Below are 45,687 nucleotides of genomic sequence, written 5' to 3' on the forward strand. Positions count from 1 at the left end.
AGCTTATGCCTCCGGCGAGCTGAAGCACGGCCCTATTGCTCTGATAGACAAGAACATGCCGGTGGTGGTGCTAACCCCCAAGGATACGCTTTTCGACAAATCCGTTTCCAACATGCAGGAAGTCCTGGCCCGCAAGGGCAAGGTGCTGATGATATCCGACCAGGATGGCATTGATGAGGCCGGCGACGACGTCTGGTGCGCGATCCGGATGCCCCGTATCAAGGAGGCGCTGTCGCCGATCCTCTATGCCATTCCGGCTCAGCTCTTGGCCTATCACACCGCGGTTGCCAAAGGCACCGACGTGGACCAGCCGCGCAACCTCGCGAAGTCGGTGACGGTGGAGTGAACCATGGCCAAGCAGTTCCCGCAGATCGAAGAAGCACACCGCAAGTTCATTGAAGAGCAGCATGTGTTCTTCACCGGTTCGGCCGGGCCGGAGGGCCGTGTGAACATTTCCCCCAAGGGGATGGATTCGCTGCGGGTGCTGGGGCCGGGCCGGATCGTCTGGATGAACCTGACCGGCAGCGGCAATGAAACCGCAGGCCACCTGATGGAGGTGAACCGCATCACCCTGATGTGGTGCTCTTTCACCACCCGTCCGATGATCCTGCGCACCTATGGCACTGCCCGCGTGCTGCATGCCGGCGACAACGGCTGGGACGATCTGGCCGCCCTTTTCCCCGCCCACCGCAGCGCCCGGCAGATTTTTGATGTCTCGGTCGATATGGTGCAGACGTCCTGCGGCTATGCGGTGCCCTTCATGCAGTACCAGTCCGACCGCGACACCATGCAGAAATGGGTCGACGGTAAGTCGGACGAGGATATCCGCTCCTATTGGGCGGAAAAGAACCAATCCACCATCGACGGCAAGCCCACCGGTGTGCCGGTCTGACACCCCGGCCCAAGGAACGACATGCTCGAAACCTATCTTGATGCGCTCAAAGCCCAGGCCGAACCCGGCCGGGCGGAGCAGATGGCGGCCTATCACAAGCAAAGCCGCGAAGTGCTGGGGGTGCCCAACCCGGCCACCAATGAGTTGACCAAATCCTGGCGCCAAGCCTTAAGCGTCGCAGAGCGCGTGGATCTGGCCCGCACTATGTGGGACACCGACATCTTCGAGGCCCGCATCGCCGCGGCCAAGCTGCTGACCCAGGCACGGATCAAAGACGACGCGGCGGTCTGGGAGCTTTTGCAATCCTGGGTTCCGCAGTTTGACAGCTGGGCGATTGCCGATCACGCCTGCTCCGCCATTTCCAAGCGGCTGCTGGCTGACCCCTCCCGGCTGGACACGGTGGAGGACTGGTCCCGGTCAGACCACATGTGGACCCGCCGCGCGGCTCTGGTCGCCACCCTGCCCTGGGCCAAGATGAACAATCTGAAACCCGCGGATCAGGAGGCCCGCGAGCGTATTCTGGGCTGGGCCGCGTCCTATGTGCCGGACCGCGACTGGTTCATGCAAAAGGCCGTCGCCTGGTGGCTGCGCGACCTGAGCAAGCACGATGCCGAGCGCACCCGCGCGTTTCTGGCAGAACATGGCGATGCCATGAAGGCTTTCGCCTGCAAGGAAGCCGCTAAATATCTGAAAGGCGCCTAGACCCGGCCTCATGTCCACCCGGCGCAGCCGGGCAGCGCCCGCCCCGCCAAAGCAGGCGGGCGCTTTTGCCGATTCAGCAGGCAGTTCAGCCCGCGGGGGGCAGCACCTGCACCTCGGCCAGCTCGGTCAGCGGCAGGCCCAGTGCCCGCATGGCGCCGATCGACAGGCGGCTGCCGCCGGAGGACGCGCCCGGGATCGGTTTGAGCGTCACCACGACCTGGGTGTTGCGGCTGGAGCGGATCAGCGCCTGCTGTTCGGCAGCCACCAGCGGTGTTTCCATCCACATGCCCGGCAGCGACGGATCGCCGAGCGAGGCCACCGTGGTCGCGGAACCGCGGAAGGACGGCGCTGAGGGCGACGTGGGCGCCAGCGGCTCCGCCTCTGCCACGTCGACGCCGGGTGCGGGCTGCAGCACCGGGTCCTGCGGCGCGGCCGCCGCCGGCCCGCCGGATCCGTTCAGAATGGAGGAATTCAGCTGCAACCCGTTACAGGCCGCCAGCAGGGAAATCGAAGCAAGGGAAATGACTGTCATACGCATGTGGCGACCCTAGCCAGCTGTGAAACTCTTTGCCAGTCACAAATGCCGTCTGCCCCTTGCCGCGGGCGATGCCCCGCTTTACCTAGGAAGCATGACGGCTCCGCTTATCGATCCCTTCGCCCGCGCAATCACTTACCTGCGCGTCTCGGTCACCGACCGCTGCGATTTCCGCTGCGTTTATTGCATGTCGGAAAACATGACCTTTCTGCCCAAGAAAGACCTGCTGACGCTGGAAGAACTGGACCGGCTCTGTTCCACCTTCATCCGGCTGGGGGTGGAAAAGCTCCGGATCACCGGCGGCGAGCCGCTGGTGCGCCGGGGCATCATGACGTTTTTCGACGCGATGAGCCGCCATCTGGACAGCGGCGCCCTGCGTGAACTGACGCTGACCACCAATGGCTCGCAGCTGGCGAAATACGCCGATGATCTCTATGCGGCCGGGGTGCGCCGGGTGAATATCTCGCTCGACACGCTGGACGAGCAGAAATTCGCGGATGTCACCCGCTGGGGCCGCCTGCCGCAGGTGCTGAAGGGCATTGATGCGGCGCAAAAGGCGGGGCTGAGGGTCAAGATCAACAGCGTTGCGCTGAAAGGCTTCAACGAGGATGAGCTGCCCGCCATCACCGGCTGGTGCGCCGAGCGGGACATGGACCTCACCTGGATCGAAGTCATGCCCATGGGCGAGGATATCGGTGCCATGGAGCGCATCGGCCAGTACTGGTCGCTGAAGGACCTGCGGGCCGAGTACGAGCGCCATTACACCGTTACCGACCTCGCTGAACGCACCGGCGGCCCGGCCCGCTATGTGCGGCTGGAGGAAACCGGCCAGAAGATCGGCTTCATCACCCCACTGTCCCATAACTTCTGCGAAAGCTGCAACCGGGTGCGGGTGACCTGCACCGGCGAGATCTACACCTGCCTCGGCCAGGAAGGCAAAGCCGACCTGCGCGCGCCGCTGCGCGCCAATGAGGAAGGCGCCGGCGTGCTGGAGGCCGCCATCCGCGCCGCCATCGGCGACAAGCCGCGCGGCCATGATTTCGACTATTCCCGGCAGGAGGCCGGCGGCCAGATGTCCCGCCACATGAGCCACACCGGCGGCTGATCATGGCCCAGACCGCTCCAGCGCGCAGGACGCTGCTCTATTCCCTTTACTGCGGTGTCAGCGCGCTGATTGCCCCCCTTGCCTGGCGCAAGGTGGCCGGCAAGCTGCGCGACTACGGCCTGCCGGAGGAACGGGTGCGCGAACGTCTCGGCCATGCCTCCCTGCCTCGTCCCGCCGGGCGGCTGATCTGGTTTCATGCCGCCTCTGTCGGCGAAAGCCTGTCGGTGCTGACCCTGATTGCCCGCATGGGCGAAACAGATCCCGCGGCTGAGTTCCTGATCACCTCCGGCACCCCCACCTCCGCCGAGCTGATTGCCAAGCGGATGCCACCGCGCTGCCGCCACCAGTTCCCGCCGCTGGACACCGGTGCTGCGGTGGACCGCTTCCTGGCCCATTGGCAGCCCGATCTGGGGGTGTTCGTGGAAAGCGAACTGTGGCCGCAGATGCTGGTGCGCGCCCGCAAGGCCGGCTGTCCGCTGGTGCTGCTGAACGCGCGGCTGTCGGACAAATCGGTGGAGGGCTGGACAAAACGCCCGGACACCGCGCGGTTCATCCTGGATCAATTCGACCTGCTGGTGACTCAGAACAAAAATACCGCCGACAATCTTCAAGCAATGGGCGCCGCACCGGACCGCATCCGCCCCGGCAGCAACCTCAAGGCGGTTTCCGCGCCGCTGCCGGTCGATCAGGACACTCTCGCCAAGGTGCGCGGCAGTATTGGCGACCGCCCTGTCTGGATTGCCTCCTCCACCCACGCGGGGGAAGAGCAAACCGTGCTGGAAGCGCATAAGGCGCTGCTGAAACAGCACCCGGACCTCTGCCTGCTGCTTGCCCCCCGCCACCCGGAACGCGGTGATGCGGTTGAGGCGCTGGTCAAGGACGCCGGCCTCAGCTGTGCGCGGCGCAGCAAGGGCGTGCTGCCGGGGACTCAAACCCAGGTCTATCTGGCCGACACGCTGGGCGAGGTCGGCACCTGGTACGCGCTGTGCCCGCTGGTGTTTCTGGGCGGGTCCCTGCGCGAAATCGGCGGCCATAACCCGTTTGAGCCGATGCAGGCGGGCGCCGCGGTGATCAGCGGCACGGGCCACTACAATTTCGCCGAGACCTACGCCGAGCTGACCGCCCTTGGCGCCGCAGCGGAGGTGCGATCGGCAGCGGAGCTGGCAGATCAGATTGCCAAGTGGCTGGAGCAGCCCGGCACCTTCCAGGCCGCACGGGATGCTGCCAAGGAGTTCATTTCCCGGCAGTCGGATCAATTGGACAAGACGGTGGACGCCCTGCTGGCGCTTCTGCCCGCAGGAAGGAGGCCATGATGGCACAGGTTGATGCCAATACGGTGGAAGTCATCGCGCCGAACTTCAAACGCCGCCTCTCCGGGGTAACCTCGACCATCGTGCGGCTGGTGCCGCTGCAGCGCCAGCACATCGCCATTGCCACCGCGGGCAGCGGCCTGCCCGGCGGGATGCCGCATCTGTCGGCGGCGCAGCTTGTGCTGATGAACCGCAACGGCCCCGCAGGCGCCCGTGTCTGGCACGCCCGGCGCAATGTCGAAATGCTGGGCGGGCTGGCGCTCAAGTACCTTCTGGGCAAGCGGCTGAAACTCCTGTTCACCTCCGCCTCGCAGCGGCACCACTCGGATTATACCAAGTGGCTGATCTCGCAGATGGACCGGGTGATTGCCACATCGGCCAAGGGCGCGGCCTACCTGGAGAAGCCCGTGCAGGTGGTGCATCACGGGATCAACACCCAGGAGTTCTCCCCGCCCGCCGACAAACCGGCGCTGCGGCGCGAGCTGGGCTTGCCCGAAGACGCCATTCTGATCGGCTGCTATGGCCGCATCCGCGCCCAGAAAGGCACCGACGTCTTTGTCGACGCCATGCTGGAGGTGCTGAAGTCACACCCCAAGGCGGTGGGCCTGGTGATGGGCCGCGCCACCGAAAAACACCTGGCGTTCGAAAAAGAGCTGCGCGCCCGGGTCGCGGCTGCAGGCCTGTCGGAACGGCTGCTGTTCCCGCCCGAGGTGCCGGTCTGGGAGGTTTCCCGCTGGTATCAGGCGCTGGACCTCTACGTGGCGCCGCAACGCTGGGAGGGCTTCGGCCTCACCCCGCTCGAAGCCATGTCCTGCGGCGTGCCGGCGGTGGCCACCCGCGTCGGCGCCTTCGAGGAATTGATCGCACCGGGTGAAACCGGCCTGCTCATCGACCCGGGCGAGACCACACAGATGGTGGAGGCCATTGATCAGGTGCTCTCCACCGAATGCCGGCTGGCAAAGTGGTCAGAAGCCGCCCGCAAACACGCCATGACCAACTTCGCGCTAGAGAAAGAGGCCGAGACCCTGGTCGCCATCTACCGCGAATTGCTGGAGCACTGACGCCCTGGGTATAGCGCTGAGGGCAGCGCCCGGCCCGGCGGGGTGGGAAGCGAAGCGCCCGCCCCGTGGGGGGCGGGACGGGTGCTGCCCGGCCTAACAGCCGGGCTAAAGCCTCAAGCCGCAGGCATCCGCTGCTCGACGATCTCCGCCCACCAGCTGCAGCCTGCGGGAATGGCGTCGTCGTTGAAGTTGTACTCCGGGTGATGCACCATCGCGGTGTCGCCGTTGCCCATCAGGATATAGGCACCCGGGCGTTCTTCCAGCATGAAGGCGAAATCCTCGCCGCCCATGACCAGCGGTGCATCCCCGCAGGAGCCGGAGACGCTGGCCGCCACCTTGGCGGCAAACTTGGTCTGCTCCTCGTGGTTCACCATCACCGGATAGCCGCGGTGATAGGTAACGTCAGCTGTGCCGCCAAAGGTCGCGGCAATACCGGTGCAGACCTCGTTGATCCGCTTCTCGGCCAGGTCGCGCATCTCCTTGGACATAGTGCGCACGGTGCCCTTGATCTGCACCTTCTGCGGGATCACGTTGAACGCTTTTGAAGACGTCTCGAAGGAGGTCACCGAGACCACGATCTGGTGCACCGGGTCGGCATTGCGGGAGGCGATGGTCTGCAGCGCCAGCACGGCTTGCGCGGCCAGAACGGTGGTGTCGATGGTCTCATGCGGCTTGGCAGCGTGGCCGCCGCGGCCCTCGAAGGTGATGTCGAACTGGTCGGTGGCGGCAAAGAAGGAGCCGGGGCGGATGGCAAAAGAACCCAGCGGCTGGCCCGGCCAGTTGTGCAGGCCGTAAACCTCCTGCACGCCCCAGCGGTCCATCAGGCCGTCGTCGCACATCACCTTGGCGCCGCCGCCGCCCTCTTCGGCTGGCTGGAAGATCACTACCGCAGTGCCGTCGAAATTGCGGGTCTCAGACAGGTACTTGGCCGCGCCCAGCAGCATCGCGGTGTGGCCGTCATGGCCGCAGGCATGCATCGCGCCGGGGGTCTTGGAGGCATAGTCCAGCCCGGTCTGTTCATGGATCGGCAGCGCGTCCATGTCGGCGCGCAGGCCGATCACCTTGCCGGAGGTGTCCGCCTTGCCCTTGATCACCCCGACAACGCCGGTGCGGCCGATGCCGGTCACCACCTCGTCGCAGCCGAATTCCTGCAGCTTCTCTGCCACCAGCGCGCTGGTGCGGTGGGTTTCGAACAGGATTTCCGGGTTTTCGTGGATGTCACGGCGCCAGGCGGTGATTTCATCCTGCAGTTCGGCAAAGCGGTTCTTGACCGGCATTTCTCACTCCTTTGGTTGTCTTTCCCCCGCAGCCTCAGGCCGCGGGCATTCTTCGTTCCACCAGCTCGGCAAACCAGCTGCATCCCAATGGGATCGCCTCGTCGTCAAAGACATAGGCCGGGTGGTGGCACATCTGGGTGTCGCCGTTGCCGAGGAAGATATAGGCGCCGGGGCGCTGCTCCAGCATGTAGGAGAAATCCTCCGACGGCATGATCGGCGGGGTCTCGGCATCGACCTTGGCAGAGACAGCCTGCGCTGCCTCCACCGCATGGGCGGTGCCGTTTTCATCATTGATTGTAACGGGATAGCCCGGCAGCCATTCGACCTCGGCCGCGGCCCCGAACGCGGCAGCGGTGCTTTCGGCGACCCGGCGCACCCAGTCCTCGGCCTGGGTTCTGTATTCAGGGTCCAGGGTGCGCACGGTGCCCTGCAACCTGGCTGTATGGGCGATCACGTTGGAGGCGGTGCTGTCGGTCTCGAACGTCCCGACAGTCAGCACCACCCGCTTGACCGGGTCGACGTTGCGCGAAACGATCGAGTGCAGCGAGACCACGATCTGCGAGGCAACCAGTGTCGTGTCGATTGCCTCATGCGGGGCGGCGGCGTGGCCGCCCTTGCCGGTGACGGTGATGATGAATTCGTCCGAGGACGCCATCAGCGGGCCCGGACGGATGGCAAATTCACCCACCGGAAGACCGGGCATATTGTGCAGGCCATAGACCTCCTGGATGCCCCAGCGGTCCATCAGGCCATCGTCGCACATCGCCTTGCCGCCGGCGCCGCCTTCCTCGGCCGGCTGGAAGATCAGAACCGCCTTGCCGTCGAAATTCCGTGTCTCTGCAAGGTACTTAGCCGCCCCCAGCAGGATCGAGGTATGGCCGTCGTGGCCGCAGGCGTGCATCATGCCGGGTGTCTTGGAGGCATAGTCCACACCGGAGGCTTCGGGGATCGGAAGCGCGTCCATGTCAGCGCGCAGGCCGATGGCGCGGCCGGAGGTGTTGGTCTTGCCTTCGATCACCGCCACGACGCCGGTCTGGCCGACGCCTGTGGTGATATCGGTGATGCCGAATTCCTTGAGCCGTTCCACCACAAAGGCGGCGGTCTGGTGCACCTCGTACATCAGTTCGGGGTTCTCGTGCAGGTGATGGCGCCAGGCTGTGATCTCCCGGTGCATCTCGGCAAAGCGGTTCTTGGCCGGCATATTCCCCTCCCCTTTTCCGTTTCAGGTTCCGTTGCGGCAGACTGTCCGCGAAAAAACTTAGCTTCGCAAGCATCCGGTCCCGCCTGGACGTGGCGGAACACGCCAGAGCGGGGGTGGCATGCGTGCACCCCCTGTGCACCGCCTGTGCACCTTCAGCACCAATCTGAGCACGAAACGCGCGGTTTCAAGGCAGCGGGAAGTAGCCCCGCAGTTTCTCCACCAGCTTACGCATGAAGTCGTGACCCGCGTCGAACTGGGCGACCGTGATGTATTCGTTGGGCTGATGCGCCTGCGCGATGTCGCCGGGGCCGCAGATCACCGCGGAGTAGCCCGCCTGCTGGAACTGGCCCGCTTCGGTCCCGTAGCTGACCACATGGGAGCCATTGTCGCCGGTCACCCGGCGCACCAGTGCCTCGGCCTCGCCGTTCTGTTCCGGAACCAGCCCGGGCACGTCGAAGTGCTTGGACACATCAATGCGGGCGTCCGGATGGATCATCTGCATCTCCGCCTCCACCTCGCGCACCTTCTTCAGATAGGCGGCCTCCCAATCGGCAGAATCTTCGCCCGGCACCACCCGGAAATCCATCATGAAGCGGCAGTCCTTGGCGGTGATGTTATGAGCGGTGCCGCCTTCGATCATGCCGACATGGCAGGTTGTCCATGGCGGGGTGAACATCGCCTGCACCTCGCCGGGCTCCTTGGCCATGTTTTCGGCATTTTTCTGGTTGGCCCAGTCAATCAGCTTTGCCCCTTGCATGATGGCGCTGACGCCGGTGTGCATGAGCGAGGAATGCACCTCGAAACCCACCAGATGGGTATGATAGCCGGTGCCGCCCTTGTGGCCGGTCACCGCCTGCATCATCGACGGCTCGCCCACGATCACCGCCGAGCCCTTGGGCAGAACTTGCTGCATCGCCTCGATCATCGGCGGGGCGCCGGTGCAGCCGATTTCCTCGTCGAAACTCAGCGCCAGTTGCAGCGGCCGCGTGACACCCCCGGTATGGGCCTCGACCAGCGCCCAGATCGCCAGCGCGTCAAAGCCCTTCATGTCGCAGGTGCCGCGGCCGAAGTATTTGCCGTCTTTCTCCGCCACGGTGAAGGGATCGGTGTCCCAGGGCTGGCCGTCCACCGGCACCACATCGGTATGGCCCGACAGCACCACGGCGCCCTCTTCCCACGGGCCGGCATGGGCAAAGACGGCGGCCTTGTGCGGCTGCTCCGGGTCTGTCCAGCGGTGGCTCTCGATACCGTGGGAGGACAAGTAGTCCTGCACCCAATCCACCAGCGGCAGGTTGGTGTCGCGGCTCACCGTCGGGAAAGAGACCAAGCGCTCCATGATCTCCAGCGGTGTCAGTTTTTCAGCCATGGTTTCAGTACCCGCTGTCAGTCGTCAGCACGAAATGCCCCGGTTCGACCTCCAGGTACTCCGACGGCGCCGGCTCATAGCCGACCTCGTGAATCGGCGACGGGATCGGCTTGAAGTTCAGTTCCTTCTCCGACTTGCGCTGGCGAGGGTCGGCGATTGGCACTGCCTTCATCAAAGCCTGAGTGTACGCGTGCTGCGGGTTTTCAAAGACGCGCTCACGCGGGCCGAGTTCAACGATGCGGCCCAGATACATGACGCCGACCTGATGGCTGACCCGCTCCACCACCGCCATGTCGTGGCTGATGAACAGGAAAGACAAGCCCAGTTCCGCCTGCAGCTCCATCATCAGGTTCAGGACCTGCGCCTGCACCGACACATCGAGCGCAGACACGGCCTCGTCCGCGACGATCAGCTTGGGGTTCAAAGCCAGCGCGCGGGCGATGGCGATCCGCTGGCGCTGGCCGCCGGACATCTCGTGCGGGTAACGGCGCATGAAGCTGCGCGGCAGGTGGACCCGGTCAAACAGGCTGGCGACCCGGTCCTGCAGTTCTGAGCCGGAAGCGAGGCCGTAGTTGCGCAATGGTTCCGCCACCTGATCCAAGAGCTGCATCTGCGGGTTCAGCGAGGCAAAAGGATCCTGAAAGATCATCTGCATGTCCTGCCGGGCCTTGTGCATCTGGGACGGGCTGAATTGCAGCACATCGCGGCCCTCGAAATTCACTTGGCCCGACTGCGGCTCCACCAGCCGCAGGATCGAACGGCCCGCGGAGGATTTTCCGCAGCCGGATTCGCCTACCAGCGACAGGGTCTGCCCCTTGCAGACCTTGAAAGAGACGTCTTCTACCGCGTGGACGTTGGAGATGGTGCGGCGCAGCAATCCGCCCTTGACCGGAAAGCGGGTGGTCAAGTGCTGCACGTCCAGAAGCACCTCATCGGTGCCCTTGATCGGCTCGATTTTCTGATCCTCGACGCCCATCAGCTTCATCGGCTCGGGGTAATGCTTGCCGCGCATTTCGCCCAGTTTCGGCACCGCGGCCAGCAGCGCCTTGGTATAGTCGTGCTTGGGGTTTTCGAAGATTTCCTCGACGGTGCCTTCCTCGACCTTGTTGCCGCGGAACATGACGACGACGCGGTCGGCCATCTGGGCCACCACCGCCATGTCATGGGTGATGAACATTACCGCGGTTCCTGTTTCGCGCTTCAGCCGGTCCATCAGCGCCAGAATCTCCGCCTGGATGGTCACGTCGAGCGCAGTGGTCGGCTCATCTGCGATCAAAAGCCGCGGCTCGCAAGCCATCGCCATCGCGATCACCACCCGCTGGCGCATGCCGCCCGACAATTCGTGAGGGTACTGTTTCAGGCGGCGTTCAGGCTCGGGGATGCGGACCTGGCGCAGCAGTTCCAGCGCGCGTTCCTCGGCCTGGGCCTTGGACATGTTCTTGTGGATGCGCAGGCCCTCGGTCAGCTGACGGCCGACGGTGAACACCGGGTTGAGCGCGGTCATCGGCTCCTGGAAGATCATGCCGATCTCGTTGCCGCGAATCTGCTTCATCAGCTCCTGTTCGGTGGTTGCAAGGTTGGAGCGCTCGCCGTCGCGGCGGTTGAACAGCAGCTCGCCGCCGGCAATCTCGCCGCCGCCGAACTCCACCAGACGCATCAGCGACAGCGAGGAAACCGATTTGCCGGAGCCGGATTCGCCAACGATACAAACGGTTTCGCCGGGGCTGACGTCAAAGGAGACATCTTCGACACCGACCACCGGGCCGTCCTTGGTCTGAAACTCCACCCGCAGATTTCTGATAGATGCAATGGCGTTGTCCAGCATGACGGCTCCCTGTTTTTCTTGCCTGGCCCGCCGGAAAAGGCGGTCTCAGGTTCTGGAGTAAACTCTACTTTCTTCAAAAATGCTCATGCAAATAATGCATGAGCCCTTCGAAATTGGAATTTGCAATTTCCCGGCAAAAGCGCTTCGATACCCCCGTGGTTGTCTGCAGGCTGTCACATGCCGGCGTCTCCGGTAAAGTGTTAAGGGATTATAGTTTCAGTGTTTTCCCTGTGCCTGCAGGCCCAGTGCTACACTTCCGCAGCAATGCGGCAACCCTCCGGGCCTGATCCGGCCCGGCCAACAAAAAGACACGAAACGTGTCCGACAAGGAGTGTGTGATGAAATTGAAATCCCTACTGATGGGTGCCGTTGCCGCGGCCACTCTGGCGCCTGCAGCCTTTGCAGAGCGCGGGTCCGACGGCCAGGTCAACATCATTTACTGGCAGGCGCCGTCGATCCTGAACCCGTTCCTGTCCGGCGGCACCAAGGACATCCAGGCCGCCTCGCTGGTGATCGAGCCGCTGGCCCGCTATGACCCCGAAGGCAACATGGTGCCCTATCTGGCGGCCGAGATCCCGACCGTCGAAAACGGCGGCGTCAGCGAAGACCTGACCTCGATCACCTGGAAGATCGCGCCCGGCATCAAGTGGTCCGACGGCACCGATTTCACCGCGCATGACGTGAAGTTCACCGCCGATTACTGCATGCATCCCGAAGGCGGCTGCGCGCAGCTGACCAAGTTCGAGGGCGTGAGCTCGGTCGAGCTGCTGGATGATATGACCGTCAAGGTCAACTTCGACAAACCGACCCCCTTCCCCTACGGCCCGTTCTCCGGCGGTGAAAGCCCGATCCTGCAGAAGGCGCAGTTCGAAAACTGCATGGGCGCCCGCGCGCCGGAATGCACCGACGCCAACTTTGGCCCGATCGGCACCGGCCCGTTTGTGGTGGATGAGTTCAAGCCGAACGACGTGATCACCATGTCGGCCAACCCCAACTACCGTGACCCGGCCAAGCCGGCGTTTGCCAAAGTGCTGTTCAAGGGCGGCGGTGACGCAACCGCGGCCGGCCGCGCGGTGATGGAAACCGGCGAGTTCGACTATGCCTGGAACCTGCAGCTGGCGCCGGAAGTGATCGCGCAGATGGAAGCAGGCGGCAAGGGCAAGCCGGTTGCGGGCTTTGGTTCGCTGGTGGAACGCATCATGCTGAACCAGACCGACCCGTCGCCGGACCTGCCGGAGGGCGAGCGCTCCACCGCCAAGCATCCGCATCCGTTCCTGACCGACCCGGCGGTCTACAAGGCGATGTCGATGGCCATCGACCGTCCACTGCTGGTCGAAATTGGCTATGGCAAGGCTGGCAAGGTCGGCTGCAACTGGGTGCCTGCACCCGCAGCATTCGCCTCCGACACCTTTGACTGCTCCACCCAGGACATCGAAGGCGCCAAGGCGATGCTGGAAGAAGCCGGCTACAAGGACACCAATGGCGACGGCGTGCGGGAGACCCCGGACGGCAAGCCGATGAAGATCCTGTACCAGACCTCGACCAACGCCGTGCGCCAGGATTTCCAGGCGCTGATCAAGGAGTGGTGGGGCCAGATCGGCATCGAGTCCGAGCTGCGCAACATCAACGCCTCGGTGTTCTTCGGCGGTGACCCGGGCTCGCCCGACACCTTCCAGAAGTTCTATGCGGACGTGGAAATGTACGCCAACAACTTCGACGGCACCGATCCGCAGGCCTATCTGGCCAACGGCCTGTGCGACAAGGCGCCCAAGCCCGAGTCGCAGTGGCAGGGTGAGAACATCTCGCGCTTCTGCAACGAGGAGTTCGACCAGCTGCACGCCGAGCTGACCAAGACCGCCGGCCTTGAGGCCCGCGCCGAAATCGGCCGCCGCCTCAACGACATCATGGTCGAAAACGGCGGCATGATCCCGCTGGTGCACCGCGGCCGCCTGTCGGCGCACTCCAACACGCTGGGCGGCGTTCACCTGAACGTCTGGGACAGCGAGCTGTGGAACGCAGCTGACTGGTACCGCATCAAGTAAGCAGCGCTTGCCTCACCCGGGGCCCTGACGTTACATCAGGGCCCCTTGCCATTCAGCATTGGTTACGTTTAACCGCCTGCGCGTGACATGGATGTGAGGCCCTCCCCGCCTGCTCCGACCTTAATACAAGTTGCAAAGGCGCCTACCTGATGCTGACCTTTACAATCCGGCGGCTGATCCTGGCAGTACCGACACTGCTGTTCATCAGCCTCGTGATCTTCCTGCTGCTGGAGCTCGCCCCGGGCGACCCGATGGCGCAGGTTCCCCTGACCGTCCCCCCTGAAGTCAAAGAGAAAATGCGCGAGGCGCTTGGCCTCGGCCAGCCGATGCATATCCGCTTCTGGAAGTGGCTGGTGCAGTTCTTCTGGATCGAGCCGCAGGTTCTGATCGACCATTACCTGGGCACGTCCTTCTCTGCGGGCGACCTGCGGGTGATCTCCTGGCAGACCCGCTCGCCGGTGATGGACATCGTGGTCCAGCGCATCCCGCAGACCCTGTGGGTGGTCGGCACCGCTTATGTGGTGGCCATCCTGATCGCGCTGCCGATCGGCATCTATTCCGCCTACCGCCAGTACAGCTGGTTCGACCAGATGGGCACCTTCGTGTCGATGGTCGGCTTCTCGGTGCCGCCGTTCTTCTCGGGCGTGCTGGTAATCGTGATCTTCTCGGTGCAGCTGGGCTGGTTCCCGTCGATCTATGACACCACCCATGTGGTCGACAGCTGGGACGCCTTTGTCTACCAGCTGAAGCAGATGATCATGCCGGTGATGGTGCTGGCGCTGCAGATCACCGCGCAGCTCAGCCGTTTCATGCGCGCCTCGATGCTGGACAACCTCAACCAGGACTACGTGCGCACGGCGCGGGCCAAGGGGCTCAGCGAATATGTCGTGGTGATGGTCCACGTGCTGCGCAATTCGATGATCCCTGTGGTCACCGTGATCGCGCTGGGGATCCCGTCGATCTTCGGCGGCGCCATCATCACCGAGCAGGTGTTCAAGGTGAACGGCATCGGCCAGCTGCTGATCGGCGCCATCCAGGCCAACGACCTGCCGATGGTGCAGACGCTGACCTTCATCTTTGCGGTGCTGATCGTGCTGTTCAACCTGATCGCCGACGTGCTGTACGGCATTCTTGACCCGAGGATCCGCTATGACTGACAAGGAACGCTTTGTGCCCGATGAAGGCATGGCACCGGCCTCGACCTCGGTGCCGGGCGCCGGTGCGCTGGAAGAGCTGCACAACCCGGCGCGCAGCCAGTGGCTGGATGTCTGGGACCAGTTCAAGTCCCACCGCGGGGCTCTGATGGGCGGGGCGCTGTTCCTGTTCATCATCCTGGGGGTCTATCTCGGACCGTTCTTCTGGGACCTTGAAGCCACCCAGATCGACATCCGCGCCCGCAACCAGGGCCCCAGCTGGGCACACCCTTTCGGCACCGACCAGCTGGGCCGCGACATGCTGGCCCGGATGATGGCAGGCGGCGCGACCTCAGTATCTGTTGGCCTGACCGCGATGCTGCTGGCGCTGTTCCTCGGCTCCTTCATCGGGGTGATGGCCGGTTTCTTCAAGAAACTGGACGGGCCGCTGATGCGCCTCACCGACCTGTTCCTGGCGCTGCCGCTCCTGCCGCTGCTGCTGGTGATGATGCTGCTCTTCCGCGAGCCGCTGAACGCGGCCTTCGGCCCGGAACAGGGGATTTTCATCCTGATCGTGATTTCGATCGGGGTGACCAGCTGGATGCCCACCGCACGGATCGTGCGCGGCGATGTGCTGGCGCTGAAGGAGCGCGAGTTCGTGATGGCGGCGCGCTCCATCGGCACCACCAACAGCGGTCTGATCACACGGCACATCCTGCCCAACGTGCTGTCGCCAATCATGGTCTCGGCCACCCTGGGCATTGCCACCGCGATCATCACCGAGTCGTCGCTGTCGTTCCTCGGCCTCGGTTTCCCGCCGGATTTCCCGACCTGGGGACGGCTGCTGTTTGATGCCACCGATTACCTGCAGCAGCACCCGGAGCGGGTGTTCTGGCCGGGCATGGCGATCTCGCTGACGGTTCTGAGCGTGAACTACCTTGGCGACGGCCTGCGCGACGCGCTGGACCCGCGGATCCGCGGCCGCTGAGCAGGCATGCCAGAAACAAATAAGGGCCGCCCTATCAGGCGGCCCTATTTTTTTACGCGAACGCGGCAGGCCTCAGTGCAGCTTCTTGCGGATCCGCTGGATGCCCAGCCACACCAAGCCGATCACCGGCAGGGTCACCGCTGCAATCAGCACTTTCTTGGTCAGCCCGTAGCGTTCGGCCAGCGGCAACAGGAAATCGGACACCAGCGAAATCGCATAGTAGCTGACGGCCACCACCGACAACCCCTCGACCGTGTGCTGCAAGCGCAGCGCAATATCGGCGCGGCGGTCCATGCTGGCAAGCAGCGCCTGGTTCTGCGCCGAACGCTCCACATCCACCCGGGTCCTGAGCAGCTCCCCTGCCCGGCGCGCCCGGCTGGCCAGCGTATCCAGCCGCTTCTCGGTGGAGTTCACCGTCCGCATCGCAGGTTCGAACCGGCGCAGCATGAATTCGGCAAAGGTCTGGAACCCTTCGTGGCGTTCTTCGCGCAACAGGCTGATGCGCTGGCTGACCAGCGCGTCATAGGCGCCGGTGGCCCCGAAGCGGAAAGCCGACTGCGCCGCCATCGCCTCCAGCTCAGCCGAGACCGCCAGCAGCTGGGTCAGGATCTCCTCGGCGGGTTTGGAGCCGCTTGTCATTTCCGCCATCATCTCGCTGAGACGGCTATCCAGTTTCCCGATCACCGGCGACAGCCCGCGGGCGCGGGAGAAGCCCAGCATCGACATCGCCCGGTAGGTCTCGATCTCACAGAGCCGCTGCACGATCCGGCCCACCCGCTGGGCGCCGGTATCTGTGTTGGGGAAGATCGCAAAGCGCACATGGCCGGCCGGGTCGATGCGGAAATCCCCGGCCACCACGGCGCTGTCATCCAGCACCTGCGAAACCGCCAGGCTTTCCGGCACGAACCAGTCGTGAATGGTGGATTTCAGTACCGCAGGCGCCGCCCGCGGCACCACCCGGATCAGTGCCGAGGTGATCCGCTGGCCCGGTGCCTGTGCCAGCCAGTCCGCCGGGAAGACATCGAAATCCGCCGGGTCAAAGGCCCGCGCGCTGACTCCATCGCAGTAAACCGTATAGCTGACAAACTCGGTGTGCTGCTCCCATTTGATCATGTGGCGGCCGATCTGGGCGGTGTGATGGGTCGCCCCCGGCTGAGGGTGCGGCGCACCGTGCCGGTCCAGGAGCTGGACCAGGTGCTGCATGTCCAGCATCCGGTCCCGGTGCACGGCCTCCTGCGGCTGTTTCACAGCCAGGTAGACCACCGTGCAGGGCGAGGTCATAGTTGGGAACGGGCGGGCGTGCAGCTCATTGGTCAGCTGGTAGCGCAGCGGGTGATCCTGGATCGGCGGCATTCTTGGTCTCCGGGGCAATGCCGCGGACCATACTGCAGCCGGGAAAACATGTACAGAAATGTTTTATTTCAAAGCGTTAGCGGAATGCAACGGTATACAACCAGACGGCCAGCAATGCGTCCGGACAGGGGATCCGGAACAAGAAAAGGCGCCCCGGACCGGAGCGCCTTTCCTGTTTTTCAGCTGATCGCTTACTGGACGAGGCCCAACAGCGTATCGAGGCTTTGCTTCGCATCGCCGTAGAACATGCGGGTGTTCTCCTTGAAGAACAGGGGGTTCTCGATGCCGGAGTAGCCGGTGCCCTGGCCGCGTTTGGAGACGAAGACCTGTTTTGCCTTCCAGCACTCCAGAACCGGCATGCCGGCGATCGGCGAGTTGGGGTCCTCCTGGGCGGCCGGGTTCACGATGTCGTTGGAGCCGATCACGATGGCCACGTCGGTGGACGGGAAATCGTCGTTGATCTCGTCCATCTCCAGCACGATGTCGNCCGTAGAACATGCGGGTGTTCTCCTTGAAGAACAGGGGGTTCTCGATGCCGGAGTAGCCGGTGCCCTGGCCGCGTTTGGAGACGAAGACCTGTTTTGCCTTCCAGCACTCCAGAACCGGCATGCCGGCGATCGGCGAGTTGGGGTCCTCCTGGGCGGCCGGGTTCACGATGTCGTTGGAGCCGATCACGATGGCCACGTCGGTGGACGGGAAATCGTCGTTGATCTCGTCCATCTCCAGCACGATGTCGTATGGCACCTTGGCCTCGGCCAGCAGCACATTCATGTGGCCCGGCAGGCGGCCTGCGACCGGGTGGATGGCGAAGCGCACCTCCTTGCCCTTGGCCCGCAGGCGGCGGGTCAGTTCGGCGACGTTCTGCTGCGCCTGCGCCACCGCCATGCCGTAGCCGGGGATGATCACCACGCTGTCGGCCTCCTCCAGCGCCGCCGCCACGCCGTCGGCGTCGATGGCGATCTGCTCGCCCTCGACCTCCATCTGCGGGCCCGCGGTGCCGCCGAAGCCGCCCAGGATCACGCTGATGAAGGAGCGGTTCATCGCCTTGCACATGATGTAGCTGAGGATCGCGCCCGAGGAGCCCACCAGCGCGCCGACCACGATCAGCAGGTCATTGCCCAGCGAGAAGCCGATCGCCGCCGCGGCCCAGCCCGAGTAGCTGTTCAGCATCGACACCACCACCGGCATGTCGGCGCCGCCGATGCCCATGATCAGGTGGTAGCCGATGAACAGGGCTGCCAGGGTCATCAGCGCCAGGGGCAGGAAGCCGCCGGAGTTGAAGTACCAGATCAGGCAGAGGAAGGAGAGGCCTGCAGCGCTGGCGTTCAGCATATGGCCGCCCGGCAGCTTGGTGGCCGCCGAGGTGACCTTGCCCGCCAGCTTGCCGAAGGCAATCACCGAACCGGTGAAGGTGATGGCGCCGATGAAGATGCCGAGGAAGAGTTCCACGCGCAGGAAAGCGATCTCGGCCGGGGTCTTCTTGGCGATCAGCTTGGCAAAGGTGCCGAGCTCTTCGGTGCTGCCCGCCGCCGCGGCAGCCGCCACATTGCCGATCTCGAAATGGGCGATGAAGCCGACGAAGACCGCGGCCAGGCCGACCAGCGAGTGCATCGCCGCCACCAGCTGCGGCATCTCGGTCATCTGCACCCGCTTGGCGACATAGGTGCCGATGAGGCCGCCGCCCGCGATCAGCAGGATCGACAAGAGCCACAGGCCCGTGCCGGGGCCGATCAGGGTGGCGAACACCGCCAGCCCCATGCCCGCGATGCCGTACCAGACCGCGCGTTTGGCGCTTTCCTGGTTGGAGAGGCCCCCAAGCGACAGGATGAAAAGAACAGCCGCAACGACATAGGCGGCGGTGGTGAAACCGTAATCCATGTGTCCGGCCTCCTTAGGATTTCTGGAACATGGCGAGCATGCGCCGGGTGACGAGGAAGCCGCCGAAGATGTTGATCCCGGCCATGAAGACGCTGAGCGCCGCCAGGAGGATCACCAGGAACGAGCCGGAGCCGATCTGCATGAGCGCGCCGAGGATGATGATCGAGGAGATCGCGTTGGTCACCGCCATCAGCGGCGTGTGCAACGAGTGCGCGACACCCCAGATCACCTGGAAGCCCACGAAACAGGCCAGCGCAAAGACGATGAAATGCTGCATGAAGCTGACCGGCGCAAACAGCCCGACCAGCAGAAGCAGCGCGCCGCCGCCCGCCAGCATCGTGACCTGGCTCTTGGTCTGCGCCTTGAAGGCTTCGATTTCCTTGGCGCGTTTCTCCTCCGGTGTCAGCTCCGGCACGGTTTCCTTGGGCTTGGCCGCAATCGCCTGCACCTTGGGCGGCGGCGGCGGGAAGGTGATCTCTCCCTCAAACGTCACGGTGGCGCCGCGGATCACGTCGTCCTCCATGTCGTGGTTGACCTGACCGTCTTTCTCGGGTGTCAGGTCGGCCATCATGTGACGGATGTTGGTGGCGTAAAGGCTCGAGGACTGCGCCGCCATCCGGGACGGGAAATCGGTGTAGCCGATGATGGTGACGCCGTTGTCTGTCACCACCTTCTCGTCCTTGACGGTGCCTTCCACATTGCCGCCGCGCTCGGCGGCCAGGTCGACGATCACCGAGCCCGGCTTCATCGCCGCCACCATGTCGGCGAGCCACAGCTTGGGCGCCTCGCGGTTGGGGATCAGCGCGGTGGTGATGACGATGTCCATCTCCGGTGCCAGCTCGCGGAACTTGGCCAGCTGCGCCTCGCGGAATTCCGGCGAGGACACAGCCGCATAGCCGCCGGTGGCGGCGCCGTCCTGCTGCTCCTCCTCGAAATCGAGATAGACGAACTCGGCGCCCATCGATTCCACCTGCTCGGCCACTTCGGGACGGACGTCGAAGGCATAGGTGACAGCGCCCAGCGAGGTCGAGGTGCCGATGGCAGCGAGACCCGCCACCCCGGCGCCGACCACCAGAACTTTTGCGGGCGGCACCTTGCCCGCGGCGGTGATCTGGCCGGTGAAGAAGCGGCCGAAGTTGTTGCCCGCCTCGATCACGGCGCGGTAGCCCGCGATGTTGGCCATCGAGCTCAGCGCGTCCATCTTCTGCGCGCGGGAAATGCGCGGCACCATTTCCATGGCGATGACATTGGCCTTTTTCGACTTGGCCAGCTCCATCCCCTCTTCGTTCCCTGCCGGGTTGAAGAAGGAAATGAGCGTCTTGCCCTTGGTCAGCCGCTTCAGCTCGGTGGCGTCCGGCTGGCGCACCTTGGCGACGATATCGCAGGCTTTCCACAGCGCCGCCGGGGTCTTGATGATCTCCACCCCCGCGGCCTCATAGGCGGCATCGGAAAACCCCGCCGCCGCCCCCGCCCCGGTCTCCACCGCGCATTCATAGCCCAGTTTCTGCAGCTGCGCCGCAGACTCCGGCGTCATCGCTACACGGTTCTCGCCGGGCGCCAGCTCTCTTGGCGTTCCAATCAGCACGGCTGCTCTCCTCCCATTGCGCCGGACCCGTCTCACGGGTGAGTCGGGCGGCGACATTCATCACATTTCTCGTTTTTTACCAGATAGTCAAATTTTTAGCATATAGTCAATTAAAATCTACACTCTAAGGTTTTATACCGTTTTGTTTCGTTTATTATCATGTGTTTAAATGATTTCACAGCATCACTTTTTATCTAATAGTCAAATTTTGATTGACAGAAACCGAAGCTCCCACAAACCTAGATGCAGGAGGAGCCCATGAACATTCAACTGACCAAACCGAGTGAATCCTGGGCGGTGACCGGGGACCTGCATGCCTTGATGGCCCACGCCCGCCAGATCCGCGATGCCCATTGGGGGCGCACCGTCACCTATTCCCGCAAGGCCTTTGTGCCGCTGACCAACATGTGCCGCGACACCTGCGGCTACTGCACCTTCGTCAAGCATCCCGACTCCCCCGAGGCGAACATCATGACGCCGGAGCAGGTTCTGGCCACCGCCCGCCGCGGCGAGCGGGAAGGCTGCAAGGAACTGCTGTTCAGCCTCGGCGAGAAACCGGAACTGCGCTACGAGAAGGCGCGCAAGGGACTGGAGCGGCTCGGCTATGCCAGCCTGACCGCCTATCTGGCCGAGATGTGCGCGCTGGTGCTGCGGGAAACCTCTCTGCTGCCGCACGTCAATGCCGGCACGCTGACCAGCGAAGAGATTGACCTCTTGCGGCCGGTCTCTGCCTCGATGGGGATGATGCTGGAAACCGTCAGCCGCCGACTGACCCGCAAGGGCCAGCCGCATTATGCCTGCCCCGACAAGGTGCCGGTGCAGCGTCTGCGCACGCTGGAACGGGCGGGCGAGAAGAAAGTGCCCTTCACCACCGGCCTGCTGATCGGCATCGGCGAGACTTTTGAAGAGCGGATCGAGGCGCTGCACGCGATCAACGGCGCCCACGCCCGCCACGGCCACATCCAGGAAGTGATCATCCAGAACTTCCAGCGCAAACCGGATATCGCCATGGCAAACCACCCGGAACCTCCGCTGGACGACATGCTGCGCACCATCGCAGCCGCCCGCATCATCCTGTCGCCGGACATCAGCCTGCAGGCGCCGCCGAACCTCAGCGCCCGCCATCTGGCCTATCTGGACGCAGGCATCAACGACTGGGGCGGCATCTCGCCGGTCACCATCGACTTCATCAACCCGCAGCATGAATGGCCGGAAATCCGCCGCCTTGCCGCCTCCTGCAGCCAGGCCGGGTTTCAACTGCGCGAGCGGCTGACGGTCTACCCCAGCTACCTGGCCGCCGGCAGCGGCTTCATCGACCCGGAAATTCTGGCCCGCGCCTCCGGCATGGCGCAGGCCAACGGACTGGCACGCGACCAGCAGCACATGGGAGAAACAGCATGACCATCCAGCCTCCCGCAGAGAAGTTTGCCGCAGTCCCGGCTGCCGTCAGCGCCGCCTCCGCTCCGGTCCGCGCCATTCTGGAGATGGCTCTGGAAGGCGGCGAGGTGTCCGAAGCCGAGGGCGTCGAGCTGTTCCGCGCCACCGGCACGGACGCCGAGGCGGTCTATGCGGTGGCCGACGAGCTGCGCCGCCGTGCCAATGGCGACCGGGTGACCTTCGTGGTGAACCGCAACATCAACTTCACCAACATCTGCTACATGGGCTGCCGTTTCTGCGGCTTTGCCAAGCGCAGCGAGGACAAGGACGCCGAGTGGCTGGAGCCCGAACAGATCGTCGAGCGCGCGCAGCAGGCCTGGGACCGCGGCGCCACCGAGGTCTGCATTCAGGGCGGGCTGCACCCCAAGATGGAAGGCACCTATTACCGGGACATCGTCCGCGCCATCAAGGCGGCGCTGCCGGACATGCATATCCACGCCTTCTCTCCGTTTGAGATCTGGTATGGCGCGTCGAAGACCAAGATGTCCTACCACGACTTCCTCGCCGATCTGAAGGAGGCGGGCCTCGGCTCGATGCCCGGCACCGCGGCGGAGATCCTGGATACCGAAGTGCGGATGCAGCTCACCAAGAACAAGCTGAGCGCCGAGAAATGGGTGGAGATCATCCGCGCCGCGCATGAGGTCGGCATCCCGACGACCGCCACCATCATGTACGGCCACATCGACGCGCCCGAGCATTGGGCCGCACATATCCGGCTCCTGCGCGACATCCAGAAAGACACTGGTGGATTCACCGAGCTGGTGCCGCTCTCCTTCGTGCACACGGAATCGCCCTTGTGGTCGCAGAACCCGGACAAGGTGCGCCCCGGCCCGACCGCGCTGGAGGTGGACCTGATGCATGCGGTGGCGCGCATCATGCTGCACGGCTGGATCGACAATATCCAGGTGAGCTGGACCAAGCTGGGCGCCGCCCGGGCGCAGCAGATGCTGTCGCGCGGAGTCAATGACCTGGGCGGCACGCTGATGAACGAAAGCATCTCCCGCGCGGCCGGATCGGCCCACGGGCAGGAGATCACCGCGCGCGAGCTGGCCGAGATCATCCGCGCCGCGGGCCGCGTGCCGGCACGGCGCAACACGATCTACGAGATCCGCGACGTCTACGACGATCACGACCCCGAGGAGCTGGCGCCGCTGGTCGACCGTCAGGGCCGCAACCCGCTGGAATTCCTGCAGATGTTCCCGGAACGCGGCACCACGCTGGAGGCGGCGGAATGAGCGCGCAGAAGCACAGGGTCACCCTGCTGGCGGGCGGCGTCGGCGGCGCCAAGATGGCCGAGGGCCTGGCTGCGCTGCCGGACGTGGAGCTGTCGATCATCGGCAACGTGGCGGATGACGATGAGTTCCACGGCCTCTGGGTCTCCCCGGACATCGACACGCTGACCTACAGCCTCGCCGACGTGATCGACCGCAACCAGGGCTGGGGCGTGGCGGACGAGGGCCACCGGGCGCTGGAGACGCTGAACAAGCTGGACGCGGACACCTGGATGTCGCTGGGCGACCGGGACTTCGGCCTGCATATCTACCGCACCATGCGCCGCCTCAAGGGCGACCGGCCGAGCGTGATCGCCCGCGACGTGGCGCGCTCTTTCGGGATCAAGGCGGAGATCCTGCTGCCGACGGACGACCGGGTGCAGACAAGGGTGCGCACCGATGCGGGCTGGCTGAGCTTCCAGGAATATTTCGTGCGCGAACGCTGCGCGCCGGAAGTGCGCGAGCTGGTCTTTGACGGGCTGGAAGAGGCCCGCCCCGCGCCCGAGGCGCTGGCCGCGCTGCGGCAGGCGGATCTGATCGTGATCGCGCCGTCGAATCCGCTGGTCAGCATCGCGCCGGTGCTGGGCGTGCCGGGCATCGCCGCGGCGCTGAAGGCGTCTGGCGCGCCCAAGATCGCGGTCAGCCCCTTCATCGCGGGCAAGGTGGTCAAGGGGCCTGCCGACCGCATGATGGCGGCACTTGGGCTGCGCTCGGACGCGGCCGGGGTGGCCGAACGCTACCGCGGGCTGGCAGAGACGCTGGTGATCGACCACGCCGATGCCGGGCTTGCGGATGAGATCCGGGCCGAGGGGCTGGCACCGGTTTGCAGCGAAATCCTGATGAAATCCGGCGAAGACAAGGCGCGGCTGGCGCGGGAGATCGTCGATCTCGCCTTTGCGCCGGCACTGGCGGAGGCAAGCGCATGAGCGCCCAGGCAGGCACGGCCAAGCGGCTGGTGGTGATCCCGATGAAGGACCCTTCGCGCGCCAAGACCCGGCTGGGCACCGCGCTCGATGCGGACACGCGCGCGACGCTGGCGCTGGCGCTGTTCAACGCAACCGTCACCCACCTGCGCGGCGCGCTTGAGCTGCTGCCGGAGGGCGAGGTGGAGATCGCCGTGGTGACCTCCAGCCCGCTGATTGCCCGGCTGGCGCGCGGGTTGGGACTGCACCTGATCGGCGAGACCCCGGCAGAGACCGGCGCCGATGGCCTCTCCGCCGCGCTGGAGACCGCCGCGAATTGGGCCACCGCCCGCGGCTACGCGGCAATGTGCATCCTGCCGGGTGATCTGGCCGAGCCGAAACCGGCTGACCTCGCCCGCCTTCTGAGCCATGACCTCAGCGGCGGGCAGGCGGTGCTCTGCCCGGCTTCGGACCTTGGCACCAACGCGCTGCTGGTGCCGCTGCCCTGCCCGTTCCGTTTCCGCTACGGGGTGAAATCCGCCGTCGCCCACCGCCAGGCCGCCGAGGCCGCGGGGCTCTGCCCGGTGATGCTGCCGCTCGACAGCCTGCGCGCCGATGTGGACACGGTCGAGGACCTCGGCCACCTGCTGGCGCAGCAGCCGCAGATGCTGATGCGGGAGGGCGCGCGATGAGCCTCTCCGTCATCCTCACCGCCGTGCCCGGCGTGCCGGATGTGCGTAACGGCGACGATCTGGCCGCGATCCTGGGCGATTGCCTGGAGACCTCGGGCCTCGGGCTTCAGGACGGCGACATCCTTGCCGTGGCGCAAAAGGTCTTCTCCAAAGCCGAGGACTGCATCATCCCGCTTGCTTCGGTCACACCGTCGGACGAGGCGCTGAAATACGCCGAAGAGCTGAACAAGGACCCCCGCAAGGTCGAGATCGTGCTGCGCGAAAGCACCCGCGTGGTGCGCGCCTTCCGCCGCCCCGACCAGAACGAGGGCACGATGATCTGCGAGCACCGGCTCGGCTTCATTTCAGCCAATGCGGCAGTGGATGAATCGAACTTCGGCGAAGAAGACGCCGCCATGGTGCTGCCGCCCGACCCCGACGCCAGCTGCGCCCGGCTGCAGCGGAACCTGTCGCACCGCTTTGACGCCGAAATCGGCGTGGTGATGACCGACACCTTCGGCCGCCCCTGGCGGCTGGGCCAGGTCAATGTGGCGATCGGCCTGTCCAAAGTCCCCGCCACCATCCGCGAACAAGGCAACACCGACGCCTGGGGCCGCCCGCTGCAAGTGACCGAACCGGCACTGGCTGATGAAATCGCCGCCGCCTCGGGACTGGTGGTGCGCAAGAACGGAAAAACTCCGGCGGTGCTTCTGCGCGGGCTCGACTGGCAGCCCGCCGACAGCCGCGGCGCCGACATACTCAGAAAAAAACAGGAGGATATGTTCCGATGAGGATCGCAATCATTGGCGGCACCGGGCCGCAGGGACAGGGGCTGGCGCTGCGCTTTGCCCGCGCAGGCATCAATGTGGCGCTCGGCTCACGCGACGGCGAACGCAGCGCAGGCATCGCCGCCGAGCTGATGGCGAAACTGCCCGCAGGTTCCGCCGAAATCACCGGCCTCGACAACGAAGCCGCCACCGCAGCGGCAGACGAAATGGTCATCCTCGCGGTGCCGTTCTCGGCCCACAACGCCACGCTCACGGCGCTGAAGCCGCATCTGGCGGGCAAGATCCTGGTCGACATCGTGGTACCGCTGAAAGAGGGCGACCCCAAGAAGGTGGACATGCCGCCCGAAGGCTCCGCCACCGAGGCTGCGCAGGCGCTCTTGGGCGATGACATCCCGGTGATCGGCGCGCTGCACAATGTCTCGGCCACCACGCTGAACAATCTCGACTGGCCGATCAACTGCGACATTCTGATCTGCGGCAACAGCCTGCCTGCCCGCAAGAAGGTGATCGAACTGGTCCGCGCGCTGGACGTCGAGGCCTACAACGCTGGCGACGCCGAGGCCGCCCGCTGCATCGAGGCGATCACCCCGATCCTGATCCGCCAGAACATTTCCAAGGCAGTGCCCTTTACCCACGCTGGTATCCGCATCTGCCCGCCCGAACACTAAAATTCCAACAGGGAGAAAACACAAATGGAATTCGGTATTTGCTTCAAAGGCTTCGTTGAGCCCGACCGCGCCCGCGCACTGGTCCGCCAGGCGGAAAACGCAGGCTTCACCTACTGCTGGTTCTACGACAGCCACATCCTGTGGCGCGAAAGCTTCGTCGCCATGGCGATGTGCATGGAGCACACCAAGAAGATGCGCTTTGGCCCGCTGGTGACCAACCCGAACTCGCGCGAGTGGTCGGTTGCGGCCTCGCTGTTCGGCTCGCTGGCGAAACAGTCAGGCGGCCGCTTCGACATCGGCCTCGGCCGCGGCGACAGCGCCGTGCGCGTGATGGGCAAGAAGCCCTCGACCATCAAGCGCATGGAAGAATTCACCCATGTGGTGAAATCGCTGATCCGCGGCGAGGAAGTGCAGTACGGTGAATGCCCCGAGCCGGTGAAATTCCCCTGGGCCAACGGCTATGAGCTGCCGGTCTGGATCGGCGCATACGGCCCCAAGGCGCTGGCCTCGGCGGGCAAGGTCGGCGACGGCGTGGTGCTGCAGATCGCAGAACCCAAGATCGTCAAATGGCTGGCAGATCAGGCCAAGGCCGGCGGCGAAGCGGAAGGCCGCGACATGTCGAACTACCGCGTCATGGCCGCCGCGCCCGCCCATACCGGTCCGATCGAGGAAGGCATCGAAAAGACCAAATGGTTCCCGGCGATGGTCGGCAACCATGTGGCCGACATCGTCGAGAAATACGGCACCGGCGGAGATCACGTCCCCACCAGCCTGACCGACTACATCAAGAACCGCAAAGGCTATGACTATTCCAAGCACGGCCAGAGCGATAACCCCTACCTCGACTTCATCACCGAAGACATCGTCAAGAGCTTCTGCGTTCTCGGCACTCCGGATGAGCATATCGCCAAGATCCACGAGCTGGAGACCGCCGGCACCACCCAGTTCAACATCTACCTGGACAGCGGCGACGAGGAGAAGATCATCGCCGATTACGGCGACCACATCATCCCGGCCTTCCGCGAGGACAGCACCGTGTCCTCGCCGATGCTGGCTGCGTCGTAACCATCTCCCCTGACGGCACAGCCTTTCGGCGGGCAGCCTCCCCTGCCCGCCGCTTTTACCGCCCGTGGCCCCATCTGCACGCCCCGCCCGCTGGCCTTCGCTTACGAGTTGTGACAAGACAGCGCCGATTCAGATTGATTTGAAATGGCGGATTTCGCATGGCGCGCATGGCATCAGAGAAACCGAAGACCAAGATCCAGCGTCAGAAAACGGAACAGATCATGGCTGCCGCGCTGGAGGTTTTTGCCCGGCACGGCTCTTCCGGCGCCTCGATCAACATGATCGCCAAGACCGCCGGGCTGACCACGCCCAACCTGCTGTATTACTTCGAAAGCAAGGACGCGATCCGGCAGGAGCTGCTGGGCCGCACGCTGCAGCTGTGGATGGCGCCCCTCAGCCTGCTCAGCCCGCGCGGCGAACCGATCGACGAAATCTGCGAATACATCCGGCGCAAGCTGGAAGTGTCTCGGAACTTTCCCCAGGAAAGCAAGTTCTTCGCCAATGAGCTGCTGAGCGGCCAGCCGCAGAACCGCAGCGAAATCTTTGGCCCGCTGAAGGACCTCTATAACGCCAAGATCATGATGCTGGAGGAGTGGATGCAGGACGGCAAAATCGCCACCGTCGACCCGCATCATCTCTTGTTCTCGATCTGGGCCACCACCCAGCACTATGCCGACTTCGATGTCCAGATCGAGGAAATCGCCCCGGCCAAGGCGGCAGACCGATTTGCCGAGGCAGAGGTCTTCCTGTTCGAGATGTACAGGAAGCTGCTCGCAATCTGAAGCGCCAGCTCTGCTGCCCCTGGCAGGCCACGCGTCAATAAAGGCGAGAATGCCGCCCAAGCAGCCGTTAAAAACAATACCTCGGTTTCGAGGACACCTGACAATCGGCTTCCAACATCGCGATATGGTTAAATCACGCTTGATGAAAGAGACCAGACGGCACCCTCGCTTCGATAGACTTAAATTTCAAGATTTCAGAGACCTTTGCAAACTGGGTGCCACGTTCCCTGGCTATACGTCGGCTCCTGCTTGATGCAGACGTGCATGCAGTCCGCAGAGGATTACAGAAGATGGCCCTTCTCGGAAGTTTGTGCTTGGTGCAAAAAACAGCTTCGTTTAAGGCGCAAAGCCTTGAGTCTACTCTATCGAAAGTGGTTGTTCAAAAGGGTGAAACGGCGGGTCTCACCAACCGGAACCGCCCTAGTTCTTAGGATCAGGACCCATTGATCTCATTCTAGCGTCGTGATTTGCCGCCTGAAGACAGAGCGGTGTTATGCCTGATATTTTCTGGCTGACGGACGCGCAGATGGCCCGTCTTGAGCCTTATTTGCCGAAGCCCCGCGGTAAGCCGCGTGTTAATGGCCGCCGCGTTCTGGGAGGACCTATATTCATCAATCGCAATGGCTTGCGCTGGCGTGATACGCCCAAAGAACACGGCCTGCACATGACCTTGCACAACCGCTGGAAGCAGTGGAGCGATGATGGCATCTTTAGCCGGATGATGCCCGGTCTGGCTGCTGATCGCGGCGGGGAAAAGACCATGATGATCCCTCTCATGGATTGCAGCGCAATCAACTGCCTGGCGGCGATTGAGATAATGTTCGGCAAGCTGAAAGCCTGATGGCGGGGGGCAACACGAGACAACCGACACCTAAAAGCTGCCCTGTCGGCAATCGCGCTTGCCGCTCTCGTTATCAAATAGCTTCAAAGCCAAATGCTTCCAGATCCTAAGGAGCATTCAATGGTTAACGTGGGCGCCGCCATCAAACTTGCAGTTCCCATATCGTGCTGCAATTCAGGAAGATAATGACTGTTCGCGAGGGCTCTCTGACTTTCAGTGCATTGCGGATCAATAGTATCCCTAATTAATAACAAGATCAGCGATGGGGCATCCAATTTTTGCAGAAACTTTGAGAAGGCCTGTCCAGCAACACTGAAGGCAAATGGAGGCCCTTGCATCAGTTGCACATTGACCTCACAAGCAGTCCTGCGCATCGTCCACGCAGGCACCCGTAGTTAACGTCTCGGGAACCGTGAAAAGTGGCCGCTCGGTGATTGGACAGTGCAGGTCATAGCACGGCGTGCAAAAAAGCGGTCATAGAGTGAAATCCAGGCAGGTAGCAGAAACCGAACACCACAGGAAACTCAACGTTTCGTGCCATTGGTTTTGATAAGGCTTACGCCACTGCCCACCAGCGCATTGCGCACGGCCGTTGCAATCACAAGGGTAGCCGGGGTGTCGCCATGCAGGCAGATGGTGTCGATCCGCGCCGGGATGCGCTTGCCGCTAGCCGTAATGATCGCGCCTTCGCGCACCATCTCCACCATCCGCCGCCCGGCCTCTGCCGGATCGTGGATCACCGCGCCGGGCAGGCTGCGGTCCACCAGCGTCGCATCGTCGTTGTAGGCGCGGTCGGCAAAGATCTCACACGCCGTCTTGCAGCCCAGCTCCTGCGCCGCCTGCTGCTGCGCGGTGCCCGCCAGCACCATCACGATGATCTCCGGATCCACCGACAGGGCCGCCTGATAACAGGCCCGCGCCATCGCCAGATCTTCCGAGGCCATGTTGGCCAGCGCCCCGTGCAGCTTCAGATGCCGCACCGCGCCGCCCGCCGCGCGCGCCATCGCCTGCGCCGCGCCCAGCTGGTAGCGCACCATGTTGCCCAGCGTCTCATGCGGCACCGACATCCGGCGGCGGCCGAAGCCCTGCAGGTCAGGAAAACCGGGATGCGCGCCGATGCCGGTGCCCTTGGCCACCGCGTGTTTCATCGTCGCCGCCATCACATCCGGATCGCCCGCATGATAACCGCAGGCGATATTGGCCGAGGTCACGATATCCAGCAGCCCGGCATCATCGCCCAGGGACCAGGCGCCAAAGCTTTCGCCCATATCGGCATTCAGATCGACAGTTCGGGTCATGTCATCTCCTCACAAGACATCTTCTTCACCGGCAATCACGCCGCTGATCAGCTGATAGGACAGCAGGTTCGTCATGCTGCGCGGGTCCCGGATCAAAGGAAAGCACTGGCTGCGCAGCCCCTCGTGCCACTCCGCCTCGGCCCGCTCCAGCTCTACCGCCTCCTCCAGCGGAATGAAACGGAAGTGCAGCTCCGCCCCCGCCGCCGCCTGCGCCAGCAAGGGCAGGTCGCACGGCAGCACCGTGCCGATCCGCGGGTAGCCGCCGGTGGTCTGGCTCTCCGCCAGCAGCACATAGGGCGTGCCGTCGCCGGTCACCTGGATGTCGCCGGGAACGATCACCTCCGACACCACCGTGCGTGCGCCGTCGGGGCGGAATCCCTCGCCATCGCTCTCCATCGGAACGCCCATCCGGTTGCCACGGGCGCCGCGGCGGAAGGTGGTCTGCTCGAACCGCTTGAGTTCAGCCTTTGGGAACAGCGCCGTCTGCAGGCTCGCCACAACCCGAACGGTGCCGCCCTCGAAGCGGTTGTCCGGCGCAAAGCCCAGTCCGGTGGTGCGGCCGTTGTCAGGGCCGGTTTCCAGCGCGTCGCCTTCCGCCAGCGGCGCGCCTATGCCCGCTGCCAGATGCGCCGAGCGCGCACCCAGATGCTGTGGCGTCTGAATTCCGCCGCCGGCATGCAGATAGCCATAGCTGCCGCGCTGCGCCGCCCCGATGGCCAGCCGTGCCCCCGCGGGCAGCAGGTGGCTGGCGTTCCAGGCCACGGCGGCACCGTCGATGCTCGCCCGCATCGGCGCGCCGGTCAGCGCGATGCGCAGATCGCTGTCCGCCTGAAACTCGCCGCCCATGCCGGCCATCTCGATCGCCGCCAGATCCGCGCCCTGCCCCAAGAGCGCAGCGCCCTCGGCCAGCGCCAGCCGGTCGGCAGCGCCGCCGCGCGACACCCCGTATTCCAGCCAGCCCGGGCGGCCGCCGTCCTGAACCGTCACCCCTGGTCCGACGCGCAGAACAGTCAACGTGCCGGTCATGACAGCTCCTCCGCCTTGGCACCGCCCAGCGGATCGCGCCGCAAGCCTTGCAGCTCTTCCGGCGTTACCGGGGTGAATTGCACCTCATCGCCGGGGCGCAGCAGGAACGGCTCCTCCGCATCCGGGCGGAACAACCGCACCGCGGTCTGGCCCGCGTGCATCCAGCCGGTGGGCGTCGCCACCGAGAACAGCACCAGCTGCCGGATCGCCACCGCCAGCGCACCTTCGGGAATGCGCGTGGTCAGCTGGGTCTGGCGGGGAATGTCCCACGCCTCGGGCAGCTCGCCCAGATAAGGCTGGCCGGGGGCAAAGCCGATGGTCTGCACCCGCACCCGCGCCGCCGACAGCGAGGCCACCGCCTCCGCCTCTGTCATCCCTGCAGCCTCTGCCGCCTGCGGCAGCTGCGGCGCCAGCTCGGTGCCGAACACTGCCGGGATCCGCCACAGACGGCGCTGGCCGGGCAGCTCCGCCGCGTACCAGTCGCGCTGCGCCAGCAGCGCCCCCAGCCGCGCCCGCAGCGCCGCATGGTCCAGATGCCGCAAATCAAACCGCACATAGGCCGACACCAGCGAGGTCGAGACTTCCTCGACCCCGTCCCAGCTTTCCGCCGCCAGTGCTGCGCGGAACGCCAGGGCGGCGCGGTTGGCCGGCTCGCTCAGGCGGCTGCCAAAGCTTACCAGCATCCCGTCCACCCCCACCGTGCGGATCTCGGGAACGGGTGCTGCTACACGCTCCTCAGCCATCACATCTGCTCCGGCAGGTAGGTGACGATGGAGGGGAACAGCACGATCAGCACCAGCGCCACAATCATCAGGAAAAAGAACGGCAGCGCCGCCTTGGCCACGGTCAGAATGTCCCGCCCGGTCAGCGACTGCAGCACAAACAGGTTGAAGCCGACCGGCGGGGTGATCTGCGACATCTCCACCACGATCACCAGGAAGATACCGAACCACAAGGGATCAATCCCTGCCTCCAGCACCATCGGCATGATCACCGAGGCGGTCAGCACCACCACCGAGATCCCGTCGAGGAAGCAGCCCATGATCACAAAGAAGATGGTCAGCGCCGCCAGCAGGGTGAAGGTCGACAGGTTCAAGGAGCCGATCCACTCCGCCAGGATGCGCGGAATGCCGGTAAAGCCCATTGCCACGGTCAGGAACGATGCCCCCGCCAGGATAAAGGCGATCATGCAGGAGGTGATCGTCGCCCCCATCAGCCCCTCGGTAAAGCTCTGCCGGGTGAGCGAGCCGGACTGCCACGACAACAGCAGCGCCAGCACCACGCCGACGGCGGCGGCATCGGTGGGCGAGGCAATGCCCGCATAGATCGAGCCGATCACCCCGCCGATCAGCAGCACCACCGGCAGCAGCCTGCGGGCGCGCTTCAGCTTCTCGCGGAAGGTGGCGGCAATGTCCTCGGTTGGCAGCTGGCTGCGGTTCAGCAGCGCCCAGACCACCACATAGCCCACGAACAGGCCGACCAGCAGCACGCCCGGCAGCACGCCAGCGACAAACAGCCGGGCGATGGATTGCTCGGTCGCCACGCCATAGACGATCAAGATGATAGACGGCGGGATCAGCAGCCCCAGCGTGGCGGACCCGGCCAGCGTGCCGATCACCAGCTTCTCAGGATAGCCGCGCCGCGCCAGCTCCGGGATCGACAGCTTGCCGATGGTGGCGGCGGTGGCCGCAGACGACCCCGACACCGCGGCAAAGATCCCGCAGGCAAAGACGTTCACATGCAGCAGCTGCCCCGGCAGCCGGTTCATCCAGGGCGACAGGCCGGTGAACATGTCCTCCGACAGGCGCGAGCGGAACAGGATCTCGCCCATCCAGATGAACAGCGGCAGCGCCGCCAAGGCCCAGGAGTTGCTGTGGCCCCACATGGTGGTGGCCATCACCAGCCCCAGCGGCGCCTCGGTGAACAGCGCCATGGCGGCGATACCCACGCCGAGCAGGGCAAAGGCCACCCAAAGGCCGGCGCCCAGGAACAGGAACAGAAGGAACAGGAGAATGATGGAAAGCGCGGCAACCGACATGATGATCCCCTATTCGCTCAGAAGATTTTCGCCCTTGCCCTCCCAGGAGGGCAGCGCGCCGCGCAGCATGCAGACCAGCTCGTCCGCCAGCGCCAGGGTGAGGATCGCAAGGCCAAGCGCCACCGGCGCCTGCGGCAGCCACAGCGGCACCGACACCATGCCCGCGCTGCGGTCGCCGAACTCCAGCGATTCCAGCAAGAGCAGCCCCATGTACCAGGTCGCATAGCCGCTCATCGCCAGCGCCAGCAGGATCACTCCCAGTTCCGTTGCGCGGTGCGCGGCAGCAGGCAGCCGGTTGGTCACCAGCGTCACCCGGATATGGCCGCCTGCGCGCAGCGCATAGGCCAGCGCCAGAAAGGTCGAAGCCGCCAGGAAAAAGCCGGTGAAATCCGCATAGGACGGGATCGTCAGGCCAACGCCGGTTCCGGTCAGCGCCACCGCGATCTTGTCAGCGAGGTTCAGGCACACCTGCGCAAAAACCAGCGCCACAATGGCCACGATGAACAGTGCTGCCAGCCCGCCGGCCGCACGGTAGATGAAATCAAGCACAACCCGCATGGCTGCTCCTCCTCCCCAGGAGACCGGACGCCGCSCGCGGCGTCCGGTCAAGGTCATGTTACTGCTGGTAGGCGTTCAGCAGGGTGGCACCGGCCTCCCCGGCCTCGCCTTTCCAGTTTTCCAGCATCTCGGCGCCAATCGCGCGCAGGCCCTCCATCAGCTCCTCCGACGGCTCGGACACGGTGATGCCGTTTTCCTTCAGCACCTCGATCTGGCTGCTGGTCTCGGCCCGGCTCATCTCCCAGCCGCGCGCCTCGGCCTCAGCCGCGGCTTCCAGAATGGCGGTCTGGGTCGCCTCGTCCAGACGGCGGAAGGCGCGCTTGTTCACCACCACGATGTTTTTCGGGATCCAGGCCTGAATGTCGGTGTAATGGGTCAGGAAGTCCCACGCCTTGGAGTTCACGCCGGTGGAGGGCGAGGTAATCATCGCCTCAACCCGGCCGGTGCTGAAGGCCTGCGGAATGTCCGGCACTTCAACCTGCGTCGGCGCCGCGCCCGCCAGATTGGCGAACTGCTCCAGCGTCGCGTTGTAGGTGCGGAACTTCAGACCCGCCAAATCCTCGACACTGTTGATTTCCTTGGTGGTGTACAGCCCCTGCGGCGGCCACGGCACCGCATAAAGCGCCATCAGCCCCTGCTCATCCAGCAGCCCGTCGATCACGTCCTTCTGCGCCGCCCACAGCCGCTCGGCCTCTTCATAGCTGGTCGCCAGGAACGGCAGCGAGTCGGCGCCGAACGCCGGGTTGTCATTGGCCAAGAGCGACAGGAAGAACTCGCCCGCAGGCACCTGGCCGCTGCGCACCGCCTTGCTGATTTCCGGGTGCTTGAACAGCGATCCGGCCGAATGGACCTTGATCTCCAGCCCGCCCTCGGTCGCCTCGGCAACGTCACCGGCAAACTCGACAATGTTCTTGGTGTGGAACGTGGCGTCCGGATAGGGCGTCGGCAAGTCCCAGGTTGCAGCAAGGGCCGGCACCGACAGCCCGGCGATCAGAACGGCCGCGCCGCCCAGCATTCGCGAAAATTGCATGTTTTCCTCCCAATGCGAAACATTGCAATAATGTATCCATAACGCTGATAATTTGTCAACGTTTTGACAAGGTGCAGCCTCCTCCCCTGCCCCGCCCGGCAGCTGCCACCGGCCGGACAGCCTGCTTGATCTCCTTGATACTTTACCCTTTTATGACCACATGCAGATAAAACGCCGGGGTTTTATCAACAAAGAAGGGGTAAACGATGGCCGAAAAGAAACCGGATTCCCGCCGAATCGTCTCCTCCCGCCACCTGGCAGAGGGCGAAGGCTGGGAGCTGTCGGAGCTGGAATTCGGCCTGATCATCGCCTCCAACGCCTTTTCCCGCTGGATGACCCGCTGCATGGCGGCGGCCGGCCAGCCGGATCTGAACCCGCTGGAAATCCTGATCCTGCACAACGTCAACCACCGCGGCAAGGACAAGCGCCTGTCCGACATCTGCTTCCTGCTCAACATCGAGGACAGCCACACGGTGAACTACGGCCTGCGCAAACTGCTCAAGGCTGGGCTGCTGGCCTCGGAAAAGCGCGGCAAGGAAGTGTTCTACCGCACCTCCGCCGAGGGCGCGGAGCTGTGCTCGGCCTACCGCGACGTCCGCCGCCAGTGCCTGCTGGACGGTCTCTCTGCCGCCGACCTGCCGGGCAAGGACCTGCGCGAGCTGGCCCGCAGCCTGCGGGCGCTGTCAGGGCACTACGACCAAGCCAGCCGTGCAGCAGCATCATTATAGGTCTAGACCCTTTGATTTCACGTGTTCGGTATAATCCATTGGAAAGAACGAGCGGTGATTGTCTCAAACCTTCTGACTGATCGAAGTACGAGTGACACGATGGGAACTTACCGTCGCAAGGCCCCAACGCAAACCTCGCACGGATGACCGGCAGGCGTTGAGCGGAGCAACTTCCTTCAATCGTAACAAGTTAAGATTGAAAGATAAGCCCAAGGCATACAGCCCGCATTAAGTGCTTTACAATCCGTGGATTGTGATATGGGCATCTTTGCTCAGGTGCCAGCGGGCGGCGGGCGTTCTGGCCCGCCGCTTTCGGGGATCAGAAGCCTGCCTTGATGCGCTCGAATTCCTTGAGCATCCGGCCTTCCAGCTCCGGGTTGACCGCGTCGAAGAACAGGCTGCCCTCGAAGAACGTGTCGACATCGGCAAAGCCGTAGGTCTCGATCAGGCTCTGATCGGCGGATTTGAAGGCCTCGGCATTGGCATGGGCATAGCCCCAGTTCTCGATGATGTATTTGCCGCTTGGCTCGGAACTCAGCGCGTTCAGCATGTCATAGACCTGCTCGTCGCTCTGGGTCGAAGAGTTCAGATGCACATAGCCGCAGACCCAGGTGGCGATGCCCTTGTCCACGTCGCGCATCATCCTGGCCGGCGTCTCGTTCCAGATCAGGTTCAGCTCCGACTGGTTCCAGCCCCAGCCCATCAGCACCTCTCCGCTGGCGATGGCCTGGTCCAGCTGGCCCGCATCGGACCAGTAGAACCGCACGTTCGGGTGGATCCGGCGCAGGAAATCGGAGGCTTTCTGGAATTCCTCGTCCGACATGTCGGTATAGCTGGAGGCGCCGGTCGCCAGCGCCGCCATCGCATAGGCCGAGGAGGCCGCGTCCGGAATGGCGATCTTGCCCTGATAGGCGGGGTCACCCAGCAGCTGCAGCGAGACCGCGCTCTCGTCGATCTGGTCGGTCCGGTAGATCAGCCCGGTATTGCCCCACTCAAACGGCACCATATAGGTCTGGCCGTCGATGGTGACGCCGTCCACATCCTTGATCTGCGGCAGCAGGCTGTCCCAGTTGCTGATTTTCGAGGTGTCGATCGGCTTCAACAGCCCCGCCGCCACCCATTTGCGCAGCCCGTCGGTGCAGGGGTGGGCGAGGTCTGCGGCAAAACCCGATTGCAGCTTGGTGAAAGCCTCCTCGACGCTGCCGAAATAGGTGTAGCTGGGGGGGCCGCCGTATTTTTCGACGTAATCGCCGTAGAACCCCTGATCCTCGTAGCCGGACCAGTCAAAGACCGACAGGCTGGCGGCGTCGGCGGATGCGATGCCCGCCGAGGCGGTCAACGCCGTGGCCGCGGCCAGTACCGTTCTGAAATGTTTCATTTTTCTTCCTCCCTTTATTCTCATGCCTCGCGGGCGCCGAGGTCGATGACAGAGGCGTTCTGCACCCCCAGCCAGACCGGATCGCCCTGCTTGTGATCCACCGTGTGGAAGTAGTTCGGCACCGATACCGCGATGGGCTTCGGCAGCCCCTCGGCGGTGACGTGGTAATGCACATTCTCGCCGTAAAAGGCGGCATTGCTGACGGTGCCCTGCAGATAGCCGTCGTAGCCGCCGGGCTTCTGCGCCGAGATTTCCAGCTGTTCGGGACGGATGCCTGCCAGCAGCTGGGGCCCGCGCCGCGCCACATTCGGGTTCACATCGATGGACAGCAGCCCGAAGCCCTGCACCTCAGCGTGCAGTTTGCCGTCCGCCTCTCCAGTGACAGCCGCATCCAGGAAGTTCATGCCGCCGATGAAGGCGGCGACCTCCTGGCTGCAGGGGCGGGCATAGAGCACCTCGGGCTTGTCGACCTGCTTGAGCTGGCCCTTGAACATCACGCCGATGCGGTCGGACATGGTCATCGCCTCATACTGGTCGTGGGTGACCATAACAAAGGTGATCCCGAGCTTCTGCTGCAGGCGGCGCATTTCGAACTGCATCGCCTCGCGCAGGTTCTTGTCGAGCGCTGACAGCGGCTCATCCAGCAACAAGACCTTGGGCCGCATCACCAGCGCCCGGGCCAAAGCGACGCGCTGGCGCTGGCCGCCGGACAGTTCCGTTGCCTTGCGCGATTGCAGCCCGCCCAGCTCCACCATTTCCAGCGCCTCGGCGACGCGTTCTTCAGTCTCGGCCTTGCCCAGTTTCAGCTTGCGCAGGCCAAAGGCGACGTTGTCGCCGACGTTCAGATGCGGGAAGATCGCATAGGACTGGAACACCATATTGGTCGGGCGCTTGTTGGCCGGGATATGGGCCATGTCCTGGCCGCCGATGCGGATGCTGCCGGCGTCGTGATCCTGGAAACCGGCAATCATCCGGAGCGCGGTGGTCTTGCCGCAGCCGGAGGGGCCGAGGAGGGAAAAGAACTCGCCCTCCTTCAGCGTCAGGTTCAGGTCGCGCACTGCGGTGAAGGTGCCGAACCGTTTCTCCACCCCGGAGATTTCGATGATGTTCTGAGTGGTCATCTGCGTATCCTTCATCAGGCGGACTTGGCGGAGCGGCGGCGGAAATATTCGGCAGTCAGCAACAGCAGCACCGAGGCGAGCAGCAGCAGCGAGCCAAGCGCCAAGGTGTTCGGCAGCTTGGCCGGGAAGCGGATCTGGCTCCAGATATAGACCGGCAGCGTGGGCTGGTTGCCGGACAGGAAGAAGGCCAGCACGAACTCGTCGAACGAAACGGTGAATGTGACCAGCAGGCTGGCCACGATCCCCGGCGCCACGATCGGCAGGGTCACCCGGCGGAAGGTGCCGATCACGCTTTCGCCGAGGTCGAAGGCGGCTTCCTCCAGCGACTGGTCGAAGTCGTCAAAGGCGGACTTCATGATCGAGACCGCAAAGGGCAGCGCGACAAACACATGGCCCAGGATCACCGTGGTCAGCGACGGCTTCAGCCCCAGCGAGATGAACAGCACCAGCATCGAGGACGCCACGATGATGCCGGGGATGACCAGCGGCAGCATCACCAGCCCCTCCGACAGCTCGCGCCCCTTGAACCGGTAGCGGACATAGGCGCGGGCGGCGAACAGCCCCAGCGAGGTGGCGACCAGCGCGGTCACCGCGCCGACAATCAGCGAGTTCACCATCGCCTGCAAGAGCGTGTCCTGTTCGCCCAGCTGGGCGTACCACTTCAGGGTGAATCCCTTCATCGGAAAGGCCACGATGGTGCCGTCGTTGAAGGAGAACAGCGGCAGCAGCAGCACCGGCAGATACAGGAAGATCAGGTAGCCGACCGCATAGGCCAGCAGCCAGGGGAAACGGAAGGGTTTGCGCCGCGGCTTGCTGACAGTAGCGCTCAGCGGCTTGTTCAGGGGTTCGCTTGCCGGAGTGCTCAACGGATCCTCCTCCCCAAAGCGGTGGCCAGGACAACGAACAGGATGGCGGCAAAGCCGACAGAGGCCATTGCCGCCAGCGACAGTGTTGCGCCCAGCGGCCAGTTGTTGGCCGGGCCGAACTGCACCTGGATCAGATTGGCAATCATCTTGCCCTGCGAGCCGCCGACCAGCGACGGGGTGACGTAGTCGCCCACGGTCGGGATGAATATGATCAGGCTGGCGGCGATGATGCCGGGCACGGTCAGCGGCAGGGTGACACGGATGAAGCGCTCCAGCTTGTTCAGGCCCAGATCGGTGGCCGCCTCCAAGAGCGAACGGTCGATCTTCTGCAGCGACACATAGATCGGCAGGATCGCAAAGGGCGCCCAGGCGTGGGCCAGGGTCAGCACTACGGCGAATTCATTATAAAGCAGGAAGGTCAGCGGCTCCCCGATCAACCCCAAGGAGATCAGCGCCGAGTTCATCACTCCGTTGAAGCCAAGGATCAGTTTCCAGCTGAACAGGCGATCGGATAGGCCAGCGCCACCGTTGCCATGGTCACCGCCCCGGCAATCGCGATCGAGCGCAGCATCAGGTGCCGCACCAGCGGATCGGTTGCGGCTTCCAGGTAATTGGCCCAGGTCAGCGTCCGGTCAATCTCGACATAGGTCTGGGTCCAGAAGCTGTACGCCACCAGTATCCCCAGCGGCGCCGCAACCAAAACACCAACATAAAGCGACGCAGGCGCGCTGAGCGCCAAACCCTTGCCAGCTTCACTCTGGACGTGCAATTGTCATTCCTCCCTGGCATTGGCGCCAATAACTGTCCGGGGAAAACGCTGCAATTCCTTCCGCGCGCCCTGAAGAAAACCTCAGCACGCACGACTGAACGGCAGTGCCATTCCGGCGCCGGCACTGAGCACCCCAGTGGCCCGGCTGCCGCCCCGGCACCCGGAACGGCTTGGTTTTGCGAGCTGCCTTGGTGCCGTTTCCGGCCCGGCCGTCGGATCGTGGTCACTTAACGATCCGGCAGCAATAGATTCATCTCAACCAAATAAATTTTGATCGTCACCCAGAAAATTATAACGGCAGAATTTGCCATGGAATCAAATTTGAGGACCCCGCAATTTAATTCGTTTGAGTTCCCCTGACCCCTGCTCGACAATTTTTCGAATGAAACCTCAGCGAAAGCAGGGCGAGCCTAATGGAAACAAAAGCAAGAGTGGTCATTATCGGCGGCGGGGTCGTCGGCTGCAGCATTCTCTATCACCTGGCCAAACGGGGCTGGAAGGATGTAGTGCTGCTGGAACGGCAGGAGCTGACCGCAGGCTCCTCCTGGCACGCGGCCGGCAACCTGTTCACCCTGACCGCCCCCGGCAATGCCGCGGTGCTGCAGAAATACACCATTGATCTCTACCCCGAGCTGGAGCGCGAAAGCGGCCAGGACTGCGGCCTGCACTACAACGGCGAGCTGCTGGTCGCCAAGGACGCCGAAGAGATCAAGACGCTGGCCATCGCCCATGCCTTCGGCAAGCGCTACGGCATCGAGTCCGAGTTCATCTCCCCGGAACGGGCCAAGGAATTGGCCCCGACCCTCAACACCGATGACCTGACCGCGATCCTGCACGAAAAGACCGCCGGCTACTGCGATCCGGCCAGCGTCACCCACGCCTTTGCCAAGGCTGCGCGCAACTATGGCGCCACCATCCACCGCCACACCCCGGTACTGGAAACCAACCAGCGCCACGACGGCAAGTGGGACGTGGTGACCGAACACGGCACCATCACCACCGATTACGTGGTCAATGCCGCGGGCCTCTGGGGCCGCGAGGTGGCGGCACTGGCGGGCATCAAGCTGCCGCTGATGCCGGTGGAGCACCACTATCTGGTGACCGAAGAAATCCCTGAAATGGCCGAAATCGGCAGCGATCACGCACTGCTCTCCTACGCCGATGCCAACCTCTACATGCGCCCCGAAGGCAAGGGCCTGCTGATCGGCGCCTATGAGAGCAAATGCATCCACTGGGCCGAAGACGGCACCCCGCTGGACTTCGGCCACGAGCTATTGCCCGACGACCTCAGCCGCATGGAGGAGGAATTCCTGCAGGCGGTCGAGCTGATCCCCAGCCTAGCCGACGCCGGCATCAAGAGCGTCATCAACGGCCCGATGATCTTCTCCCCCGACCTCGGCCCGCTGATCGGCCCCTACCCCGGCAAGCCCGGCTACTTCTGCGCCAACGGCGTGATGACCGGCTTCAACCAGGGCGGCGGCATCGGCAAGGTGTTGGCGGAATGGATCATCGACGGCGAGCCCTCGCTGGACGTCAGCTTTTGGGACGTGGCGCGCTACGGCGATTACGCCGGCAGCCGCTACGCCAAGCAGATGACCAAATACTGGTATGAAAACCGCTCCAGCCGGATCTACCCCTACCAGACCTTCCCGGCAGCCCGCCCGATGAAGACCTCGCCTATCTACGACCGGCTGAAAGCCGCAGGCGCGGTCTTTGGCGAGACCTGCGGCTGGGAAGACGCCTACTGGTACGCGGCAAACGACGCCGAACGGCAGGAGAGCTATTCCTACGAGCGCCCAGCCTGGTTCGGAGCCGTGGCCCGGGAGGCGCACGCCGTGCGTGAAACCGCCGGCCTGTTCGAGCTGACCAGCTACGGCAAATACCGCTTCAGCGGCGCCGGTGCGGTGGCCTATCTGGACCGCATCATGGCCAACAGGATCCCGGCCATAGGCAAAACCGCGCTGTGCCCGCTGCTCAGCCATCAGGGCAAGGTAATCGGCGATTTCACCGTCACCCGCCTCAGCGCAGACAGCTGCCTGGTGCTGGGCTCCGGGTCGATGGAGAAAATCCACGAGCGCTGGTTCCTGGAGACCCTGCCCGAAACCGGGGTCGCTTATGAGAACCTCACCAACCGCTATGCAGGCCTGCATGTGGCCGGCCCCAACGCCAAGGCGATCATGGCCGCGGTGGCCCCGGGCGTCAGCTTCGGCAGCGCAGACTTCCCCTTCCTGTCGGGCCGCGAGATGGAGCTGGGCCCCTGCCCCGGCGCCTTTGTCATCCGGGTCTCCTACACCGGCGAATGCGGTTACGAGATCTACATGCCGATGGAATACCAGCGCACGCTGTTCGAGGAGATCCTGGCAGCGGGCGAACCCCACGGCCTGACCCTCGCAGGCGGGCACGCGCTGATGGCGCTGCGGCTGGAAAAGGGCTTTGCCGGCTGGAACATGGAGCTCACGTCCGACTACTACACCCATGAAACCGCGCTGGCGCGCTTTGTCCGCTGCGGCAAGGGGGACTTCATCGGCCGTGAGGCCGCTCTGGCCGCCAAAGAGGCCGGGCCGCGGGAATGCTTCGTGCAATTCGCTGTCGATGCGGGCGAGGCCGACGCCTACGGCGGCGAGCCAGTGTTCCTCAATGGCAAGCTGGCGGGCTACACCAGCTCCGGCGGCTACGGCTATTGCGCGGGCACCAGCCTGGCACTCGGCTACCTCTACCCCAACGCCATCGACGCAAACGCCGAATATGAGATCGACATCGTGGGCAAACGGTGCAAGGCGCGCCTGCTGACCGCCCCGCCGGTCGACCCCGAGGGCCTGCGGATGCGCAGCTGACACGCCGCCAGTACCGGAACGGGCTGGGGCACTATCCTCACCGCATCCAGCCCCGCGAACCGGAGCAGCGCCCCTCGGGCCTGCTCCGGTTCTTTTTCGTTACCAGACTGCGCACCTGCCGCCATTTGCACCGCAATGCGGCGCAGCCGCAGCCTGGGGCTGAGAGCCAAGTCCGGAAGGAATGCGGCAAGGGGGTGCCAGGCACAAGCAGCCTGCAGCAGCCCATAAAAAAGCTGCCCGGCCATGGGGAAGCCGGGCAGTAAGACCTCATGCAGCTCCGCTGCCGCACAAGGCTGGGAGAGGTGTTCGCAGGTCAGGCCGCGCTGCCGTGGATCTCCTGCTTGCGGCGGGCCATGTAATCCTTCAGCTGGTCCTCGATGGCCGCGTCGATCGGCGGCTGCTCATACTGGGCCAGCATCTGCTTCCAGATCCCGTTGGCGCGCTGCGCGCTGTCCTTGCTGCCGCGGTCGCTCCAGTTCTCGTAATTGTCCCAGTCGGACACCAGCGGCGTATAAAAGGCGCTTTCATAGCGATCCAGCGTGTGCTGGGTGCCAAAGAAATGCCCGCACGGGCCCACTTCGCGGATCGCATCCAGCCCGATGGCGGCATCGGACACCTCGAACGGCTGCTGCGCCGCCGCCATCATCTGCAGCATCTCGGCATCGATGATCAGCTTCTCGAAGGAGGCCACCAGCCCGCCGCCCAGCCAGCCTGCGCCCTGGTTCAGCAGATGCACATGGCCGCTCATCGCGCCCCACAGCGACATCTGGCTTTCATAGGCCGCCTGCGCATCCACCGCGTTGGAGGCGGTCACATTGCTGGAGCGGAACGGAATGCCATAACGGCGCGCCAGCTGCCCGGTGGCCTGCGCCGCCAGGGTGTATTCCGGGGTGCCAAAGGCCGGTGAGCCGGTCTTCATGTCCACGTTGGAGGTAAAGCCGCCATAGATCACCGGTGTGCCCGGCCGCACGCATTGCGCCAGCACGATGCCGGACAGCGCCTCGGCGTTCTGCTGGGTCAGCGCGCCCGCAATCGTCACCGGCGACATTGCCCCCGCCAGCGTGAAGGGCGTGATGATCACCGGCTGGCCGTGCTTGGCCATCTCGATCAGCCCCTCCCCCATCTGTGAATCGGCGTGCAAAATTGACCCACTTTGGTGGGTTATGAGCGAGTAAAATTGACCCACCTGTTTTCGTTAACATCCGCACTAAAAGTGCGGAGGAAAGAGCAGGTGTTACTGATGGAAAGCGTGTCGAAGATCCGACGATGGGTATTGGTTGAGGGACGCAGCATCCGGTCTGTTGCGCGGGCGACGGGATTATCGCGGAACACGATCAAGAAGTATCTGAAGGATGAGAGCCCGCCGAGCTACATGTGAATCGGCGTGCAAAATTGACCCACTTTGGTGGGTTATGAGCGAGTAAAATTGACCCACCTGTTTTCGTTAACATCCGCACTAAAAGTGCGGAGGAAAGAGCAGGTGTTACTGATGGAAAGCGTGTCGAAGATCCGACGATGGGTATTGGTTGAGGGACGCAGCATCCGGTCTGTTGCGCGGGCGACGGGATTATCGCGGAACACGATCAAGAAGTATCTGAAGGATGAGAGCCCGCCGAGCTACCAGCGCCAGGCCCCGCCGGTTCGGCACAAACTGTGCAATGGGTTTGATCTTCGGCTTCAGGAGCTGTTCGATCAGGACCAGAAGCGACCACGCCGGGAGCGGCGGACGGCCCAGAAGCTCTATGAGCAGCTCGTGGTGGAAGGCTACACCGGTTCCTATTCGCCAGTTCAGCGATTTGTCCGCGATCTGAAGCGGGCCGGTGCCGGTTCGGGCGAGGCCTTTATCCCGCTGCATTTTGCGGCAGGCGATGCGCTGCAATTTGACTGGAGCGAAGAACGGGTTGTTCTGGGCGGTATCGAGCAGAAGGTGAAGGTTGCCCATTTCCGCCTGTGCCACAGCCGCAAGCCCTTTGTCGTGGCCTATCCCGGCGAAGCCCAGGAGATGGTGCTGGATGCCTTTGCGAAGGCGCTGTCTTTCTATGGCGGGGTTCCACGCCGGGTGATAATCGACAACCCCAAGACCATGGTGACCTACGTCTCGCGCTCGAAGGACCGGATATTCCATCCCCGGTTCCTGGCCTTGATGAACCATTACGTGATGGAGCCGGTGGCCTGCACCCCGGCTGCGGGCTGGGAGAAGGGACAGGTCGAGAACCAGGTCCAGTTTTTGCGCGGCCGGTTGTTTGTGCCCAAACCTGCCTTTGGTGATCTCGATGCGCTGAACGATTGGCTGCGCCTGCGCTGTGAAGAGCTGGCAAACCGGCCCCATCCCGAGCAATCGGATCGCACGATTGCAGAGCTGTTCGAAGACGAACGCGCCGAACTGCGCCCTCTGGGGCGAGCATTTGACGGATACGTGGAAAAGACCGTTCGCGTTCGCTCCACCTGCCTGGTTCAATATGCCAGCAATCGCTACAGCGTGCCGTCCCGGTTCGCGGGGCAACATGTGTCGCTGCGCGCCTATGCAGGCCGGATCGTGCTGGTGTCGGGCCAGGATGTCATCGCCGAGCACAAGCGTCGCTTCACCCGCAATGTCAGCTATTTTGAACCTTGGCACTACGTGCCGCTGCTGGATCGCAAGCCCGGCGCCCCGCTCCATCCAGTATCAAATGAGGATTGCGAAGTTCCCCCACCACAAGGACTTCGCCACCTTCGATTACAGCGCGGCCGCCGTTACCCAGCCCCAGATCGAGCCGTTCTGCTCAGGCCAGTTCACAGAAGAGGCACACAATCTCATCCTGGTGGGCGGAACCGGCACCGGCAAAACCCACATCGCCATCGCGCTTGGAACCACCCTGATCAGCAACGGCAAGAAGGCGCGCTTCTTCAACGCCGTCGACCTGATCAACGCCCTAATCAAGGAACAGGCCGAGGGCAATGCCGGGAAGATCATCCGGCAGCTCTCGGCCCTGGACTGCGTCATCATCGACGAGCTGGGTTACATCCCGTTCCCCAAGTCCGGCGGCGCGTTGCTGTTCCATCTGATCAGCAAGCTCTATGAGAAGACCAGTGTCATCATCACGACGAACCTGGAGTTCGGCGAATGGGTCTCGGTCTTCGGTGACGCCAAGATGACAACCGCGCTTCTGGATCGCGTAACTCATCACTGCGCAATCATCGAGACAGGCAACACGTCATACCGGTTCGCACAGAGCAAGCGACGCAGAAAAACATAAACGTCGCGCAAGCAAAGGCCCCAGACGGACTCGCTATAGGAGGGCGGCCCGCCTGGGGCCTTTGCGCCACAAGGGGTGGGTCAAATTCAAACGCTGAAACCGGGTCAGTTTTGAACGCTCATTGACA

At 63.9% G+C, this 45,687-nt stretch carries 38 protein-coding genes and 5 pseudogenes (1 of these 43 only partly in view); 23 read left to right on the forward strand and 20 right to left on the reverse strand.

The window, feature by feature from the left end; all coding sequences use genetic code 11:
* The 3 genes in view from glmS to GKC28_RS03020 are tightly spaced (at most 21 nt apart) and all read left to right on the forward strand, a layout consistent with a single transcriptional unit that may run on beyond the window.
* Window positions 1-346: the final stretch of a glutamine--fructose-6-phosphate transaminase (isomerizing) gene (glmS, locus tag GKC28_RS03010; protein WP_174145047.1), read on the forward strand. The gene continues 1,475 nt to the left of window position 1, outside the view; the window shows 346 of its 1,821 coding nt (coding positions 1,476-1,821); the start codon falls outside the window, past its left edge; the stop codon is at window positions 344-346.
* Window positions 347-349: 3 nt separating this feature from the next.
* Window positions 350-892 (forward strand): pyridoxamine 5'-phosphate oxidase family protein, encoded by a 543-nt coding sequence (locus GKC28_RS03015; RefSeq protein WP_174145048.1) that lies wholly within the window; start codon window positions 350-352, stop codon window positions 890-892.
* A 21-nt stretch (window positions 893-913) separates the two neighbouring features.
* Window positions 914-1,594: a DNA alkylation repair protein gene (locus GKC28_RS03020; RefSeq protein WP_174145049.1), complete on the forward strand. Its 681-nt coding sequence runs from the start codon at window positions 914-916 to the stop codon at window positions 1,592-1,594.
* Window positions 1,595-1,679: 85 nt separating this feature from the next.
* On the opposite strand, the gene GKC28_RS03025 is transcribed toward GKC28_RS03020, so the two are convergent.
* Complete coding sequence (locus tag GKC28_RS03025) at window positions 1,680-2,132, reverse strand: hypothetical protein (RefSeq protein ID WP_174145050.1); 453 nt, start codon at window positions 2,130-2,132, stop codon at window positions 1,680-1,682.
* Window positions 2,133-2,223: 91 nt separating this feature from the next.
* Here GKC28_RS03025 and moaA point away from each other — a divergent pair, with 91 nt between their 5' ends.
* Genes moaA through GKC28_RS03040 form a run of 3 tightly spaced genes read left to right on the forward strand, consistent with a single transcriptional unit; the run spans window position 2,224 to window position 5,605 of the window.
* Window positions 2,224-3,234: a GTP 3',8-cyclase MoaA gene (gene moaA, locus GKC28_RS03030; protein ID WP_174145051.1), complete on the forward strand. Its 1,011-nt coding sequence runs from the start codon at window positions 2,224-2,226 to the stop codon at window positions 3,232-3,234.
* A gap of 2 nt (window positions 3,235-3,236) precedes the next feature.
* On the forward strand, window positions 3,237-4,547 hold the full coding sequence (locus GKC28_RS03035) for a 3-deoxy-D-manno-octulosonic acid transferase (protein WP_174145052.1): 1,311 nt from the start codon (window positions 3,237-3,239) through the stop codon (window positions 4,545-4,547).
* Window positions 4,547-5,605 carry a glycosyltransferase family 4 protein gene (locus tag GKC28_RS03040; protein ID WP_174145094.1) on the forward strand — a complete coding sequence of 353 codons (1,059 nt, stop codon included), beginning with the start codon at window positions 4,547-4,549 and terminating at the stop codon, window positions 5,603-5,605. Before GKC28_RS03035 ends, GKC28_RS03040 begins: the two co-directional genes overlap by 1 nt.
* Window positions 5,606-5,718: 113 nt before the next feature.
* Here GKC28_RS03040 and GKC28_RS03045 read toward each other — a convergent pair whose 3' ends face one another.
* From GKC28_RS03045 to GKC28_RS03060, 4 genes are all read right to left on the reverse strand, one after another.
* Window positions 5,719-6,882: a M20 aminoacylase family protein gene (locus GKC28_RS03045; protein WP_174145053.1), complete on the reverse strand. Its 1,164-nt coding sequence runs from the start codon at window positions 6,880-6,882 to the stop codon at window positions 5,719-5,721.
* A gap of 34 nt (window positions 6,883-6,916) precedes the next feature.
* Window positions 6,917-8,083 (reverse strand): M20 aminoacylase family protein, encoded by a 1,167-nt coding sequence (locus tag GKC28_RS03050; RefSeq protein ID WP_174145054.1) that lies wholly within the window; start codon window positions 8,081-8,083, stop codon window positions 6,917-6,919.
* A gap of 184 nt (window positions 8,084-8,267) precedes the next feature.
* Window positions 8,268-9,449, reverse strand: coding sequence for an acetylornithine deacetylase (gene argE / locus GKC28_RS03055; RefSeq protein WP_174145055.1), 1,182 nt, complete (start codon window positions 9,447-9,449; stop codon window positions 8,268-8,270).
* A gap of 4 nt (window positions 9,450-9,453) precedes the next feature.
* Window positions 9,454-11,274 carry an ABC transporter ATP-binding protein gene (locus GKC28_RS03060; RefSeq protein ID WP_174145056.1) on the reverse strand — a complete coding sequence of 607 codons (1,821 nt, stop codon included), beginning with the start codon at window positions 11,272-11,274 and terminating at the stop codon, window positions 9,454-9,456.
* A gap of 338 nt (window positions 11,275-11,612) precedes the next feature.
* Between GKC28_RS03060 and GKC28_RS03065 the strand changes: the two genes are divergently transcribed.
* The 3 genes from GKC28_RS03065 (at window position 11,613) to GKC28_RS03075 (ending at window position 15,437) form a co-directional block, all read left to right on the forward strand.
* Window positions 11,613-13,316: a peptide ABC transporter substrate-binding protein gene (locus GKC28_RS03065; RefSeq protein WP_174145057.1), complete on the forward strand. Its 1,704-nt coding sequence runs from the start codon at window positions 11,613-11,615 to the stop codon at window positions 13,314-13,316.
* Between the two features lie 149 nt (window positions 13,317-13,465).
* A complete protein-coding gene (locus GKC28_RS03070; protein ID WP_174145058.1) occupies window positions 13,466-14,473 on the forward strand; it encodes an ABC transporter permease in 1,008 nt (335 codons plus the stop codon).
* The gene (locus GKC28_RS03075; protein ID WP_174145059.1) at window positions 14,466-15,437 is read left to right on the forward strand and encodes an ABC transporter permease; all 972 of its coding nucleotides are present in this window, start codon (window positions 14,466-14,468) and stop codon (window positions 15,435-15,437) included. Before GKC28_RS03070 ends, GKC28_RS03075 begins: the two co-directional genes overlap by 8 nt.
* A gap of 72 nt (window positions 15,438-15,509) precedes the next feature.
* Here the strand turns inward: GKC28_RS03075 and GKC28_RS03080 are convergent, their stop codons facing one another.
* The 4 genes and pseudogenes from GKC28_RS03080 to GKC28_RS03095 form a co-directional block, all read right to left on the reverse strand.
* Window positions 15,510-16,790: a DUF3422 family protein gene (locus GKC28_RS03080; RefSeq protein WP_174145060.1), complete on the reverse strand. Its 1,281-nt coding sequence runs from the start codon at window positions 16,788-16,790 to the stop codon at window positions 15,510-15,512.
* A gap of 191 nt (window positions 16,791-16,981) precedes the next feature.
* Window positions 16,982-17,275, reverse strand: a pseudogene (locus tag GKC28_RS03085) (NAD(P)(+) transhydrogenase (Re/Si-specific) subunit beta); the annotation flags it as partial.
* Between the two features lie 2 nt (window positions 17,276-17,277).
* A pseudogene (locus GKC28_RS03090) lies at window positions 17,278-18,668 on the reverse strand (NAD(P)(+) transhydrogenase (Re/Si-specific) subunit beta); the annotation flags it as partial.
* Between the two features lie 13 nt (window positions 18,669-18,681).
* Window positions 18,682-20,253 (reverse strand): Re/Si-specific NAD(P)(+) transhydrogenase subunit alpha, encoded by a 1,572-nt coding sequence (locus tag GKC28_RS03095; protein WP_174145061.1) that lies wholly within the window; start codon window positions 20,251-20,253, stop codon window positions 18,682-18,684.
* 258 nt (window positions 20,254-20,511) lie between these two features.
* Here GKC28_RS03095 and cofG point away from each other — a divergent pair, with 258 nt between their 5' ends.
* From cofG to GKC28_RS26315, 9 genes and pseudogenes are all read left to right on the forward strand, one after another.
* The gene (gene cofG / locus GKC28_RS03100) at window positions 20,512-21,654 is read left to right on the forward strand and encodes a 7,8-didemethyl-8-hydroxy-5-deazariboflavin synthase CofG (RefSeq protein ID WP_174145062.1); all 1,143 of its coding nucleotides are present in this window, start codon (window positions 20,512-20,514) and stop codon (window positions 21,652-21,654) included.
* Window positions 21,651-22,925: a 5-amino-6-(D-ribitylamino)uracil--L-tyrosine 4-hydroxyphenyl transferase CofH gene (gene cofH, locus GKC28_RS03105; protein WP_174145063.1), complete on the forward strand. Its 1,275-nt coding sequence runs from the start codon at window positions 21,651-21,653 to the stop codon at window positions 22,923-22,925. The genes cofG and cofH overlap by 4 nt, the downstream gene beginning before the upstream one ends.
* The gene (cofD, locus tag GKC28_RS03110; RefSeq protein ID WP_174145064.1) at window positions 22,922-23,887 is read left to right on the forward strand and encodes a 2-phospho-L-lactate transferase; all 966 of its coding nucleotides are present in this window, start codon (window positions 22,922-22,924) and stop codon (window positions 23,885-23,887) included. The genes cofH and cofD overlap by 4 nt, the downstream gene beginning before the upstream one ends.
* Window positions 23,884-24,555, forward strand: coding sequence for a 2-phospho-L-lactate guanylyltransferase (cofC, locus tag GKC28_RS03115; protein WP_174145065.1), 672 nt, complete (start codon window positions 23,884-23,886; stop codon window positions 24,553-24,555). Before cofD ends, cofC begins: the two co-directional genes overlap by 4 nt.
* Complete coding sequence (gene cofE, locus GKC28_RS03120; RefSeq protein WP_174145066.1) at window positions 24,552-25,325, forward strand: coenzyme F420-0:L-glutamate ligase; 774 nt, start codon at window positions 24,552-24,554, stop codon at window positions 25,323-25,325. Before cofC ends, cofE begins: the two co-directional genes overlap by 4 nt.
* Entirely contained in the window at window positions 25,322-25,990 is a 669-nt protein-coding gene (npdG, locus tag GKC28_RS03125) for an NADPH-dependent F420 reductase (RefSeq protein WP_174145067.1), read from the forward strand. The genes cofE and npdG overlap by 4 nt, the downstream gene beginning before the upstream one ends.
* A gap of 24 nt (window positions 25,991-26,014) precedes the next feature.
* Entirely contained in the window at window positions 26,015-27,055 is a 1,041-nt protein-coding gene (locus GKC28_RS03130) for a TIGR03842 family LLM class F420-dependent oxidoreductase (protein ID WP_174145068.1), read from the forward strand.
* Window positions 27,056-27,213: 158 nt separating this feature from the next.
* The gene (locus GKC28_RS03135; protein WP_174145069.1) at window positions 27,214-27,837 is read left to right on the forward strand and encodes a TetR family transcriptional regulator C-terminal domain-containing protein; all 624 of its coding nucleotides are present in this window, start codon (window positions 27,214-27,216) and stop codon (window positions 27,835-27,837) included.
* A gap of 493 nt (window positions 27,838-28,330) precedes the next feature.
* Window positions 28,331-28,606: pseudogene (locus GKC28_RS26315) on the forward strand (transposase); the annotation flags it as partial.
* Between the two features lie 596 nt (window positions 28,607-29,202).
* On the opposite strand, the gene pxpA reads toward GKC28_RS26315, so the two are convergent.
* The 6 genes from pxpA to GKC28_RS03170 are packed head-to-tail and all read right to left on the reverse strand — an operon-like array spanning window position 29,203 to window position 34,628.
* A complete protein-coding gene (gene pxpA / locus GKC28_RS03145) occupies window positions 29,203-29,976 on the reverse strand; it encodes a LamB/YcsF family protein (protein ID WP_174145070.1) in 774 nt (257 codons plus the stop codon).
* Window positions 29,977-29,985: 9 nt separating this feature from the next.
* Window positions 29,986-31,002 carry a biotin-dependent carboxyltransferase family protein gene (locus GKC28_RS03150; RefSeq protein ID WP_174145071.1) on the reverse strand — a complete coding sequence of 339 codons (1,017 nt, stop codon included), beginning with the start codon at window positions 31,000-31,002 and terminating at the stop codon, window positions 29,986-29,988.
* On the reverse strand, window positions 30,999-31,745 hold the full coding sequence (locus GKC28_RS03155; RefSeq protein ID WP_174145072.1) for an allophanate hydrolase subunit 1: 747 nt from the start codon (window positions 31,743-31,745) through the stop codon (window positions 30,999-31,001). The genes GKC28_RS03150 and GKC28_RS03155 overlap by 4 nt, the downstream gene beginning before the upstream one ends.
* On the reverse strand, window positions 31,745-33,040 hold the full coding sequence (locus tag GKC28_RS03160) for a TRAP transporter large permease (RefSeq protein WP_174145073.1): 1,296 nt from the start codon (window positions 33,038-33,040) through the stop codon (window positions 31,745-31,747). Before GKC28_RS03160 ends, GKC28_RS03155 begins: the two co-directional genes overlap by 1 nt.
* Window positions 33,041-33,049: 9 nt before the next feature.
* Window positions 33,050-33,598, reverse strand: a complete 549-nt coding sequence (locus tag GKC28_RS03165) for a TRAP transporter small permease (RefSeq protein ID WP_174145074.1) — start codon at window positions 33,596-33,598, stop codon at window positions 33,050-33,052.
* 58 nt (window positions 33,599-33,656) lie between these two features.
* A complete protein-coding gene (locus GKC28_RS03170) occupies window positions 33,657-34,628 on the reverse strand; it encodes a TRAP transporter substrate-binding protein (RefSeq protein WP_174145075.1) in 972 nt (323 codons plus the stop codon).
* 206 nt (window positions 34,629-34,834) lie between these two features.
* Between GKC28_RS03170 and GKC28_RS03175 the strand changes: the two genes are divergently transcribed.
* Window positions 34,835-35,356 carry a winged helix DNA-binding protein gene (locus GKC28_RS03175; RefSeq protein ID WP_027234624.1) on the forward strand — a complete coding sequence of 174 codons (522 nt, stop codon included), beginning with the start codon at window positions 34,835-34,837 and terminating at the stop codon, window positions 35,354-35,356.
* Between the two features lie 319 nt (window positions 35,357-35,675).
* On the opposite strand, the gene GKC28_RS03180 is transcribed toward GKC28_RS03175, so the two are convergent.
* The 4 genes and pseudogenes from GKC28_RS03180 to GKC28_RS03195 all read right to left on the reverse strand — a co-directional run bounded on the left by GKC28_RS03180 (window position 35,676) and on the right by GKC28_RS03195 (window position 39,490).
* Window positions 35,676-36,734, reverse strand: a complete 1,059-nt coding sequence (locus tag GKC28_RS03180) for a PotD/PotF family extracellular solute-binding protein (protein ID WP_174145076.1) — start codon at window positions 36,732-36,734, stop codon at window positions 35,676-35,678.
* A 20-nt stretch (window positions 36,735-36,754) separates the two neighbouring features.
* Window positions 36,755-37,855 (reverse strand): ABC transporter ATP-binding protein, encoded by a 1,101-nt coding sequence (locus GKC28_RS03185; RefSeq protein WP_174145077.1) that lies wholly within the window; start codon window positions 37,853-37,855, stop codon window positions 36,755-36,757.
* A 14-nt stretch (window positions 37,856-37,869) separates the two neighbouring features.
* Window positions 37,870-38,685, reverse strand: a complete 816-nt coding sequence (locus GKC28_RS03190) for an ABC transporter permease (protein WP_174145096.1) — start codon at window positions 38,683-38,685, stop codon at window positions 37,870-37,872.
* A gap of 32 nt (window positions 38,686-38,717) precedes the next feature.
* Window positions 38,718-39,490: pseudogene (locus tag GKC28_RS03195) on the reverse strand (ABC transporter permease).
* 413 nt (window positions 39,491-39,903) lie between these two features.
* On the opposite strand from GKC28_RS03195, the gene GKC28_RS03200 reads away from it, so the two are divergent.
* Window positions 39,904-42,324, forward strand: coding sequence for an FAD-dependent oxidoreductase (locus GKC28_RS03200; protein ID WP_174145078.1), 2,421 nt, complete (start codon window positions 39,904-39,906; stop codon window positions 42,322-42,324).
* A gap of 313 nt (window positions 42,325-42,637) precedes the next feature.
* On the opposite strand, the gene GKC28_RS03205 is transcribed toward GKC28_RS03200, so the two are convergent.
* Window positions 42,638-43,465, reverse strand: coding sequence for a trimethylamine methyltransferase family protein (locus GKC28_RS03205; protein ID WP_217433956.1), 828 nt, complete (start codon window positions 43,463-43,465; stop codon window positions 42,638-42,640).
* A gap of 99 nt (window positions 43,466-43,564) precedes the next feature.
* Here GKC28_RS03205 and GKC28_RS26800 point away from each other — a divergent pair, with 99 nt between their 5' ends.
* From GKC28_RS26800 to istB, 3 genes and pseudogenes are all read left to right on the forward strand, one after another.
* Complete coding sequence (locus GKC28_RS26800) at window positions 43,565-43,702, forward strand: helix-turn-helix domain-containing protein (RefSeq protein ID WP_368041083.1); 138 nt, start codon at window positions 43,565-43,567, stop codon at window positions 43,700-43,702.
* Window positions 43,703-43,813: 111 nt separating this feature from the next.
* A pseudogene (gene istA / locus GKC28_RS26805) lies at window positions 43,814-44,659 on the forward strand (IS21 family transposase); the annotation flags it as partial.
* A 334-nt stretch (window positions 44,660-44,993) separates the two neighbouring features.
* Window positions 44,994-45,560, forward strand: a complete 567-nt coding sequence (gene istB, locus GKC28_RS03215) for an IS21-like element helper ATPase IstB (RefSeq protein WP_302480780.1) — start codon at window positions 44,994-44,996, stop codon at window positions 45,558-45,560.
* The last annotated feature ends 127 nt before the right edge of the window (window positions 45,561-45,687 follow it).

This window comes from Leisingera sp. ANG59 (assembly GCF_013317235.1).
Classification (GTDB): domain Bacteria; phylum Pseudomonadota; class Alphaproteobacteria; order Rhodobacterales; family Rhodobacteraceae; genus Leisingera.

Bases quoted from the DNA above. Each gene is read 5' to 3' on its own strand.
- GKC28_RS03015 (WP_174145048.1), top strand. From the start codon at position 350: ATGGCCAAGCAGTTCCCGCAGATCGAAGAAGCACACCGCAAGTTCATT.
- GKC28_RS03020 (WP_174145049.1), top strand. From the start codon at position 914: ATGCTCGAAACCTATCTTGATGCGCTCAAAGCCCAGGCCGAACCCGGC.
- GKC28_RS03025 (WP_174145050.1), bottom strand. From the start codon at position 2,132: ATGCGTATGACAGTCATTTCCCTTGCTTCGATTTCCCTGCTGGCGGCC.
- moaA (WP_174145051.1), top strand. From the start codon at position 2,224: ATGACGGCTCCGCTTATCGATCCCTTCGCCCGCGCAATCACTTACCTG.
- GKC28_RS03035 (WP_174145052.1), top strand. From the start codon at position 3,237: ATGGCCCAGACCGCTCCAGCGCGCAGGACGCTGCTCTATTCCCTTTAC.
- GKC28_RS03040 (WP_174145094.1), top strand. From the start codon at position 4,547: ATGGCACAGGTTGATGCCAATACGGTGGAAGTCATCGCGCCGAACTTC.
- GKC28_RS03045 (WP_174145053.1), bottom strand. From the start codon at position 6,882: ATGCCGGTCAAGAACCGCTTTGCCGAACTGCAGGATGAAATCACCGCC.
- GKC28_RS03050 (WP_174145054.1), bottom strand. From the start codon at position 8,083: ATGCCGGCCAAGAACCGCTTTGCCGAGATGCACCGGGAGATCACAGCC.
- argE (WP_174145055.1), bottom strand. From the start codon at position 9,449: ATGGCTGAAAAACTGACACCGCTGGAGATCATGGAGCGCTTGGTCTCT.
- GKC28_RS03060 (WP_174145056.1), bottom strand. From the start codon at position 11,274: ATGCTGGACAACGCCATTGCATCTATCAGAAATCTGCGGGTGGAGTTT.
- GKC28_RS03065 (WP_174145057.1), top strand. From the start codon at position 11,613: ATGAAATTGAAATCCCTACTGATGGGTGCCGTTGCCGCGGCCACTCTG.
- GKC28_RS03070 (WP_174145058.1), top strand. From the start codon at position 13,466: ATGCTGACCTTTACAATCCGGCGGCTGATCCTGGCAGTACCGACACTG.
- GKC28_RS03075 (WP_174145059.1), top strand. From the start codon at position 14,466: ATGACTGACAAGGAACGCTTTGTGCCCGATGAAGGCATGGCACCGGCC.
- GKC28_RS03080 (WP_174145060.1), bottom strand. From the start codon at position 16,790: ATGCCGCCGATCCAGGATCACCCGCTGCGCTACCAGCTGACCAATGAG.
- cofG (WP_174145062.1), top strand. From the start codon at position 20,512: ATGAACATTCAACTGACCAAACCGAGTGAATCCTGGGCGGTGACCGGG.
- cofH (WP_174145063.1), top strand. From the start codon at position 21,651: ATGACCATCCAGCCTCCCGCAGAGAAGTTTGCCGCAGTCCCGGCTGCC.
- cofD (WP_174145064.1), top strand. From the start codon at position 22,922: ATGAGCGCGCAGAAGCACAGGGTCACCCTGCTGGCGGGCGGCGTCGGC.
- cofC (WP_174145065.1), top strand. From the start codon at position 23,884: ATGAGCGCCCAGGCAGGCACGGCCAAGCGGCTGGTGGTGATCCCGATG.
- cofE (WP_174145066.1), top strand. From the start codon at position 24,552: ATGAGCCTCTCCGTCATCCTCACCGCCGTGCCCGGCGTGCCGGATGTG.
- npdG (WP_174145067.1), top strand. From the start codon at position 25,322: ATGAGGATCGCAATCATTGGCGGCACCGGGCCGCAGGGACAGGGGCTG.
- GKC28_RS03130 (WP_174145068.1), top strand. From the start codon at position 26,015: ATGGAATTCGGTATTTGCTTCAAAGGCTTCGTTGAGCCCGACCGCGCC.
- GKC28_RS03135 (WP_174145069.1), top strand. From the start codon at position 27,214: ATGGCGCGCATGGCATCAGAGAAACCGAAGACCAAGATCCAGCGTCAG.
- pxpA (WP_174145070.1), bottom strand. From the start codon at position 29,976: ATGACCCGAACTGTCGATCTGAATGCCGATATGGGCGAAAGCTTTGGC.
- GKC28_RS03150 (WP_174145071.1), bottom strand. From the start codon at position 31,002: ATGACCGGCACGTTGACTGTTCTGCGCGTCGGACCAGGGGTGACGGTT.
- GKC28_RS03155 (WP_174145072.1), bottom strand. From the start codon at position 31,745: ATGGCTGAGGAGCGTGTAGCAGCACCCGTTCCCGAGATCCGCACGGTG.
- GKC28_RS03160 (WP_174145073.1), bottom strand. From the start codon at position 33,040: ATGTCGGTTGCCGCGCTTTCCATCATTCTCCTGTTCCTTCTGTTCCTG.
- GKC28_RS03165 (WP_174145074.1), bottom strand. From the start codon at position 33,598: ATGCGGGTTGTGCTTGATTTCATCTACCGTGCGGCCGGCGGGCTGGCA.
- GKC28_RS03170 (WP_174145075.1), bottom strand. From the start codon at position 34,628: ATGCAATTTTCGCGAATGCTGGGCGGCGCGGCCGTTCTGATCGCCGGG.
- GKC28_RS03175 (WP_027234624.1), top strand. From the start codon at position 34,835: ATGGCCGAAAAGAAACCGGATTCCCGCCGAATCGTCTCCTCCCGCCAC.
- GKC28_RS03180 (WP_174145076.1), bottom strand. From the start codon at position 36,734: ATGAAACATTTCAGAACGGTACTGGCCGCGGCCACGGCGTTGACCGCC.
- GKC28_RS03185 (WP_174145077.1), bottom strand. From the start codon at position 37,855: ATGACCACTCAGAACATCATCGAAATCTCCGGGGTGGAGAAACGGTTC.
- GKC28_RS03200 (WP_174145078.1), top strand. From the start codon at position 39,904: ATGGAAACAAAAGCAAGAGTGGTCATTATCGGCGGCGGGGTCGTCGGC.
- GKC28_RS26800 (WP_368041083.1), top strand. From the start codon at position 43,565: ATGGAAAGCGTGTCGAAGATCCGACGATGGGTATTGGTTGAGGGACGC.
- istB (WP_302480780.1), top strand. From the start codon at position 44,994: ATGAGGATTGCGAAGTTCCCCCACCACAAGGACTTCGCCACCTTCGAT.